This is a genomic window from Streptomyces sp. DH12 (genome assembly GCF_020873895.1).
Taxonomy (GTDB): Bacteria; Actinomycetota; Actinomycetes; order Streptomycetales; family Streptomycetaceae; genus Streptomyces.
In genome coordinates this window covers 1-57,452 of the sequence record NZ_JAHWGT010000038.1, presented here as the reverse complement: position 1 = coordinate 57,452, position 57,452 = coordinate 1, and the positions used below count along the sequence as shown (strand labels likewise).

The following is a 57,452-nucleotide window of genomic DNA, read 5'->3' as shown; positions in this document are numbered from 1 at the left end:
TCTCCATCTTGCCCTTGGCGTTGGGCGCCTCGTCCTCGACGTACGCGTCGAGGAGGAAGGCCAGCATGGCGCGGCCGACACCGGCGGCCGGCTCGATGACGTAGGGGGTCCAGCGCTCGCCGGCCTCCTGGTCGAAGTACGTCAGGTCGGTGCCGGACGCCTTGGCGTGGGCCGACAGGTCGTAGTCGGTGCGGTTGGCGACGCCCTCCAGCTCGCCCCACTCGTTGCCGCCGAAGCGGAAGCGGTACTCGATGTCGGCGGTGCGCTTCGAGTAGTGGGAGAGCTTCTCCTGCGGGTGCTCGTACCAGCGCATGTTCTCCTCGCGGAGGCCCAGGCCGGTGTACCAGTTCCAGCGCTGCTCCATCCAGTACTCCTGCCAGGTCTCGTCCTCCCCCGGCTTGACGAAGAACTCCATCTCCATCTGCTCGAACTCACGCGTCCGGAAGATGAAGTTGCCCGGAGTGATCTCGTTCCGGAAGGACTTGCCCATCTGCGCGATGCCGAACGGCGGCTTCTTGCGCGAGGTCTGCTGCACCTGGGCGAAGTTGGTGAAGATGCCCTGGGCGGTCTCGGGGCGCAGGTAGGCGATCGAGCCCGAGTCCTGGGTGGGGCCGAGGTGGGTGGCGAGGAGTCCGGAGAACTGCTTCGGCTCCGTGAACTGGCCCTTGTTGCCGCAGTTGGGGCAGTTCAGGTCGGCGAGGCCGTTCGCGGGGAGGCGGCCGTGCTTCTCCTCGTACGCCTCCTCCAGGTGGTCCGCGCGGTAGCGCTTGTGGCAGGAGGTGCACTCGGTGAGCGGGTCCGAGAAGGTCGCCACGTGGCCGGAGGCTTCCCACACCTCGGAGGCGAGGATCACCGACGAGTCGAGACCGACGACGTCCTCCCGGGAGGTGACCATGTAGCGCCACCACTGGCGCTTGATGTTCTCCTTCAGCTCCACACCGAGCGGCCCGTAGTCCCAGGCGGCCTTCTGGCCGCCGTAGATCTCGCTGCAGGGGTAGACGAAGCCACGGCGCTTGCTCAGGCTGACGATGGTGTCGATCTTGTCGGCGGCCACGGTGCTCTCTTCATAACGACGACGGCGAACGGCGAATGCCTCAGATTAGCGGCGGGCGCACCCCCGGGATCAAATCGGTGGGTGGCGGGGGCCACTTGGCCACTTTGTTGACAATCGTTTCCAGGAAGACTGAAAATGAGTGTCATGAACGTACGACGCCCCATATCCACCACCGCGACCGCCGGCGCCGCCCTCCTCGGCCTGCTCACCCTCTCCGCCTGCGCCGGGTCCTCCGGAGGTGCGAAGGCGGACAAGGACGGCAAACTGGACGTTGTGGCGTCGTTCTACCCGATGCAGTTCCTGGCCGAGCAGATCGGCGGCGACAAGGTCTCGGTGACCACCCTCACCAAGCCCGGGGTCGAGCCGCACGACCTGGAGCTCAAGACGCGCCAGATCGCCGAACTCGGCGAGGCCGACTACATCCTCTACCTCAAGGGCCTGCAGCCCGCCGTCGACGACGCGGTCAGGCAGGCGGGCGTGGCCGACACCGTCGACGCGGCCACCCTGACCACCCTGGAGTCGCACGGCACCGCGGTCGACGGCCACGACCACGGCGCGCACGAGGGCGAGGCGCACACCGACGGGCCCCACGCCGAGGAGTCGCACGCCGGGGAGTCGCACGCCGGGGAGACCCACGCCGAGGAGTCCCACGACCACGCCCACGAGGGCGAGGCCGGGGCCGACCCGCACATCTGGCTGGACCCGGTGAAGTACGCGGAGGTCGCCAAGGGCGTCGGCGCCTCCCTCGCCAAGGCCGACCCGGACAACGCCGCCACCTACCGCAAGAACGCCGACGAGCTCGTGAAGAAGCTCGGCGCCCTGGACACCGCGTTCCGGGACGGCCTGAAGAACACCACCACCCGGACCTTCATCTCCACCCACTCCGCCTTCGGCTACCTCGCCGAGCGGTACGGCCTGGACCAGGAGAGCATCTCCGGCCTCGACCCCGAGTCCGAGCCGAGCCCCGCGCGGATCAAGGAGCTCCAGGCCATCGCCAAGAAGGAGAAGGTCACCACCGTCTTCTTCGAGACCCTCGCCAGCGACCGGACCGCGAAGACCCTCGCCGCCGACACCGGGCTGAAGACGGACGTCCTCGACCCGCTGGAGGGAATCACCGACCGGTCCAAGGGCGCTGACTACCTCGCGGTCATGCGGGCCAACCTGGCGGCCCTCGAAAAGGCCCTCGGCGCCAAGTGACCCGACCCTCCCTTCCGGCACACCCCATGGAGGCACGGTGAGCAGCGAGCCCGTCATCTCGGTCCGGGCGGCCACGGCCGCGCTCGGCGCACGCCCCGTGCTGCGCGGCGTCGACTTCGCCGTCCACCGCGGCGAGGTCGTCGCCCTGCTCGGCGCGAACGGCTCGGGCAAGTCGACCGCCGTACGGTCCGTGATCGGCCAGGTGCCGCTCACCGGCGGCGCGATATCCCTCTTCGGCACCGAGCTGCGCCGCTTCCGCGACTGGGCGCGCGTCGGCTACGTGCCGCAGCGCACCACCGCGGCCAGCGGCGTGCCCGCCACCGTCCGCGAGGTCGTCTCCTCGGGCCGCCTCTCCCGCACCGGGATGCTGCGGTGGCCCTCCCGGGCCGACCGGAGGGCCGTGGACCGGGCCATCGAGCTCGTCGTCCTGGGCGACCGGGCCGGGGACTCGGTGTGGGCGCTCTCCGGCGGCCAGCACCAGCGGGTCCTGATCGCCCGCGCGCTCGCTTCCGAGCCCGAGCTGCTGATCATGGACGAGCCGATGGCCGGCGTCGACCTGGCGAGCCAGGAGGTCCTCGCCGCGACCCTGCGCGAGCAGGTCGGCGGCGGCACGACCGTGCTGCTGGTCCTGCACGAGCTGGGCCCGCTGGATCCGCTGATCGACCGGGCGGTCGTCCTGCGCGACGGGTGCGTCGTCCACGACGGCCCACCCCCGGAAGCCGTCGGCCAGCACGCGCTCCCCGGCCACGACCACGTACATCCGCACGCGGCCGACGAGCCGCTCCGCACGGGACTGCTCACCTGACCATGGAAATCCTCGACCACGCGTTCATGCAGCGGGCGCTCCTCGCCGCCCTCCTGGTGGGCGTCACGGCGCCCGCCGTCGGCATCCACCTCGTGCAGCGGCGGCAGGCCCTCATGGGCGACGGGATCGGCCACGTCGCGATGACCGGCGTGGGCCTCGGCTTCCTGATGTCGGCCAACCCCGTGTGGGTCGCCGGCCTCGTCTCGATCGCCGGCGCCGTGCTGATGGAGCTGATCCGCATGTACGGGCGGACGCGCGGCGACATCGCGCTGGCGCTGCTCTTCTACGGCGGCATGGCCGGCGGCGTGATGCTGACCAGCCTCTCGCCCGACGGCTCCAACGCCAACCTCATGAGCTACCTCTTCGGCTCCCTCGCGACCGTCTCCGCCGAGGACGTGACGGCGATCTGCGTACTCGCCGGGTTCGTCCTGGCGGTCTCGCTGGGACTGCGCCGCCAGCTCTTCGCGATCAGCCAGGACGAGGAGTTCGCGCGCGTGACCGGCCTGCCGGTGCGGGCGCTGAACCTGCTCGTCGCCGTGACGGCCGCCGTCACCGTGACCGTCGCCATGCGGGTCGTCGGGCTGCTGCTGGTCAGCGCGCTGATGGTGGTCCCGGTCGCGGCCGCCCAGCAGCTGACCCGCAGCTTCCGGTCGACCTTCGCGGTGGCGGTCCTCATCGGCACGGCGGTCTCCCTGACCGGCACCGTCACGACGTACTACCAGGACGTGCCGCCCGGCGCGACGATCGTGCTGCTGGCCATCGCCGTGTTCGTCCTGTTCGCCGCGCTGGCCGCGCCGCTGGCCCGGCGGCGCGCCCGGGCCGCCCGGGAGGCCGCGGAGGCGCACGGACACGACGCCCGGCCCTCCGCGGGCGCCGCCGACGACGTCAGGGTCTGATCCGATCAGGCCGGGCCCACCGATCACGGCGGCCGGGCCCCGTCGCGGGGCCTGGCAGAATGGCCGGACGGAAAGCGGACGTACGACACACGACGTACGCGTGAGCGGGCCGAAGGCAAGGAGGCACCTGTGGCAACGGCAGGATCCGGCGTACGCGGCCGATCGACCCGGCAGCGCGCCGCCGTTGCGGCGGCGCTGAGCGAGGTGGACGAGTTCCGCAGCGCGCAGGAGCTGCACGACATGCTCAAGCACCGCGGTGACTCCGTGGGCCTGACGACGGTCTACCGCACGCTGCAGTCGCTCGCGGACGCGGGCGAGGTCGACGTGCTGCGCACCAGCGAGGGCGAGGCCGTCTACCGCCGCTGCTCGACCGGTGAGCACCACCACCACCTGGTGTGCCGCGGCTGCGGCAAGGCCGTGGAGGTCGAGGGGCCGGCCGTCGAGGAGTGGGCCGAGGCCGTCGCGGCGGAGCACGGCTTCGTCAACGTGGCGCACACGGTGGAGATCTTCGGCACCTGCGCGGAGTGCGCGGCGGCCGGGAACTGACCCGGGCGGACCCGGGCCGCCCCCCGGACCGGCGGGGAACCCACGCGGAAGGGCGCGGCACCCCTGGGGTGCCGCGCCCTTCCCGTGCCCCCGGCGGGGCGCCTCAGCCCTCGGCGACGGCCGTCCCGTCGCCGCGCATCGCGGCCTCCATGGCGAGGAGCTGCTCGTTGGGCACCGCGCCGCCGAAGCGGCGGTCGCGCTGGGCGTACTCCAGGCAGGCCCGCCACAGGTCGCGGCGGTCGAAGTCCGGCCACAGCACGTCCTGGAAGACCATCTCGGCGTAGGCGCTCTGCCACAGCAGGTAGTTGGAGGTGCGCTGCTCGCCGCTCGGCCGCAGGAACAGGTCGACGTCCGGCATGTCCGCGTAGTACAGGTACTTGGCGAAGGTCTTCTCCGTGACCTTCGACGGGTCGAGCCGGCCCGCCTTCACGTCCGCCGCGAGGGCCTGCGCCGCGTCCGCGATCTCGGCACGGCCGCCGTAGTTCATGCAGAAGTACAGGGTGAGCCGGTCGTTGTCCTTGGTCTGCTCCTGGGCGATCTGGAGCTCCTGGGCGACCGACTTCCACAGCTTGGGCATCCGGCCGACCCAGCGGACCCGGATGCCGAGCTCGTCGAGCTGGTCGCGGGTCTTGCGGATGAAGTCCCGGTTGAAGTTCATCAGGAAGCGCACCTCGTCCGGGGAGCGCCGCCAGTTCTCGGTGGAGAAGGCGTACAGGGAGATGCTGCCGACGCCCGCCTCGATGGCGCCCTGGAGCACGTCCAGCACCCGCTCGGCGCCGACCTTGTGCCCCTCGGTGCGGGGCAGGCCGCGCTCCTTGGCCCAGCGGCCGTTGCCGTCCATGACGATCGCGACGTGTCCGGGCACGAGCTCGCCGGGAAGCCCCGGCGGGCGGGCGCCGGACGGGTGCGGCTCGGGGTCCTTGTACTGGCGCTTGGAGCGCCCGAGGATTCCGCGTCGTGCCATGGCCATGCGGCTCACATCTCCTAGTTCTCTACTTCTCCACGTAGCGGAGCGAGCGCAGTCCGCGCTCCAGGTGCCAGTGCAGGTAGGCGGACACCAGTCCGCTCCCCTCCCGGACGTGGCGCGCCTCGCACGCGTCCGCGGTGGCCCAGTCACCGCTCAGCAGGGCGCTGAGCAGACCGACGGCCTCCGCAGAGGGTACGACGCTGCCCGGCACCCGGCAGTCGCCGCAGACCACGCCGCCCGCCGCCACCGAGAAGAACCGGTTCGGCCCGTGGATGCCGCAGCGGGCGCAGTCCTCGAAGGAGGGGGCGTAGCCGTTGACGGCGAGCGAGCGCAGCAGGAACGCGTCGAGGACCAGGCGCGGGGCGTGCTCGCCGCGGGCGAGGGTGCGCAGGGCGCCGACGAGCAGCAGGTACTGCTGGACGGCGGGCTCGCCCTCGTGGTCGGTGAACCGCTCGGCGGTCTCCAGCATCGCGGTGCCGGCGGTGTACCGGGTGTAGTCGGTGACGATGCCGCTGCCGTACGCGGCGATGGTCTCGGTCTGCGTGCACAGCGGCAGGCCCCGCCCGACGAGCTCGGCGCCGCGGGAGAAGAACTGGACGTCCACGTGCGAGAAGGGTTCGAGCCGCGCGCCGAACTTCGACTTGGTCCGGCGCACCCCGCGCGCCACGGCGCGCACGCGCCCGTGGCCGCGGGTGAGGAACGTGATGATCCGGTCGGCCTCACCCAGCTTCTGGGTGCGCAGCACGACGCCGTCGTCACGGAACAGGCTCATGGGCCCATTCTCCCGTACGGGCGGGGGTGCCCGGTGCCGTCCGCGGCGGGTGGCCGGGCGTCGACCCCCAGGGCCGGGGCACCGCCGCGGGCCCCATAGGGTGGTGATCACGGTCCGACCGGACCGGATTGCCCCAACCGTCACTTCGATACCCCATAAGCAAGGCTTATGTGGTCATAGACCAGAACCGGGTACCGCTCCACCCCCGCGCTTGTGAGGCTGGCGGACGAGAAGTGCTGACCGTCGAAGGGAACCTGCCATGCCCCGCCCCCTGCGGGTCGCGATCGTCGGTGCCGGCCCGGCCGGCATCTACGCCGCCGACGCACTGCTGAAGTCCGAGGCCGCCGCCGACCCGGGCGTCTCCATCGACCTCTTCGAGCGCATGCCGGCGCCTTTCGGCCTGATCCGGTACGGCGTCGCCCCGGACCACCCCCGCATCAAGGGCATCGTCACGGCGCTCCACCAGGTGCTGGACAAGCCGCAGGTCCGCCTCTTCGGCAACGTCGACTACCCGTCCGACATCACCCTGGACGACCTGCGCGCCTTCTACGACGCGGTGGTCTTCTCCACGGGCGCCGACGCCGACCGCGAGCTGCGCATCCCGGGCGTGGAGCTGGACGGCTCCTACGGCGCGGCCGACTTCGTCTCCTGGTACGACGGCCACCCCGACGTGCCGCGTACCTGGCCGCTGGAGGCCGAGAAGGTCGCCGTGCTGGGCGTCGGCAACGTTGCCCTGGACGTGGCGCGCGTCCTGGCCAAGACCGCCGACGAGCTGCTGCCGACGGAGATACCCCCCAACGTCCACGAGGGGCTGAAGGCCAACCGGGCCCGCGAGATCCACGTGTTCGGGCGGCGCGGCCCGGCCCAGGCGAAGTTCAGCCCCATGGAGCTGCGCGAGCTGGACCACTCCCCCAGCATCGAGGTCGTCGTCAACCCCGAGGACATCGACTACGACCAGGGCTCCATCGACGCCCGGCGCTCCAACAAGCAGGTCGACATGGTCGCCAAGACCCTGGAGAACTGGGCGATCCGGGACGCCGGCGACCGCCCGCACAAGCTGTTCCTGCACTTCTTCGAGTCGCCCTCCGAGATCCTCGGCGAGGACGGCAGGGTCGTCGGCCTGCGCACCGAGCGCACCGAGCTGGACGGCACGGGCAACGTCCGGGGCACCGGGGAGTTCACCACCTGGGACGTCCAGGCCGTGTACCGCGCGGTCGGCTACCTCTCCGAGGAGCTGCCGAAGCTGCCCTGGGACCCGGCCTCCGGCACGGTCCCGGACGAGGGTGGCCGGGTGGTCGAGGGCGGCGAGCACGTCCGCTCCACCTACGTGACGGGGTGGATCCGCCGCGGCCCGATCGGGCTGATCGGCCACACCAAGGGCGACGCGAACGAGACCGTCGCGAACCTGCTGGAGGACCACCGCGAGGGCCGGCTGCCGGCGCCCGAGGCGCCCGGCGAGGAGGCCGTGGTGCGGTTCCTGGAGGGCCGGGGCGTCGCGTACACCACGTGGGAGGGCTGGTACCGGCTCGACGCGGCCGAGCGGGCGCGCGGCGAGGCGGAGGGCCGGGAGCGCGTGAAGATCGTGGAGCGCGAGGAGATGCTGCGGGCGAGCGGCGTCGAGGTCTGACACCGGTTCCCGGCTGCCCGCCGGGGGCGGCCGGCCGGTCCCGGCGCGCACACCGTCGCGGGCCCCCGGCGGGGGCTCAGAACGGGGTGCGCGCCGCTTCGATGAGGCGGGTGGTGTCGTCGGGCCGCAGCAGCAGGGCGTTGCCCACGGTGGCGAGGACCTCCCGCTCGGCGGGGCTGTAGGCGCCGTCGGCGAGGGCGATCCGGGCGCCCTGCAGCAGGATCGACTCGCGGCCCGCCGCGGCGAGGTGCGGCGAGAGCGGTTCCAGCGCCTCGTGCAGCTCGATGGCGAGGGCCGCGCCGCACGGCCCGTCGACGTCTCCGAGGTACCGGCCGGTGTCGGCGGCGAGGGCGTCGATGAGGCCGGTCAGACTGTCGTCGGTGCAGTCCTCGTACCCGGCGGCCCGGACGGCGTGGACGGCGGTCCGCACGGCCGTGGCGGAGGAGGTGCCGCCCGCGGCGAGGACCGCCAGGGCGACGGTGTGCACGGCGTCGCGGAGCATCGCGGAGAACCGGGCCGTGGTCGGGTGGTCCAGCACGTCCGTGCCGAACCGGTCGTGGCAGGCGGCGCACTCGACGACGGGGCCGGTGACCCCGCGCGGCAGCAGCGGGACACCCAGCAGGGTGAGGCGGCGACGGCCGGTGCGGCGGCGGTAGTTGCGATCGCCGCCGCAGCCGGGGCAGAAGAACTCGCCGTCGCCGACGGTGTGCCACGCGGTGTGGACGGAACAAATGCGGAGCTTCCGGCCGCGCGATCTCCGCGGTCCCCGTGTCGTCTGCACGTCGCACCTCCTGACACCTCGGCCACCTTGCCGACGTGGACGTGATGTTAGCCACATCCGTGATGCGCCGTCAGTACCTCGTCCAGAGAACGCCAACGACATGGCCGAACCCCGCCCCCGGCCGGGGGACGGGGTCCGGCGACGCGGCGCCCGCGGGTCAGCGCGCGGAGCGGTTGACGGCCGAGATGACCGCCTTCAGCGAGGCGCGGGTGGTGTTGGCGTCGATGCCGATGCCCCACAGGACCTTGCCGTCGATGGCGCATTCGATGTACGAGGCGGCCTGCGCGGAGGCGCCCTCGCTCATCGTGTGCTCCTGGTAGTCCAGCAGCCGCACGTCGATGCCGATGGACTGCAGCGCGTCGAAGAACGCCGAGATCGGGCCGTTCCCGGAACCGCTCAGCACCGTGTCGACGCCGTCCACCACGGCCTCGGCGGTCAGCGTGTCCGTGCCGTCCTTGTCCGTGGTGGTCTGCCCGGACCGCAGCTGGACGCGCCCCCAGGGGTTGTCCGGGTTCGGCAGGTACTCGTCCTGGAAGACGGCCCAGATGTCCTTCGGCGTGACCTCGCCGCCCTCGGCGTCGGTCTTCGCCTGGATGATCCGGGAGAACTCGATCTGCATCCGGCGCGGCAGGTCCAGCTTGTGGTCGTTCTTCAGCACGTAGGCGATGCCGCCCTTGCCGGACTGCGAGTTGACCCGGATCACGGCCTCGTAGGAGCGGCCGACGTCCTTGGGGTCGATGGGCAGGTACGGCACCGCCCACTCGATCTCGTCGACGGTCTTCCCCCGGGCGGCCGCGTCGGCCTCCATCGCGTCGAAGCCCTTCTTGATGGCGTCCTGGTGGGAGCCGGAGAAGGCGGTGTAGACCAGGTCGCCCGCGTAGGGGTGGCGCGGGTGGACCTCCATCTGGTTGCAGTACTCGGAGGTGCGGCGGATCTCGTCGATCTGCGAGAAGTCCAGCTGCGGGTCGACGCCCTGCGAGAACAGGTTCATGCCCAGGGTGACCAGGTCGACGTTGCCGGTCCGCTCGCCCTGCCCGAAGAGGCAGCCCTCGATGCGGTCGGCGCCGGCCATGACGGCCAGCTCGGCCGCCGCGACGGCGGTCCCGCGGTCGTTGTGCGGGTGGACGGAGAGGCAGACGTACTCGCGCCGCGACAGGTGGCGCGACATCCACTCGAACCGGTCCGCGTGCGTGGAGGGGGTCGAGCGCTCCACCGTCGCGGGCAGGTTGAGGATGATCTCGCGGCCCTCCTCGGGCTGCCAGACGTCCATGACGCCCTCGCAGACCTCCAGGGCGAAGTCCAGCTCGGTGTCGGTGAAGATCTCCGGGCTGTACTGGTAGCCGAAGACGGTCTCGTCGCCCAGCAGCTTGTCGGCGTACTCCATCACCAGGCGCGTGCCGTCGACGGCGATCTGCCGCACCTGGTCCTTGGTGCCGCGGAAGACCACGCGGCGGAAGACGGGCGCGGTGGCGTTGTACAGGTGCACGGTGGCCCGGTGGGCGCCGCGCAGCGACTCCACGGTCCGCTCGATCAGCTCCTCGCGCGCCTGCGTCAGCACGGAGATCGTCACGTCCTCGGGGATCGCGCCGTCCTCGATGATGGAGCGCACGAACTGGAAGTCGGTCTCGCCGGAGGAGGGGAAGCCGACCTCGATCTCCTTGAAGCCCATGCGGACCAGCAGGTCGAACATCTCGCGCTTGCGGGCTGGCGACATGGGGTCGATCAGCGCCTGGTTGCCGTCCCGCAGGTCGGTGGAGAGCCAGCGGGGGGCCTTGGTGACGCGCCGGTCCGGCCACGTGCGGTCGGGGATGTCGACGGCCTCGTACGGGCCGTACTTGTGGATCGGCATCCCGGACGGCTGCTGGGCGTGCGTGGCGTTGGTGACGGGCGTGGGGCGGCCGACGGGCTGGGACATGGCGTAGGGCTCCTCGGTTGTCCTGCAAGGGGACGGCCGACTGGGTCGAAGCAGCACCAGACTCCGCGGGGAGGGGGTCGGCCTACGACTACAGGCCCTCGCCGCGGCGGCTAAGGAGAAGCAGCCCGAAACGCATGATGCGCAGCAGCCTAGCCCAGGGTCGGCGGAGGCGGAGGTGCCGTTCCAGTATGCGGGACGCCGCGGGCCAATCCCCAAAGGGTGAGGAATCACTCCTTTTCGTCAATCCACGTCGCAACCAGTGACTTCACCGTGACGCGCTGCCACATTGCGAGACATGACCGCGTTCTCTCGCCCTTCCCGGGTGTTCTGCACGATCGTCCCCCCGCACCTCCTCGACCGGCTGGCCCGCTCCGGCGACACGGCGGCCGCCCGGGCCGCCCGCCGCACCCTCGCTGCCGACGAGGCCAACCGCGCCGCCCGCCGCCTGGCCACGGTCACGGGCGCCCGCGCCGCCGCCCGCGACGCGGCCGCCGCGACCGGCAAGCCCCGCCGCACCGTCCACGACGCCGAGCACGGCACCCGCCTGCCCGGGAGGAAGGTCCGCACGGAGGGCCAGGAGCCCGGGGCCGACGCGACCGTCAACCGCGCGTACGCCGGGCTCGGCGCCACGTTCACCCTCTTCCTCGAAGCCTTCCGGCGGGACTCCGTCGACGGCGCCGGGCTGCCGCTGGACGCGACCGTCCACTACGACCGGGAGTACGCCAACGCCTTCTGGAACGGCGAGCAGATGGTGTTCGGCGACGGCGACGGCGAGGTCTTCGAGGACTTCACCCTCGCGGTCGACGTGATCGGCCACGAGCTTGCGCACGGCGTCACCCAGTACACGGCGAACCTCGCCTACTTCAGCCAGCCCGGCGCCCTGAACGAGTCGATGTCGGACGTCTTCGGGTCGCTGGTCAAGCAGTACGCCCTGGGCCAGACCGCCGAGCAGGCCGACTGGCTGATCGGCGCGGGCCTCCTGTCCGACCGGGTGCAGGGCGAGGCGCTGCGCTCGATGAAGGCGCCCGGCACGGCGTACGACGACGACGTCCTCGGCAAGGACCCGCAGCCCGCGCGGATGGCCGACTACGTCGACACGGCCGCCGACAACGGCGGCGTGCACATCAACAGCGGCATTCCCAACCACGCCTTCTACCTGACGGCGACGGCGCTGGGCGGGCACGCCTGGGAGCGGGCCGGGCAGATCTGGTACGACGTGCTGACCGGCGGCAAGCTCAAGGAGACGGCGGACTTCGCCGCGTTCGCCCGGCTGACCGCCGCGGCCGCGCGCGAGCGGTACGGCGCCTCCGGCGCGGAGGCCGAGGCGGTGCTCAAGGCGTGGTCGACGGTGGGAGTGCCCACGGGCGGGTAGACGGGGGCCATGCGGATCGAGGTACGGCGCACGGGCGGCTTCGCGGGCATCGAGCGCAGGGCGCGGGTGGACACCCGCGACCTGCCGGACGCCGACGCGTGGCACCGGCTGGCCGAGGCGGCCCTGACCGGCGACACCGGCGACGCCGGCGCCACCACCCGTGACGGGGCCCGCGGCGGGTGCCCGCACGGCGGGACAGGGGCGCGGGAGGCCGGGCCGCGAGGGGTCGGGGCGCGGGGGGCCGGGGTGCCCGACGGGTTCCACTACGAGATCACGGTCGACGGCCGGACGGCGCACTGCGCCGAGCCGGACCTGACCGAGGCGCAGCGGGAGCTGGTGTCGCGGGTGCTGCGGGAGGGCGCTTGAGCGCGGTGCCGCGGCGGGGGCGCGTGGGCGCGCCCTCCGCCGCCGGGCTCAGAAGCCCAGCTTGCGCAGCTGGCGCGGGTCCCGCTGCCAGTCCTTGGCCACCTTCACGTGCAGGTCGAGGAAGACCGGGGTGCCCAGCAGCGCCTCGATCTGCTGGCGGGACTTGATGCCGACCTCCTTCAGGCGCTTGCCCTGGGGGCCGATGACGATCCCCTTCTGGCTGGGGCGCTCGATGTAGACGTTGGCGTGGATGTCCAGCAGCGGCCGGTCCTCGGGGCGACCCTCGCGGGGCAGCATCTCCTCGACGACCACGGCGATCGAGTGCGGCAGCTCGTCGCGGACGCCCTCCAGGGCGGCCTCGCGGATCAGCTCGGCGACCATGACCTGCTCGGGCTCGTCGGTGAGGTCGCCCTCGGGGTACAGCGCCGGGCCCTCGGGCAGGAGCGGGACCAGCAGGTCGGCGACGAGCCGCACCTGCTTGTCGCCCACCGCGGACACGGGGACGATCTCCGCCCACTCGATGCCGAGCTCCTTGCCGAGCCGGTCGATGGCGATGAGCTGCTCGGCGAGGGTCTTGGAGTCGACGAGGTCCGTCTTGGTGACGATGGCGACCTTCGGGGTCTTCCTGATCCCGGCGAGCTCCTTGGCGATGTACCGGTCGCCGGGGCCGACCTTCTGGTCGGCGGGCACGCAGAAGCCGATGACGTCGACCTCGGCCCACGTGGTGCGCACCACGTCGTTGAGCCGCTCGCCCAGCAGCGTGCGCGGCTTGTGCAGGCCGGGCGTGTCCACCAGCACGAGCTGCGCGTCCGGCCGGTGCACGATGCCGCGCACGGTGTGGCGGGTGGTCTGCGGCCGGTTGGAGGTGATGGCCACCTTCTGTCCGACCAGGGCGTTCGTGAGGGTGGACTTGCCCGCGTTGGGACGGCCGACGAAGCACGCGAAGCCGGCCCGGTGGGTCGCTTCGGTTTCTGGTTTACGAACGCTCATGGGGGCCATTGTCCCCGATCCCGGCACGCGTCACGTACCGCGCGGCTCCGGCGGGCGCCGCCGGGTCCGGCCGGCGCCCGCCGGCGGGCCCGCCGAGGCCCCCGCCGACGCCGGCAGTCAGCCCGCCGTCACGGTGGCGCGCACGGCCGCGTCCGGGCCGGCCAGCAGCACCGGGGTGGCCGGCCCGCCCAGGTCGCGGACCGCGGCGAGGTCGGCCTCGTCGAGGGCCTCCGCCTCCGAGACGACGGCCGCCGCCTCCAGCGACCGGGCGCCGCTGGCCACGGCCATCGCCACGGCGGTGCGCAGCGCGCTGAGCCGGAGGGACTCCAGGGCGACCGTCCCGGCGACGTACGTCCGGCCGGTCTCGTCCCGCACCGCCGCCCCCTCGGGGACGCCGTTGCGGGCGCGGGCGCTGCGCGCCAGCGTGATGATCTTGCGGTCCTCGGGGTCGATGTCGGTGCTCTGTGTCATGGACCGAGCATAAGTCGGCGCCCGCCCGGGCCTGCCTACGGCCGGTCCAGGCGCAGGCGCAGGGCCCGGGGGAGGCCGGCGACGACCAGGTCGTAGGAGTCCTCGACCAGCTCGCGGACGAGGGACTCGGGCAGGGCGCCGACGGTGACGGTGTTCCAGTGCCGCTTGTTCATGTGGTACCCGGGGACGACCAGCCCGGGGTGCTCGGCGCGCAGCCGCAGCGCCTCCTCGGGGTCGCACTTGAGGTTCACGGTGAGCGGCCGCCCGTCGAGCGCGCCCAGGGCGAAGATCCGCCCGCCGACCTTGAACACGGACGTCTCGGGGCCGAAGGGGAACTCCTCCGCCGCGCCGGCGAAGTCGAGGCAGAGCGCCCTCAGCCGCTCCGGCGTCACGCGGCCTCGTCCTTCGGCTCGGGCTCGGGCTCGGGCTCCGGATCCGGCCGCAGCGGCTCGGCGAGGACCGTCACGATCCTGTTGCGGCGGCCGGCCGGGGACTCGGCGGTGAGCCGCAGGGAGCGGCCGTCGGGCAGGTCGACCACGGCCGAGGCCCCGGCGATGGGCACGCGGCCCAGCGCCTTGGCGAGGAGCCCGCCGACCGTCTCGACGTCCTCGTCGTCGTACGCGTCGAGGCCGAACAGCTCGCCGAGGTCGCCGATGTCGAGCCGGGCCGTCACGCGGTAGCGCCCGTCGCCGAGTTCCTCGACGGGCGGCAGCTCCCGGTCGTACTCGTCGGTGATCTCCCCGACGATCTCCTCCAGGATGTCCTCGATGGTGACGATCCCGGCCGTGCCGCCGTACTCGTCGATGACGACCGCGACGTGGTTGCGCTCCTGCTGCATCTCGCGGAGCAGGTCGCCGGCGTTCTTGGTGTCCGGCACGAAGGCCGCGGCCCGCATGGCGGTGGAGACGAGCTGGGCCTCGGCCTCGCGGTTGACGTGGGTCCGGCGGACCAGGTCCTTCAGGTACACGATGCCGACGATGTCGTCCTCGTTCTCGCCGGTCACCGGTATCCGGGAGAAGCCGGAGCGCAGCGCGAGGGTGAGGGCCTGGCGGACGGTCTTGTACCGCTCGATGGAGACCAGGTCGGTGCGCGGCACCATCACCTCGCGGACCAGGGTGTCGCCCAGCTCGAAGACGGAGTGCACCATGCGGCGCTCGTCGTCCTCGATGAGCGACTCCTGCTCGGCCAGGTCGACCATGGCCCGCAGCTCCGCCTCGGACGCGAAGGGCCCCTTGCGGAACCCCTTGCCGGGGGTGAGGGCGTTGCCGATGAGGATCAGCAGCTGCGGGACCGGCCCCATGACGCGGGCCAGCGGCAGCAGGACGTACGCCGCGGCCGTGGCGGTGTTCAGCGGGTGCTGCCGGCCGATCGTGCGCGGCGAGACGCCGACGGCGACGTACGACACGAGGACCATCACGCCGATCGCCACGAGCAGCGCGACCCAGGTCGTCGCGAACTCCTCCAGGCAGGCGTAGGTGACGAGCGCGCCGGCGGCCATCTCGCAGGCCACCCGGACGAGCAGGGCCACGTTCAGGTACCGGGTCGGGTCGGAGGCGACCTGGGCGAGCCGGGCCGCCCCGCGCCGCCCGGACCGCACGGCCTCGGCGGCGCGGAAGCCGGAGACGCGGGCGAGGCCCGCCTCCGCGCACGCCGCGAGCCAGGCGACGACGACGAGCGCGACCGCGCCCAGGACGAGTTGGCCGCTCATGACACGGTCGGCGCCGGGGAGGGGCCGGTCAGGCCCTTCTCCGCGCGCCAGCCGTCGACGATCGCCGCCTGGAGGCCGAACATCTCGGCCTTCTCGTCGGGCTCCTCGTGGTCGTAGCCGAGGAGGTGCAGCACGCCGTGGACCGTGAGCAGTTGGAGCTCCTCGTCCATGGAGTGCTGCGTGGGGGCCTCGCGGCCCTGCCGCTCGGCGACCTCCGGGCAGAGCACGATGTCACCGAGCAGCCCCTGCGGCGGCTCGTCGTCGTCCTTCGACGGCGGGCGCAGCTCGTCCATCGGGAAGGACATGACATCCGTCGGGCCCGGCAGGTCCATCCACTGGATGTGCAGCTGCTCCATCGCCTCGGCGTCCACGACGATCACCGAGAGCTCGGACAGGGGATGGATGCGCATCCGCGCGAGCGCGTAGCGCGCGACGTCGAGGATCGCCTGCTCGTCGACCTCGGTGCCGGACTCGTTGTTGACGTCGATCGACATGGTGCTGTTTCGGTCTCTCGCTTCGGGTGGTCAACGCCCGTTTCGGGTGTCGTACTGCTCGTACGCGTCGACAATACGGCCGACCAGCTTGTGCCGGACGACGTCGTGGGACGTGAGGCGGGAGAAGTGGACGTCCTGGACGCCCTCCAGGATGTCCTGCACCTGCCGCAGACCGCTCTTGGTGCCGTTCGGCAGGTCGACCTGAGTGACGTCACCGGTGATGACGATCTTGGAGTCGAAACCGAGCCGGGTCAGGAACATCTTCATCTGCTCGGGGTTCGTGTTCTGCGCCTCGTCGAGGATGATGAAGGCGTCGTTGAGCGTGCGGCCGCGCATGTACGCCAGGGGCGCCACCTCGATCGTGCCCGCCGCCATGAGGCGCGGGATCGAGTCGGGGTCGAGCATGTCGTGCAGCGCGTCGTACAGGGGGCGCAGGTACGGGTCGATCTTCTCGTAGAGCGTGCCCGGCAGGAAGCCGAGCCGCTCGCCCGCCTCGACGGCCGGCCGGGTCAGGATGATCCGGTTGACCTGCTTGGACTGCAGGGCCTGGACCGCCTTGGCCATGGCCAGGTAGGTCTTGCCCGTGCCGGCGGGACCGATGCCGAAGACGATCGTGTGCTTGTCGATCGCGTCGACGTACCGCTTCTGGTTGAGCGTCTTGGGGCGGATGGTGCGCCCGCGACTGGAGAGGATGTTCTGGGTGAGGACCTCGGACGGCGTCTCGGCCGCTCCCCCGGTCTCCTCGTTGAGCATGGCGATCGAGCGTTCCACCGCGTCCTCCGTCATGGGCTGCCCCGTGCGCAGCACCAGCATCATCTCGTCGAACAGCCGCTGGATGAGGGCGACCTCCGCAGCGTCGCCCACCGCGCTGATCTCGTTGCCCCGGACGTGGATGTCGGCGCGGGGGAAGGCCCGCTCGATCACGCGGAGCAGGGAGTCCCCCGAGCCGAGCACGGTCACCATCGGGTGCTTCGCGGGTACGGTGAAGTGGGCTCGTACCTGGTCTGTGGGTGTGTGAGTCATGGGCCGGCCCTCTGGCCTGCGCATACCTCCTGTTGCAGGGTTCTCGCCGCTCGACAACCTCTGGCTGTCCAGGGTACGGCGTACCCCCCGCATCCCCGAAGGCTTTTCCCCGGCTCAGGGGGACCTGCGGAAGCCGATGGTGGGGACGGCCCGGCGCAGCGGCCAGCGGCGGCCGGGCGGCGGCACGAGCGCGTCCAGGAAGCCGTACCGGCGCAGCGCCGCGGGCTCCTGGTCGGATGAGCCCTGCACGTACTGCCACCACGCGGACACCTCGACCCAGCCGGGGGCGGAGAGCGACCCGCCGAACTCCTGCACGGAGAGCGCCGCCGTCAGCCCGGCGAAGGCCAGCCGGTCGGCGAGCGGCCACCCGGCGAGGGTCCCGGTGACGAAGCCGGCGACGAAGACGTCCCCGGCGCCCGTCGGGTCCAGCGCCGTCACGGAGATGGCGGGCACCTCGGCGGTCTCGCCGGTGGCGCCGTCCACGGCGTACGCGCCGTCGGCGCCGAGCGTCACCACGGCGAGCGGCACCCGGTCGGCGAGGGCGCGGGCGGCGGCGCGGGGGCAGTCGGTGCGGGTGTAGCGCATGGCCTCCTCGGCGTTCGGCAGGAACGCCTCGCAGCGCTCCAGCTCCGCCAGCGCCCCCAGGTCCCACCGGCCGGTGTCGTCCCAGCCGACGTCGGCGAAGATCCGCGTGCCGTGCCGGGCGGCCCCGGCCACCCACTCCTCGGGGCGGTCGGGCACGAGGGAGGCGACGGCGGCGCGCGCCCGCGGCGGGCAGGCGGGCACGGAGCCCTCGGGCGGCGCCTCGTGGCCGTGCGAGACCATCGTCCGCTCGCCGTCGTAGGCCATGGAGACCGTCACGGGCGAGTGCCAGCCGGGCACCGTGCGCGAGCGGGACAGGTCGATGCCCTCGCCGTGCGCGAGGGCGTCCCAGCAGTACTCGCCGTAGTGGTCGTCGCCGAAGGCCGCGGCCAGGGAGGTCCGCAGTCCGAGCCGGGCCAGGGCGGTGGCCATGTTGGCGACGCCGCCCGGGCTGGAGCCCATGCCGCGGGCCCAGGTCTCCGTCCCGCGGACCGGGGCGCTGTCGAGGCCCGTGAAGACGATGTCCAGGAACACGGTGCCGGTGAGGAAGACGTCGCACTCGGGGTCCGCGGGCGTGCGGAGCCCTCCCAACGGGTCGACGCCGGCGGTGTGCTGGTGCTGCTGCCCTCCGATGGGCGCGGGTGTGGTCACGGCGGGCTCCCCGGTCGCGCGGTGCGGATCCGGCCAGTCTGCCCGATCCGTCCGGTGTACGCCCCGGTCCGCCCCCGGGGGCGGACCGGGGCGGTGGGGGTACGACGAGGGCCGGCCGGAGCGTGCCCCGGGCGGCCCGGATCGGTCGGTGGGGCTCAGTCGAAGCTGTAGGCGTCGACCTCGGCGAGGTAGCGGGCGCGAAGGGCCTCGTCGTCGTCGAGGAAGGCCGCCTCGAAGGAGTTGCGGGCCAGCAGGCGCAGGTCGTCCGGGGTGAGCCCGAGCGCCTCGCGGACGGCGTGGAACGTCTCGCCCACGTAGCCGCCGAAGTACGCCGGGTCGTCGGAGTTGACGGTGACCAGGAGCCCGGCGTCCATCATGGCGCGCAGCGGGTGGTCCTCCAGGACGTCCACGGCGCGCAGCCGGACGTTCGACAGCGGGCACAGGGTGAGCGGCACGCGCTCCCGCGCCAGCCGCTCCACCAGCTCCGGGTCCTCCATGGCGCGCAGGCCGTGGTCGACGCGCTCCACGCCGAGGACGTCGAGGGCCTCGCGGACGTAGGAGGGCGGGCCCTCCTCGCCGGCGTGGGCGACCTTCCGCAGCCCCATCGCGGCGGCCGCCTCGTACACCTCGCGGAACTTCGCGGGCGGGTGGCCGACCTCGGCGGAGTCCAGGCCGACCGCGGTGAGGTGGCGCAGGTACGGCCGGACCGACTCCAGCGTCTCCATCGCGGACTCGGCGGGCAGGTCGCGCAGGAAGCACATGATGAGCCGCGTGGTGACGCCGTGCCGCTCCTCGGCCCGCTCCAGCGCCCGGGCGAGGCCCTCGACGACCGCGCCGACCGGGACGCCGCGGGCGGTGTGGGCCTGCGGGTCGAAGAAGACCTCGGCGTGCCGGACGCCCTGGGCGGCGGCGCGGGCCAGGTAGGCGTCGGCCAGCTCGGTGAAGTCGTCCGCGGTGCGCAGGACGGCCATGAGCGCGTAGTACAGGTCGAGGAAGGACTGCAGGTCGCCGAAGCGGTACGCCTCGCGGAGCGCTTCGGTGTCGGCGAAGGGCAGCTCGACGCCGTTGCGGGCGGCGAGCGCGAAGGCCAGTTCGGGTTCGAGGGTGCCTTCGATGTGCAGGTGCAGTTCGGCCTTGGGGAGGTTCTCGGGGAGGTTCATCGCTCTCTAGTTCCGCTTGGGGAGGGGGACGCGGACCAGGTCGCGGGCGATGGTCAGCTCGCCGTCGAAGCCGGCGGCGCGGGCCTGCCGCTCGAAGGCGGCCGGGTCGGCGTAGCGCTGGGAGAAGTGGGTGAGGACCAGGTGGCGGACGCCCGCGTCGCGGGCGACGGCGGCGGCCTGCCCGGCGGTCAGGTGGCCGTGCTCGACGGCGAGGTCGGTGTCCTCGTCGAGGAAGGTCGACTCGATGACGAGCAGGTCGCAGTCCTCGGCGAGGGCGTGCGCGCCGTCGCAGAGCCGGGTGTCCATGACGAAGGCGAAGCGCTGGCCGCGCCGGACCTCGCTGACCTCGTCGAGCCGCACCCCGCGCAGGGAGCCCTCGCGCTGGAGGACGCCCACGTCGGGGCCCTTGATGCCGCGGGCGGCGAGCGCGGCGGGCAGCATCCGGCGGCCGTCGGGCTCGGTGAGGCGGTACCCGAACGACTCGACGGGGTGCGACAGGCGCCGCGCCTCCAGGGTGTAGCCGGGCGTCTCGGCGACGGGGCCGTCGGCGGCGACCGGCGCCTCGACGATGTCGGCGCGCTCGCGGTAGGCGGTGGCGTACCGCAACCGGTCGAAGAACCGCTGCCCGGAGGCGGGGTAGTGCGCGGTGACCGGGTGCGGCACCTGGTCGAGGTTGATGCGCTGGATGACCCCGGCGAGGCCCAGGGAGTGGTCGCCGTGGAAGTGGGTGACGCAGATCCGGTCGATGTCGTGGGCGGCGACGCCGGCGCGGAGCATCTGGCGCTGGGTGCCCTCGCCGGGGTCGAAGAGGATGCCCCCGCCGTCCCAGCGGAGCAGGTAGCCGTTGTGGTTGCGGTGGCGCGTGGGTACCTGGCTCGCGGTACCCAGCACGACGAGTTCGCGTACGGACACGGCGCCTACCCGGGGGGCCATTCCAGGCCGCGGCCGCCGAGGACGTGCGCGTGCGCGTGGAAGACGGTCTGGCCGGCGCCGGTGCCGGTGTTGAGGATGACGCGGTAGCCGCTGCCGGCGATCTTCTCCTGCGCGGCGACCTCGCCCGTCTCGCGCAGCACGTCGGCGGCGATCTCCGGCGCGGCGGCGGCGAGCGCGGCGCCGTCGGGGTGGTGCACCTTGGGGATGACCAGCACGTGGGTGGGGGCCTGGGGGTTGATGTCGCGGAACGCCAGGGTCGTCTCCGTCTCGCGGACGACCTGCGCGGGCACCTCCCCCGCCACGATCTTGCAGAACAGGCAGTCACTCCGCGGCTCTTCGGCCATGCCGGCGGCCCCTTCCTCGACTCGGCGGCGGGTACGGGGCGTACCCACTGGTTCGTTCCGTACCCTATCGCCGCCCGGCCCGCCGGACCGGGCGGGCATCGGCCGAGGGGCCGGCGGGCGTGGACCGCCCGGGGCCCGGGGCCGGCCGGGGAGCGGCGGGCGGTCAGGACCAGCGGCCGGTGCGCCCCAGCAGCAGGGCCGTCGCCGCCGTACCGGCCGTGGAGGTGCGCAGCACGCTGCGGCCGAGCCGGTACGGCTTGGCGCCCGCCTCCGCGAAGGCCGTCAGCTCCTCGGGGGCGACGCCCCCCTCGGGCCCCACCACCAGCACGATGCGGCCGCCCGCGGGCAGCTGCGCGGTGGCCAGCGGCTCGGCGCCCTCCTCGTGGAGCACGGCCGCGAAGTCCGCCTCCGCCAGGAGCCGGGCGACCTGGCGGGTGCCCGCCGCGTCGGCGACCTCCGGGAAGCGGAGCCTGCGGGACTGCTTGCCCGCCTCCCGCGCGGTGGCGCGCCACTTCGCCAGGGCCTTCGCGCCGCGCTCGCCCTTCCACTGGGTGATGCACCGGGACGCCGCCCACGGCACGACCGCGTCCACGCCGGTCTCGGTCATGGTCTCCACGGCCAGCTCGCCCCGGTCGCCCTTGGGGAGCGCCTGCACCACGGTGATGTGCGGCGCGGGCGGGGGTTCGTCGCGCACCTCGGTGACGGCCACGTCGAGGCGGTCCTTGCCCTCGACGGCGGCGACGGTGCCGTACGCGCCGCGCCCGGCCCCGTCCGTCAGGACGATCTCCTCGCCGGTGCGCAGCCGGCGCACCGACACCGCGTGCCGGCCCTCGGCCCCGTCCAGGGCGACGCTCGCGCCGGGGGCGGCGGCCGTCAGGTCGTCGACGACGAAGACGGGGGCGGTCATGACGCTCCTCCCATGGCCAGCGCCGTGAGCGCGGACCGGAGTTCCGAGTGGAGTACCTCGACGAGCTGCCCGGCGGGCAGCTCCCGGGCCAGGCGGTGGCCCTGCCCCGCCCACAGGGCCATGGCCTGCGGGTCGCCGGCCGCGGCGGCGGCCTTGCGCAGCGGGCTGGTCAGGTGGTGCACCTCGGGGTAGGCGGCCGGGGCGTACGGCCCGTGCTCCCGGACGAACCGGTTGACCAGGCCGCGCGCCGGGCGGCCGGAGAAGGCACGGGTCAGTTCGGTGCGGGTGAAGAGCGGGTCCGTCATCGCGCGCTTGTGCAGGGGGTGGGCGCCGGACTCGGGGCAGACGAGGAAGGCGGTGCCGAGCTGCGCGGCCTCGGCGCCGGCGGCGAGGACCGCGGCGATCTGGGCGCCGCGCATCAGGCCGCCCGCCGCGATCATCGGCAGGGACACGGCCTCGCGGACCCGGGTGACCAGCGCGAGGAGGCCGTTGCCGGCGTCGGCGGTCTCGGGGTCGTCGCGGTGGGTGCCCTGGTGGCCGCCGGCCTCGACGCCCTGGACGCACACGGCGTCGGCGCCGGCCAGCTCGGCGGCCCGCGCCTCGTCGGGGCTGGTGACGGTGACGACCGTGCGGGTGCCGACGCGGGCGAAGGCGTCCACGGTGTCGCGGGTGGGGCAGCCGAAGGTGAAGGAGACGACCGGGACCGGGTCGTCGAGGAGGATGGCGAGTTTCGCGTCGTAGCCGTCGTCGCGGCCCGCGTCGTGGTCGCCGAGGGGGGTGTCGTACCAGGTGGACTCGCCGGCCAGCTGGTGGCGGTACACCTCGACGGCCGCGGGGTCGGCCTGGCCGGGCTGCGGCATGAAGAGGTTGACGCCGAAGGGGCGCGCGGTCAGCGCGCGGACCTGCTGGACCTCCTGGTACATGCCGTCGGCCGTCTTGTAGCCGGCGGCGAGGAAGCCGAGGCCGCCCGCCTCGCAGACGGCGGCGACCAGCGGGGGGCAGGAGGCGCCACCGGCCATGGGGGCCTGCACGATCGGGTGGGGGCAGAGATCGGTCAGCGCGGAGGGCATGCACGCATGGTGTCACGGCCCCGCGCCGCCGCCGAATCCCCTGTTCCGCCCACACGCCGGGCAGCCGCCGGGGCGCCGGCCGGGCCATCCGCACCGCCCGGCCGGCGCCGGTCCGCGCACACGCCCGACGGCCCCCCGCGCGATCGCGGGGGGCCGTCGCGCGGCGCGGGCGGGACGCCGCTAGCGCCCGTTGAACGCGTCCTTCAGACGGGAGAACAGGCCCTGCTGGCCCGGGGAGAACTGGCCGGTCGGCCGCTCCTCCCCGCGCAGCTCCGCCAGCTCCCGCAGCAGGCGCTCCTGCTCGGCGTCGAGCTTGGTCGGCGTCTGCACCTCGACGTGGACGATGAGGTCGCCGCGACCGCCGCCCCGCAGGTGCGTGACGCCCCGGCCGTGCAGCGGGATCGACTGGCCGGACTGCGTGCCGGGCCGGATGTCGACCTCCTCGACCCCGTCGAGCGTCTCCAGCGGCACCTTCGTGCCGAGCGCGCCCGCCGTCATCGGGATGGTGACCGTGCAGTGCAGGTCGTCGCCGCGGCGCTGGAACACCGGGTGCGGCAGCTCGTGGATCTCGACGTACAGGTCGCCCGCCGGGCCGCCGCCCGGGCCGACCTCGCCCTCGCCGGCGAGCTGGATGCGCGTGCCGTTGTCGACACCGGCCGGGATCTTGACCGTGAGCGTGCGGCGGGAGCGCACCCGGCCGTCGCCCGCGCACTCGGGGCACGGCGTCGGCACGACCGTGCCGAAGCCCTGGCACTGGGGGCAGGGGCGGGACGTCATGACCTGGCCGAGGAAGGACCGGGTCACCTGCGACACCTCGCCTCGGCCGCGGCACATGTCGCACGTCTGCGCCGAGGTGCCGGGCGCGGCGCCCTCACCGGAGCAGGTGGTGCACACGACGGCCGTGTCGACCTGGAGGTCCTTCGTGGTGCCGAAGGCCGCCTCGTCGAGCTCGATCTCCAGCCGGATCATCGCGTCCTGGCCGCGCCGCGTCCGCGACCGGGGCCCGCGCTGGGACGCCGTGCCGAAGAAGGCGTCCATGATGTCGGAGAAGTTCCCGAAGCCGCCCGCGCCGAAGCCGCCCGCGCCACCCGCGCCGCCGCCCGCCAGGGGGTCGCCGCCGAGGTCGTAGACCTGCTTCTTCTGCGGGTCGGACAGCACCTCGTAGGCGGCGTTGATCTCCTTGAACCGCTCCTGCGTCTTCGGATCGGGGTTCACGTCCGGGTGCAGCTCGCGGGCGAGCCTCCGGAACGCCTTCTTGATCTCGTCCTGGGACGCGTCGCGGCGCACGCCGAGTACGGCGTAGTAGTCCGTGGCCACTTACGACTCCGCCAGGATCTGTCCGACGTAACGTGCCACTGCGCGTACCGCTCCCATCGTTCCGGGGTAGTCCATGCGGGTCGGTCCGACCACGCCGAGTTTGGCGACCGCCTCGCCGCCCGAACCGTAACCGACCGCGACGACGGACGTGGAGTTCAGCCCCTCGTGGGCGTTCTCGTGCCCGATGCGCACGGTCATGGCCGGGTCCGTCGCCTCGCCGAGCAGCTTGAGGAGCACGACCTGCTCCTCCAGCGCCTCCAGCACCGGCCGGATGGTCAGCGGGAAGTCGTGCCCGAAGCGCGTGAGATTGGCGGTCCCGCCGATCACCAGGCGCTCCTCGGTCTCCTCCACCAGCGTCTCCAGCAGCGTGGAGAGCACCGTGGAGACCGTGCCGCGGTCCTCCGCGTCGAAGGACTCCGGCAGGTCCTGCACCAGCTGCGGCACGTCCGCGAAGCGCCGTCCGACGACCCGGCTGTTCAGCCGGGCGCGCAGGTCGGCGACGGCCGTCTCGCCGATCGGGGCGGGGCAGTCGACCATGCGCTGCTCGACCCGCCCGGTGTCCGTGATCAGGACGAGCATCAGCCGGGCCGGGGCCAGCGACAGCAGCTCGACGTGGCGCACGGTGGACCGGGTCAGCGACGGGTACTGCACGACCGCGACCTGGCGGGTCAGCTGCGCGAGCAGCCGGACCGTCCGGCCCACGACGTCGTCGAGGTCGACCGCGCCCTCCAGGAAGTTCTGGATGGCCCGGCGCTCCGGCGACGACAGCGGCTTGACGCCGGCGAGCTTGTCGACGAAGAGGCGGTAGCCCTTGTCCGTGGGGATGCGTCCGGCGCTGGTGTGGGGCTGGGCGATGAAGCCCTCCTCCTCCAGCACCGCCATGTCGTTGCGCACGGTGGCCGGTGACACGCCGAGGCTGTGCCGCTCGGTGAGCGCCTTGGAGCCGACGGGCTCCTCCGTGCCGACGTAGTCCTGGACGATGGCGCGCAGTACCTCGAGTCTGCGTTCACTGAGCACGGCGCACCTCCAGCTGGCTTTCGGTCTGCTGACGTCTGCTGGCACTCTTCGCGTCCGAGTGCCAGTCATCCCCGCGGCCAGTGTACGGCGCCCAGGTCAATGCCTGGCAAGGGCGATGCGTCCTGCCCGGCGGGCGCGGCGGGACGGGGGCCGCTCACCGTACCGCGCGCCGGGCGGGGGCGTTGCCGATAGCGTCGCGGTATGGACGTCGCTTGGGAAGAGTTCGGTTGGGAGCGCCTCGCACCGGGCGTGGGCCGCACGCGGCTCCCGGGCTGGGACGCCACCGTGGGACTCGTCGTCGGCGGGGCCGCGGCGCTGCTGTTCGACGCGGGGTCGACGCTGCGCGAGGGAGCGGCGCTCCGCGGCCAGGTCCAGGGACTGCTGGGCGGCCGGCGCGTGACGCACATCGCACTGAGCCACGCGCACTTCGACCACGTGCTGGGCGCGGCGGCCTTCGCGGGCGCCCAGGTGTTCGGCGCGATGGGGCTCGACGAGGTGCTGGCCTCGGAGCGGGACGCACTGCGGGACGACGCCGTGCGCGAGGGCGTGCCCCGGCGGGAGGCGGGCGAGGCGGTGGACGTGCTGGTCCGCCCGCACCACCTGGTGTGCGGCGACTGGACGCTCGACCTCGGGGACCGCCGGGTGCTGCTGGCCGACGTGGGCCCGGGCCACACGGGTCACGACCTGGCGCTGCTGGTCCCGGGCGCGGAAGGGGACGCGGGAGGCCGCCCGGAGGGGGGCGGGCCGCCCGGAGTGGTCTTCTGCGGGGACCTCGTCGAGGAGTCGGGCGAGCCGCAGGCGGGCCCGGACGCCGTGCCCTCCCGCTGGCCGGCCGCGCTGGACCGGCTGCTGGAGCTGGGCGGCGCGGGCGCCCGCTACGTGCCGGGGCACGGGGCGGTCGTCGACGCCGCGTTCGTACGCGCCCAACGCGATGAGCTGGCCCGGCGGTTCGCGGTGTCGTAGCGTCGGGCGCAGTGCGCGCCGCCGCGCCCGGGGGACGTCCCCGGGGGCGGGTCGGCGCCCGTCACGCCCCCGGAGCCGAGAGAGTCATGCGCCGTTACGACCCCGATCTCACCCCGTCCTGGAAGAAGCCCGCCCCCGTGCCGGAGGTGCCCGCCGAGCCGGACCTGGTGGTCGAGGAGGCGGGCAGCGGCTTCTGCGGGGCGGTGGTCCGGTGCGAGGCGGGGACGGTGACCCTGGAGGACCGCTTCGGCAAGCACCGGGTCTTCCCGCTGGTGCCGCGCGGGTTCCTGCTGGAGGGCCGCGCGGTGACGCTGGTCCGGCCGGCCGCCGCCGCCCCGGCGCGCCCGTCCCGTACGGCGTCCGGGTCCATCGCCGTGCCGGGGGCGCGGGCCCGGGTGGCGCGGGCGGGGCGGATCTACGTCGAGGGGCGCCACGACGCGGAGCTGGTGGAGCGGGTGTGGGGCGACGACCTGCGGATCGAGGGCGTGGTCGTCGAGTACCTGGAGGGCGTCGACGACCTGCCGGCCATCGTGCGGGACTTCCGTCCGGGCCCGGACGCCCGGCTCGGGGTGCTGGTGGACCACCTGGTGCCCGGGTCGAAGGAGTCGCGCATCGCCGCGTCGGTGACGGACCCGCACGTCCTGGTGGTGGGGCACCCGTACGTGGACGTGTGGCAGGCCGTGAAGCCGTCGTCGCTCGGCATCCCCGCGTGGCCGGCGGTGCCGCGCGGGGAGGACTGGAAGACGGGCGTGTGCCGGGCCCTGGGCTGGCCGGGGAACACCGGGGCGGCCTGGCAGCGGATCCTCGGCGCCGTGCGCTCCTACCGCGACCTGGAACCGGAGCTGCTCGGGGGGGTGGAGCGGCTCATCGACCACGTGACCGTCGGCACGCACGGGGGGTGAGGGGCCGGGGCCGGGCGGGTCCGTGCGTGGCCCCGGGCCGGGGGGGCCGGGGGCGGTGCGTGCCGGGGGGCCGGGGCCGGCGGGTCAGTCGACCAGGTCCCGCACCACCGCGTCGGCGAGGAGCCGCCCGCGCAGGGTCAGGACGGCGCGGCCCCCGGCGTACGGCGCGGGCTCCAGCAGCCCGTCGCCGACCGCGCGCTCGGCGGCGGCCAGCCCGGCGGGCCGCAGCAGTGACAGCGGGCAGCCGTCGCGCAGGCGCAGCTCCAGCAGGACCCGCTCGACGCGCCGGTCCTCGTCGGACAGCAGCTCCCGGCCGGCGCCGGGAGAGCGCCCCGCCGCGAGGGCGGCGGCGTAGGCACCGGGGTGCTTCACGTTCCACCAGCGGACTCCGCCGACGTGGCTGTGCGCGCCGGGGCCGGCGCCCCACCAGTCGGCGCCGCGCCAGTACAGCTCGTTGTGCAGGCAGCGGCCCGCCTCGGAGGTCGCCCAGTTGGAGACCTCGTACCACGCGAACCCGGCGTCGGCGAGGACCGAGTCGGCGATCAGGTACCGGTCGGCGTGCACGTCGTCATCGGTCATCGGGACCTCCCCGCGTCGGATCCGGCGGGCCAGCTGGGTCCCCTCCTCGACGATCAGCGCGTACGCGGAGACGTGGTCCGGGCCCGCGCCGACGGCCGCTTCGAGGGAGGCGCGCCAGTCGTCGTCACTCTCACCGGGGGTGCCGTAGATGAGGTCCAGGTTGACGTGGTCGAAGCCGGCGGCGCGGGCCTCGGCGACGCACGCCTCGGGGCGGCCCGGCGTGTGGGTGCGGTCGAGCACCTTCAGGACGTGCTGCCGGGCGCTCTGCATGCCGAAGGAGATCCGGTCGAAGCCGCCCTCGCGCAGCTCGGCGAGGTAGGCCGGGTCGACGGACTCCGGATTGGCCTCCGTGGTCACCTCCGCGTCGTCCGCGAGCCCGAACTCGTCGCGGATAGCGCCGAGCATCCGCACGAGGTCGCCGGCGGCGAGGAGCGTGGGCGTACCGCCGCCGACGAAGACCGTCCGCACCGGGCGGGGGTCGTCGCCGAGGACCTTGCGGGCGAGACGCACCTCGTCGGTGAGGGTCTGCGCGTAGTTGTCGCGCGAGGCGAGCACGCCGCCGGAGCCGCGCAGCTCGGTGGCGGTGTAGGTGTTGAAGTCGCAGTAGCCGCAGCGGGTGGCGCAGTACGGCACGTGCAGGTAGAACCCGAGCGGCCGGTCCGCGCCCCCGTGCAGGGCGGACGGGGGCAGCGCCCCGTCCTCGGGCATGGGCTCACCATCGGGCAGTACGGAAGGCATGGGGTCCATTGTCCGTCACCGCCGGGTGGAGCGGTCCCGGGCGGGCGGCGGACGGCGGGAGGGCGGGGGCCGCGGGCGGACGGCGGGCGTGGAAGGGCGGCGGACTCGGGGCCGCCGGGGCGGGAGGTCCGGGGGCGGACGGCGGGCGTGGGAGGGCGGTGGACGGCGGACCGGGGTCGGGGGCGCGGTGGGCCTGCCCACCACCGCCTCCCGCGCCCCTCGGTCCGCCGCCCCGCGTCCGTCGGGCCGGAGCCCCGCGCCGCGGGGCGTGCCGCGTCAGGCCTCGCGGGCGCCCTCGTACATCTCCTCGATGAGGTTCTTGTACTCGCGCTCCACCACGGGCCGCTTCAGCTTGAGGCTGGGTGTGAGCTCGCCGTGCTCGACGTCGAGGTCACGCGGCAGCAGCCGGAACTTCTTGATCGTCTGCCAGCGCTGGAGGCCCTCGTTGAGCCGGTCGACGTAGCCCTGGACCATCTCCCGCACCTGCCGGGTGGCCACCAGCTCGGCGTAGGGCAGGTCGGCGAGCCCCTGGTCCCCGGCCCACCCCCGCAGCGCGGCCTCGTCCAGGGCGATGAGGGCGGAGCAGAAGTTCCGATCCGCGCCGAGCACGACGATGTTGGAGACGAACGGGCACAGGGCCTTGAAGTGGCCCTCGATCTCGGTCGGCGCGACGTACTTGCCGCCGGAGGTCTTGAACAGGTCCTTCTTGCGGTCGGTGATCCGCAGGTAGCCGTCGGCGGAGAGCTCCCCGATGTCACCCGTGTGGAACCAGCCGTCGGGCTCCAGGACCTCGGCCGTCTTCTCGGGCAGCTTGTGGTAGCCCTGCATGATGCCGGGGCCGCGCAGCAGGATCTCGCCGTCGTCCGCGATGCGCACCTCGCAGCCGGGCAGCGGCTTGCCGACCGTGCCGGTGCGGTACGCCTCGCCCGGGTTCACGAAGGAGGCGGCGGACGACTCCGTCAGCCCGTAGCCCTCCAGGATGTGGATGCCGGCGCCGGAGAAGAAGTACCCGATCTCGGGCGCGAGCGCGACGGAGCCGGACACGGCGGCGCGCAGCCTGCCGCCGAACGCCTCGCGCAGCTTCGAGTAGACCAGCGCGTCGGCCACCTTGTGCTTCGCCGTGAGGCCCAGGGGCGCCTTGGCATGCCCGGTGCGCCGGAAGCTGTCCTGGGTGGCCTTGGCGTACTCGCGGGCGACGCCCGCCGCCCACTGGAAGATCCGGTACTTGGCGGGGCCGCCGGCCCGCGCCTTGGCGACGACGCCGTTGTAGACCTTCTCGAAGATGCGCGGCACGGACGCCATGTAGGTCGGCTGCACGACCGGCAGGTTCTCGATGATCTTCTCGATGCGTCCGTCGACGGCGGTCACGTGCCCCACCTCGATCTGCCCGGAGATCAGCACCTTGCCGAAGACGTGGGCGAGGGGCAGCCACAGGTACTGGACGTCGTCCTCGCGGACCAGGGACGTCGCGGCGATGGCCTTCGCCATGTACGACCAGTTGTCGTGCGGGAGGCGCACGCCCTTGGGGCGGCCGGTGGTGCCGGAGGTGTAGATGAGGGTGGCGAGCTGGTCGGCGGTGATCGCCTCGACGCGCTCCCGGACCGCTTCCGGGTGCTCCTTCAGGTGGGCGCGGCCGCGCTCCTCCAGCTCGTCGAGCGAGAGCACCCACCCCTCGGGGTCGCCTTCGGCCGGCTGCGCGGCGGCGGCGTCGATGACGACGACGTGGCGCAGCTCCGGCAGGTCGGCGCGGCGCTCCCGGGCCTTCGCCAGCTGGGTGCCGTCCTCGGCGATCAGGACCCGGCTCTCGGAGTCCGCGAGGATGTACGCCGACTCCTCGGCGTTGGTCTGCGGGTAGACCGTGGTGGTGGCGGCGCCCGCGCACATGACGCCGAGGTCCGCGAGGATCCACTCGACGCGCGTCGAGGAGGCGAGGGCGACGCGCTCCTCGGGGCGTACGCCGAGGTCGACGAGGCCGGCGGCGACGGCGAACACCCGCTCCGCCGCCTGGGCCCAGCTGAGCGCCTTCCAGTCGTCGGGCCCCTGGCCGGTGGCGGAGGGCACGGGGTAGCGGTAGGCCTCCGCGTCCGGGGTCCTGGCCACACGCTCAAGGAAGAGGGTCGCCACGGAGGGCGGCCGGTTCTCGATCTGGGTCTGTGTGTCGCTCACGGCGTCCTCCGGCGGGCCTGGCAGGTGCCGCACGTCGTGCGGGCTGTTCACTGCTGCGGGAAAAGCGTGGATCAACGGCTGGTTGTTTAACTCGCGAGTAACCCCGAGCGGGATCAGGTTAGAGCGCCGTTGTCCGCGGCGTAAGGGGCAGCGGCCTCGGGATTCATACCCGGTTCATAACGACTGCGGGACGGGGTCAAAAGGGGGAGGCGCCCGTCCGTCATCCGGACAGGCGCCTCCGCGCGACGGGTGCCGGGCCGTCGCCCACCGCGGGCGACGGGCCGGCGCCGGGCCGTTACTTCTTGCCCTTGCCCGCCGACTCGTCGCTGGACAGGACCGCGATGAAGGCCTCCTGCGGCACCTCCACGGAGCCGACCATCTTCATCCGCTTCTTGCCTTCCTTCTGCTTCTCCAGCAGCTTGCGCTTCCGGGAGATGTCACCGCCGTAGCACTTGGCGAGGACGTCCTTGCGGATGGCGCGGATGGTCTCGCGGGCGATGACGCGCGAGCCGATGGCCGCCTGGATCGGCACCTCGAACGCCTGCCGCGGGATGAGCTCGCGCAGCTTCGCCACGAGCCGCACGCCGTACGCGTACGCCGCGTCCTTGTGCGTGATGGCGGAGAAGGCGTCGACCTTGTCGCCGTGGAGCAGGATGTCCACCTTGACCAGGGAGCTGCTCTGCTCGCCGGTGGGCTCGTAGTCGAGGGAGGCGTAGCCGCGGGTCTTGGACTTCAGCTGGTCGAAGAAGTCGAAGACGATCTCCGCGAGGGGCAGCGTGTAGCGGATCTCGACGCGGTCCTCGGAGAGGTAGTCCATGCCGAGGAGGGTGCCGCGGCGCGTCTGGCACAGCTCCATGATCGAGCCGATGAACTCGGAGGGCGCGAGGATCGTCGCGCGGACGACCGGCTCGTACACCTCGCTGATCTTGCCCTCGGGGAACTCGCTCGGGTTGGTGACGGTGTGCTCGGTGCCGTCCTCCATGAGGACCCGGTAGACCACGTTCGGCGCCGTGGCGATCAGGTCGAGGCCGAACTCGCGCTCCAGCCGCTCCCGGATCACGTCGAGGTGCAGCAGCCCGAGGAAGCCCACGCGGAAACCGAAGCCGAGGGCCGCGGAGGTCTCCGGCTCGTAGACCAGCGCCGCGTCGTTGAGCTGGAGCTTGTCGAGCGCGTCGCGCAGCTCCGGGTAGTCGGAGCCGTCGAGCGGGTAGAGGCCGGAGAACACCATCGGCTTGGGGTCCTTGTACCCGCCGAGGGCCTCGGTGGCGCCCTTGTGGAGGGTGGTGATCGTGTCACCGACCTTGGACTGCCGGACGTCCTTCACACCCGTGATCAGGTAGCCGACCTCACCGACGCCGAGACCGTCGGCCGGGAGCATCTCCGGCGAGTTCGTCCCGATCTCCAGCAGCTCGTGCGTCGCGCCGGTGGACATCATGCGGATGCGCTCGCGCTTGTTGAGCTGCCCGTCGATGACACGGACGTAGGTGACGACACCGCGGTAGGAGTCGTAGACCGAGTCGAAGATCATCGCGCGGGCGGGGGCGTCGGCGACGCCCACCGGCGCCGGGACCTCCCTGACCACGCGGTCGAGCAGCGCCTCCACGCCCAGACCCGTCTTCGCCGAGACCCGCAGCACGTCGGACGGGTCGCAGCCGACCAGGTTCGCCAGCTCCTCGGCGAACTTCTCCGGCTGCGCGGCCGGCAGGTCGATCTTGTTGAGGACCGGGACGATGGTGAGGTCGTTCTCCATCGCCAGGTAGAGGTTGGCGAGGGTCTGCGCCTCGATGCCCTGTGCGGCGTCGACGAGGAGGACCGTGCCCTCGCAGGCGGCGAGCGAGCGGGACACCTCGTACGTGAAGTCCACGTGGCCCGGGGTGTCGATCATGTTGAGGATGTGGGTCCGGCCCTGCCCCTCACCCTCGGTGGGAGCCCAGGGCAGGCGCACGGCCTGGGACTTGATGGTGATGCCGCGCTCGCGCTCGATGTCCATGCGGTCGAGATACTGAGCGCGCATCTGCCGCTGCTCGACCACACCGGTCAGCTGGAGCATCCGGTCGGCAAGGGTCGACTTGCCGTGGTCGATGTGCGCGATGATGCAGAAGTTGCGGATCAGTGCCGGGTCGGTACGGCTCGGCTCGGGCACGTGGGTAGGGGTCGCGGGCACGCAGGGTCCTGATTCTCGAGACGCACGGGCGTACGCCGGTGTCTCTGCTCGGGTCGACGTCGGATCGATACGTAGCTTCCATGGTCCCACGGACGGGGACGGGCGCTCGGTTTGGGCCGCCCGAAGAGCTGCTGGTAGCCTGGGCAGCTGTGTCTCGTGGCCCTCTCAAGCAGCGTGACACACTCTGAGGAATCCTTACGAACCTGAAAAGGCTCTTTCGTGGCGAACATCAAGTCCCAGATCAAGCGGAACAAGACGAACGAGAAGGCGCGCCTGCGCAACAAGGCCGTCAAGTCGTCGCTCAAGACCGCGATCCGCAAGGCCCGTGAGGCTGCCGCCGCGGGTGACGTCGAGAAGGCCGCCGTGGCGGTCCGCGAGGCGTCCCGCAAGCTCGACAAGGCCGTCTCCAAGGGTGTCATCCACAAGAACGCCGCCGCCAACAAGAAGTCGGCGCTGGCTGCCCGGGTCTCCACCCTGCAGGGCTGAGCTTCCCCTGTCCCGGGGGCACCGTCCCCGGAACCGGCCGGACCCTCCCGGGCACACGCCCCGGCAGGGACCGACCCGGAAGACTTGATCGCCGGAAGGGACCCAAGCGGGCCCTCTCAACCACGCTCCCGACCGGCACCCCCGAGCTCGTACGCGGCCTGCGTTCGCCACGCGGGTACGGGCTCAGCATCGTGAACCGAAGGCCCCGAGGCCGTTCTTCCCCAGAACGGCCTCGGGGCCTTCGGCATACCCGGCCCCGGCCGCGGCCGCCTCGCCGGGGCCCAGGCCCGGGCGTACGCATCGACACCGGCGGTGCGCACCGGCGGGGTGTGCGCACCGGCGGGGCCAGGCCCGGAGGGCGCATCGGCACCGGCCGGTATGCCCCGGCGAGGTGTGCGCACCGGCACCGGCTGGACGTCTCAGCGGCGGGAGCGGGCGGCGCGGGCGATGGTGACGACCGCCTTCTCCAGGGCGTACACGGGATCGTCCCCGCCTCCCTTGACGCCCGCGTCGGCCTCGGCGACGGCCCGCAGGGCGACGGCCACGCCGTCCGGGGTCCAGCCCCGCATCTGCTGGCGCACCCGGTCGATCTTCCAGGGCGGCATGCCCAGCTCGCGGGCGAGGTCGGCGGGCCGGCCCCCGCGCGCGGAGGACAGCTTCCCGATGGCGCGCACGCCCTGCGCCAGCGCGCTCGTGATCAGTACGGGAGCCACGCCGGTCGACAGGGACCAGCGCAGGGCCTCCAGCGCCTCGGCGGCGCGGCCCTCCACGGCCCGGTCGGCGACGTTGAAGCTGGACGCCTCGGCGCGGCCGGTGTAGTAGCGGCCGACGACGGCCTCGTCGATGGTGCCCTCGACGTCCGCCGTGAGCTGCGAGACGGCACTGGACAGCTCGCGCAGGTCGCTGCCGATCGCGTCGACGAGCGCCTGGCACGCCTCCGGCGTGGCCGACCTGCCCTGCGCCCGGAACTCCTGCCGCACGAACGTCAGACGCTCCGCCGGCTTCGTCGTCTTGGGGCAGGCGACCTCGCGGGCGCCCGCCTTCCGCGCGGCGTCGAGGAGGCCCTTGCCCTTCGCTCCCCCGGGGTGGAGGAGGACGAGCGAGATGTCCTCGACGGGCGAGGCCAGATACGCCTTGATGTCCTTGACGGTGTCCGCGGGCAGGTCCTGGGCGTTGCGCACGATCAGGACCTTGCGCTCGGCGAAGAGCGAGGGGCTGGTCAGCTCGGCGAGGCCGCCGGGCTGGAGCTGGTCGGCGGTCAGGTCGCGGACGTCGGTGTCGGCGTCGGCGGCCCGCGCCGCGGTCACCACCTGCGCGACGGCGCGGTCCAGGAGGAGGTCCTCCTGGCCCACGGCGAGGGTGACGGGGGCGAGCGGGTCGTCGGTCGGGTTCTTGGGAGCCATCACGCCCAGCATCCCACGGGCCACCGACACCCGGCCGCGCCCGTGCCACCGCACGGCCCGGCCCGCCCCTCACCGGCACCACTCGGCCCGGCGGCCCTCCTCACCCGCAGCGCCCACCACCCGGCACGGAACTCCTCCCTCGCCTCCCTCGCCTCCCTCGCCCCACCGGTGCCCGCCGTCTCTCCCGGCCCCCGCCGGGCCCACAGCGCCGGCCGCCGGCCGGGCCCCTGCCGGGTCCCCCGGTCGAGCCCCCTGCCGGGCCCCCGGCCGGCCTCTTCCCGTCGACGGCTCCCCTGACAGCCCTATGGCTCCTCGCGCCAGCCGTCCCACTCGGCGGCGAGGTCGTCCAGCTCGGCGGCGGAGAAGCGGCCGTCCGGGTCCTCGACCACCACGAGCCACTGGGCGTCCTCGGCGTCGTCCTCGCCCGCGAGGGCGTCGCGCACGAGGAGCGGCTCCTCGTGCAGTGCGAACCGCTCGCCGAGCGCCTCGGCGACCTCGGCCGCGGCGTCCCGGTCGGGCAGGACGAGCACGTGCCGGACGTCGCCGGTGCGGTTGTCTTCGTTCACTCCGTTCACGACACCATTGTTCAACCCCTCCCGGTGCGGCCGGCCGCCAGGTGGGCCTGCCGTGCGGTCCCGCGTGACGTCCGGCGGGTACCGGCTCCGCGCTCGTGCGGGGCCGCGGTCACGGCGCGTCCCGGCCGTCGGGCGGATGTCCGGCCACGGCCTTGAGGTCGCGGCCGGAGCCGGTCACCGCGATGGCGCCGTCCCGGTCGGTGCGCAGGACCGCGGCGCCCGCCTCGCGGAGGGCGTCGAGGGTGTGCGGCGAGGGGTGCCCGTACGGGTTGTCCCGCCCCGCCGACACCAGGGCGAGTCTGGGTCTCGCCCGGCGGAGCAGACCGGGGTCCTGGTGGGCCGAGCCGTGGTGGGCCACCTTCAGTACGTCCACCGGCGGCAGCGCCGGGTGGGCCAGCGCCAGGCCGCGCTGGGCCGGCGGTTCCAGGTCGCCGAGGAGCAGCAGCGTCACCCCCGACCGGGTGCGCACGAGCAGGGTGACGCTGGCGTCGTTGGGCCCCTCGGGGACGAAACCGGGCCGGGCCGCCGGCCAGAGCACCTGCCAGTCGAGCGGGCCGGTGCGGCGCCGCTCGCCGGGTGCCGCACGGACCACCGGCACCCGTGCGGCCGCCGCCGTCCGGCGGACGAACGCCGCCTGGGCGGGCGGGTCGTGGAGGGCGGTGGTCTGGATGACACCGACGGACCGTCCGCGCAGCACCCCGGGGAGGCCGGTGACGTGGTCGGCGTGGAAGTGGGTGAGCAGCACCAACGGCACGCGGGTCACCTGGAGTTCGCGCAGGCAGCGGTCAACCGGCTCGGGGTCGGGCCCGGCGTCGACGACGACGGCCGCGCCGTCGCCGGCCGCCAGCACGGTCGCGTCGCCCTGGCCGACGTCGCACATCGTGAAGACCCAACCCGGTGGCGGCCAGCCGGTGACGACGCGGGTGAGCGGCGCCGGCCGCACGACCGCCACCAACAGGACGAGGACGCAACCGGCGGCGACCCAGGGCCGGTGCGGCAGCCGCCGGACGGCGAAGAGCAGCGCGACCGTCACGGTGGCGAGCAGCAGCCCGCCCCGCCAACCGCCCGGCCACTCGGCCTCCGCGCCGGGCAGCGCCGCTCCGGTGCGCGCGACGCTCGCCACCCACCCGGCGGGCCAGGCGGCGCAGTCGGCGACCAGCCGGGCCACCGGTATGGCCACCGGCGCCACCGCCAGGGCGGCGAACCCGAGCACCGTCGCCGGGGCGACGGCCAGCTCGGCGAGGACGTTGCAGGGGATGGCCACCAGGCTCACGCGGCCCGCGAACACCGCCACCACCGGGGCGCACACCGCCTGCGCTGCGGCAGCCGCGGCAAGCGCCTCCGCCGGCCGGGGCGGGATGCCGCGGGCCTGGAGGGCGGCGCTCCACCGCGGCGCGATCGTCAGCAGGGCGCCGGTGGCGAGGACGGACAGCAGGAAACCGTAGGCGCGGGCCAACCACGGTTCGTACAGCACCAGGAGCAGCACGGCGGCGGCGAGGGCGGGGATCAGCGACCGGCGGCGGCCCGTGGCGATGGCGAGCAGGGTGACCGCCCCGCACGCCGCCGCCCGCAGCACGCTCGGCTCCGGCCGGCACACCACCACGAACGCCACCGTGAGGCCCCCGCCCAGCAGGGCCGTCGCGCGCAGGGACACACCGAGCCGGGGCGCGAGCCCACCCCGCTCCGCGTGCAGCGCTCTCCCCGCGGGCCCGATCAACAACAGCAGGACAATGGTCAGGTTGCTCCCCGAGACGGCCAGAAGATGTGTCAGGTCGGTCGCTTGGAACGCGGCCCGCAGGTCCTCCGGGATCCGTGACGTGTCACCGACGACCAGGCCCGGCAGCAGTGCCCGCGCGTCCCGGGGCAGGTCGTCCGTCGCCTCCCGCAGGCCGGCGCGCAACCGGCCGGCGACGCGCTGCGGCCCGTTCGGCGGCCCGGTGACCCGCGGCGGCCCGCCGTCCACGTACAGCACGGCGGCGAAGGGGTCACCGGACCGGCGCGGCTGCGCGAGCCGGCCCTCCGCGCGGAGCACGGTGGAGGGCAGCAGCCGCAGCCAGACCGCGGCGGCCCGCCGGTCCTCGCCCGGCCGGGCGAGGACCAGGACCGGTGTGCGGACCCGTGCGACGGTCCCGTCGGGCGCCGTCACCCGCGTCACCTCGGCGTCCAGCATGACGGAGGCGGGCATCGCGTGGTTGCCGCGGACCCGCGGGACGACGGGGCGCGGATCGGAGACGACCGACAGCTCGACCCCGACCCTGCGGTGTTCGGCCGCCAGCACCGGGACGGGCCCCCGCCGCAGGTCCGCTCCGTGCAGTCCGGCGGACGCCGCCCCGGCCGCCGCGCACAGCAGCACCGCGGCGCACGCGGTGGTCCTCCCCCGCCGCGCGAAGGCCGCCGGTCCGCGCGCGGTCCGCCCGCGGAGCAGGAGGACCGCGGCGACCGCCCCGCACGAGGTGACTCCGAGCACGGTCCACCAGCCCGGCGCGCCCAGGGCGAGCGCGGCCGCCCCCCAGGCCGCCGCGGCGGGCGCGACCAGCCTCAGGTCGGCCGGTTCCTCCTGTCGCGGGCGGGCGGCTCCCAGCCGGTGGCCGGACCTGCTGTGGACCAGCGGCCGGGAGGGACGCCGCGGCACGGCGTCCGCGGTCGGCCGGTCGGCCGCACCGCGCGGCGGCGCCTCGGGGCGGGTCACGGCGTGACGAGCGTACGGAGGTCGGCGAACCGGCGGGCGCCGATGCCGCGCACCTCCCGCAGCTCCTCCACGGACCGGAAACCCCCGTGCCGGGTTCGGTGGTCGATGATGTGGCGGGCGAGAACCGGTCCCACGCCGGGCAGCGTGTCGAGCTGTTCGACGGTGGCGCTGTTGAGGCTGATCGGTCCGCCCGTGGCGGCGCCTCCCGCGACGCCCTGCGGATCGGCCACGGGCGGTGTCCCCGGCGGCCCGGCGGCCGCGGGCACCCCGACCAGGACGTGTTCGCCGTCGACCAGGACACGGGCCCTGTTGAGCCCGGTCGTGTCCGTGCCCGGCGGTACGCCTCCCGCGGCCCGCAGCGCGTCGACGACCCGGGCGCCCGCCGGGAGCCTCAGCACGCCGGGACGGCGGACCTTGCCGCTCACGTCGACGACGACCACGGTCGTCGGCGCGGCCACCGGTGGCGCGGCGACCTGCCGGTCGACGGGCGGTTGCGGGTCCGCCGAGGCGGTCGCCGCGGGCTCGGCGCGCACCACCACCTCCGGGGCGTGCACCGTCTCGGGGCGGCCCGTCCAGAAGAAGCGACCGGCGAGCACCACCCCCAGGACGAGCAGCACGGCGAGCGCGGCCAGCGTGCGGCGTTCGAGCCCGCACCGCAGCTGAACCCACAGGGGCAACCGCTCACGCACCGCGATCCACCACTGCTGCCGCTGCTGCCACTGCTGCCGGGCCGCGACGGGCGACGGTGCGGGGGGCGGTGGCGGGGGTGACGGCGACTCGGGCGCCCCGTCGGTGCGCGGTGGCGACAGGGACGGGCGGGGTAGCCACCCCGGCGGCGCGTACGGGGAAGGGGACGGCTCCCCCACCCGGCCGGCCGGTCGCACCCGCCGGAGCGGAACACCCCGGGGCGGCGGCTGCGCTGGTTCGGCGGCGGGCGCCCCGGTGGCGGCCGTGCCGGGCTCACCGGCACCCACCTCCACCGGGCCCACCGCGCTCCCGCCCGGCTCTCCCCCACCCGGTACCCCGCCCACGAGCTGCTCGGCCCCGAGCTGCCCGGCCCCGAGGTGTTCGGCCCGCGGCTCCTCGACCCCTAGCTCCACGACCCCTAGCTCCACGACCCGGGGCTCCCCGACCCGGGGTTCCCCGACCCGGGGTTGTGCGCTCGGGGGTTGCGCGCTCGGGGGTTGCGCGCTCGGGGGCTGGGAGGCCGCGGGCCGTTCCCCCAAGGGCTGTTGGGTCGCGCGAGGGTGCGCACGGGCGGGTCGTGGGGCGCTCGCCATCAGCGCGTCCGCCCTGCGCCGAAGCGCGTAGGCGGCCACCGCGTCCCGCGCCGCGTCGGCACGGCCGCGGTGGCGCCCTCGCGTCCGGGGCACGCCGGTGCGGCCGCGCGCCGGACGGTCGGAGCCCGGGGACCTGCCGGGCCCGCTCGTAGCGGTGGAGGGTCGAGGGGAGGCGTCCGCACGCGCGGTCACGGAGTGTGTTCGAGTCGTCATGGACCACACGGTAGACACAAGCGTGCGAACCCGGGCGGTCGTACCGATTTCCCGTGGATAACCCGGCAGTTGGGGATAACCCCGCCACCCCTCAGGGTGAGATCACCGCTGGGAGACGACCACTCCGAGCAGCCCCGGACCGGTGTGGGCGCCGATCACGGCGCCGACTTCGCTGACGTGGAGGTCGGCGAGACCGGGAACGCGTTCGCGCAGGTGCCCGGCGAGCGTCTCCGCGCGTTCGGCCGCGGCGAGGTGGTGCACGGCGATGTCGACGCGGGCCCTGCCCGCCCGTTCGGCGGCGATCTCCTCCAGCCGCGCGATGGCCTTCGAGGCGGTGCGCACCTTCTCCCGCGGTTCGATCCGCCCGCCGGTCAGCTCCAGCAGCGGCTTCACCGCCAGCGCCGAGCCGAGCAGGGCGCGGGCCGCGCCGATGCGCCCGCCGCGGCGCAGGTAGTCGAGGGTGTCGACGTAGAAGTACGCGGACGTGCCGGCGGCGCGCTTCTCGGCCGCCGCGACGATCTCGTCCAGGGTGTATCCGGCCTGCGCCGCCTCGGCCGCGGCGAGGGCGCAGAAGCCCAGCGCCATCGCGACCATCCCGGTGTCGACGACCCGGACCGGCACGGGCGCCTCGCGGGCGGCGAGCAGCGCGGCCTCGTAGGTGCCGGACAGCTCCGCCGACAGGTGCAGCGAGACGATGCTGGTGGCGCCCGCCTCGGCGGCCTCGCGGTAGTGGGCGGCGAACACCTCGGGGCCCGGCCGCGACGTGGTGACGGAGCGCCGCTTCTGCAGGGCGTGCGCGAGGGACCGCGCCGAGATCTCGGTGCCCTCTTCCAGGGCCTGGTCCCCCAGGACCACGGTCAGCGGCACCGCGCTGATACCGTGCCGCTCCATCGTCTGGGGCGGCAGGTAGGCCGTGGAATCGGTGACGATCGCGACATGGCGGGACATGACCCGGAGGTTACCCGCAGGGGGCGCGCGGAAGCAGCCCGGCCCCGTCACGCCCCACCGCCGGCGGGCTCCACCGCCCCGGTCGGGGCCGGGCGGACCGGCGGGGGCCCGAGCCCTCCCGAGCCCGCAAGGCCCCGGCAGGCGCCCGGCTCCAGCCGTGCGGTCAGGTCAGTTGGTGGTCTCGGGCCTCGGGGCCTTCTGCCACGGGTATCCGGCGCCCATGTGCGGGTCCCGCGCGGTGATCGCGGGCCTGGCGCCCTCCGCCGCAGCGCCGGCGGCGCCCCGGTCGGCGTCGGTCGCGGGGTGCCGGTCCCCGGCGGGGTCGGCGTCGGCGGGCCACGTCCGCGTGGGCGTCTGCCCGGTGCCGGACGCGCCGGGGGTCGGCGTGCCCGGCGTGCCCGAGGTCTCGGAGGTGGTCCAGTGGCGCAGGGCGCCGGCCTCCATGTCGATCTGCGCGCTCAGGACGTCCAGCTCGTCGTCGGCGAACTTCTGCGCCCGGTCCCGCGCCGCCCACCGCAGCGCGTCCGCCGAGTCGGTGATGCGGCGCGTGCGCTCCCGCAGGTCCTGCATGTGCGCGGCCACCCGGGTGCGGTCCGGGTCGCGCTCCATCCGCTTGAGGTCCTCGTCCAGTTCGTGCCCGTGGGCGCTCAGCCGCTTGAACAGTTCCAGCGACTCCTGGAGGGAGGCGTCCTCCGCCGCACCGGCAGCGAGGGCGTCCTGCGTGGCGCGCATCGAGGTCCGCAGGGACAGCCGCAGCTGCGCCAGCTCACCGGCGACACCGCCCTGGCCCAGGCTCTTCGCGCGGAGGGTGGTGTCCTCGACGGTGCGGCGCGCCTGGGTCAGGGTGCGGTCGACGCCACGCTTGGCGGCCCCGATCACTTTGACGCTCGCGTACACACCGAGGATGACGAGGGCGACGAAGAGCAGCGCCAGAATCACGATCGCCTCTGTCATGGGGTCCCCTCGTCGTCGGTTCTTCTCTCCACGGTAAACGGCGCAGGGCGGGTCGGGGGTTCCAAGAGGCCCCTCGGCCCGCCCCCTAGGGGAAAAACCCGGGGCGCCGCGCGGCGCCCCGGGCCTCAAGTCACGCCGGGACGATGTTCACGAGCTTCGGCGCCCGCGCGATCACCTTGCGGATGCCCGCGCCGCCCAGGGCGGCCACGACGGCCGGCTCCGCCAGCGCCAGTGCCTCCAGCTCCGCGTCCGTGACGGACGGCGGGACCTCCAGGCGGGCCTTGACCTTGCCCTTGATCTGCACGACGCAGGTCACCGTCTCGTCCACGAGGTACGCGGGGTCGGCGACGGGGAAGTCCTCGTGGACGACCGAGGACGTGTGGCCCAGCCTGCGCCACAGCTCCTCGGCGATGTGCGGGGCCAGCGGGGCGACCAGCAGGACCAGTCGCTCGGCGACCGACCTGGACACCGCGCCGCCCGACTTGGTCAGGTGGTTGTTCAGCTCGGTGATCTTGGCGATGGCGGTGTTGAAGCGCATCGCGGCCATGTCCTGGGAGACACCGTCGACGGCCTTGTGCAGGGCGCGCAGCGTCTCCTCGTCCGGCTCCGCGTCGACGACGGTGACCTCGCCGGTCGACTCGTCGACGATGTTGCGCCACAGCCGCTGCAGCAGCCGGTACTGGCCCACCACCGCGCGCGTGTCCCACGGCCGGGACACGTCGAGGGGGCCCATCGCCATCTCGTACAGGCGCAGCGTGTCGGCGCCGTACTCGGCGCAGATCTCGTCCGGGGTGACGGCGTTCTTCAGGGACTTGCCCATCTTGCCGAGGACGCGGCTGACCTTCTCGCCCCCGTACCAGAAGGCGCCGTCGCGCTCCTCGACCTCGGCCGCCGGGACGGCGATGCCGCGCGCGTCGCGGTAGACGAACGCCTGGATCATGCCCTGGTTGAACAGCCGGTGGAACGGCTCGGCGGACGAGACGTGCCCCAGGTCGAACAGCACCTTGGACCAGAACCGCGCGTACAGCAGGTGCAGGACGGCGTGTTCGGCGCCGCCGACGTACAGGTCGACGCCGCCGTGCGGCATGCCGTCCCGCGGGCCCATCCAGTACTGCTCGATCTCCGGGTCGACCAGCCTGTCGCCGTTGTGCGGGTCCAGGTAGCGCAGCTCGTACCAGCAGGAGCCCGCCCAGTTGGGCATGGTGTTGGTCTCGCGGCGGTAGCGCTTGGGCCCGTCGCCGAGGTCCAGCGTGACGTTCACCCAGTCCTCGTTGCGCGACAGCGGCGTCTCGGGCTGCGTGTCGGCGTCGTCGGGGTCGAAGGTGCGCGGCGCGTAGTCGTCGACCTCCGGCAGCTCCAGGGGCAGCATCGACTCGGGCAGCGGGTGGGCGACGCCGTCCTCGTCGTAGACGATCGGGAAGGGCTCGCCCCAGTACCGCTGGCGGCTGAACAGCCAGTCGCGCAGGCGGAAGTTGACGGTGCCCTCGCCGATGCCGCGGGACTCCAGCCACTCGGTGATCCGCGCCTTGGCCTCCACGACGCCCAGGCCGTCCAGGGACACGTCGTCGTTGGCGGAGGCCATGATGCGCGCGTCGTACGAGTCGAACGCGTCGTCCCACGCGGCGGGGTCCGTGCCCCGGTCGTCGGCCGGCTCGACGACGCAGCGCATGGGCAGGTCGAAGGCGCGGGCGAAGGCGAAGTCGCGGGTGTCGTGCGCCGGGACGGCCATGATGGCGCCGGTGCCGTACCCCATCAGGACGTAGTCGGCGATGAAGACGGGGACCCGCTCGCCGCTGACCGGGTTGACGGCGTAGGCGCCGGTGAAGACGCCGGTCTTCTCCTTGGCGTCGGCCTGCCGCTCGACGTCGGACTTGGCGGCGGCCTGCTTGCGGTAGGCGTCGACGGCCAGGGCGGGGGTGGCGTGCCCACCGGTCCACAGGGCCTGCGTGCCGGCCGGCCACGCCTCCGGGACGATCTTCTCGATCAGTTCGTGCTCGGGGGCCAGCACCATGTAGGTGGCGCCGAACAGGGTGTCGGGGCGCGTGGTGAAGACGGTGATCGCGTCGTCGCCGACGGCGAAGTCGACGCGGGCGCCCTCGGAGCGGCCGATCCAGTTGCGCTGCTGCAGCTTGATGGCCTCGGGCCAGTCCAGCGCGTCCAGGTCGTCCAGCAGCCGGTCGGCGTAGGCGGTGATGCGCATGTTCCACTGGCGCAGCTTCGCCTTGAAGACCGGGTAGTTGCCGCGCTCGGAGCGGCCGTCGGCGGTGACCTCCTCGTTGGCCAGGACGGTGCCCAGGCCGGGGCACCAGTTGACCGGCGCGTCGGAGGCGTAGGCCAGGCGGTACTCGCCCAGCACCTCGGCGCGTTCGGCGGCGCTCAGCTCGCCCCACGCGCGCGTGGTGCCCGGTACGGGCCGTTCACCGCTCTCGAAGAGGGCGACCAGTTCGGCGATCGGGCGGGCCTTCCGGGCCTCCTCGTCGTACCAGGAGTCGAAGATCTGCAGGAAGATCCACTGGGTCCACTTGTAGTACTCGGGGTCGATCGTCGCGAACGACCGGCGCTTGTCGTGGCCCAGGCCCAGCCGGCGCAGCTGGGCCTTCATGTTCCCGATGTTCGCCTCGGTCGACACCCGGGGGTGGGTGCCGGTCTGGACGGCGTACTGCTCCGCCGGCAGGCCGAACGCGTCGAAGCCGAGGGTGTGCAGGACGTTGTGGCCGGTCATGCGCTGGTGGCGGGCGTACACGTCGGTGGCGATGTAGCCCAGCGGGTGGCCCACGTGGAGGCCGGCACCGGACGGGTACGGGAACATGTCCATGATGAACTTCTTGGGCCGGGCGACGGCCTGCGGGTCGCCCGCCAGGTCACCCTTGGGGTTGGGCGCCGCGTAGGTTCCCTCGGCGTCCCAGAAGTCCTGCCAGCGTGCCTCGATGTCGGCCGCCATGGCCGCCGTATAACGATGCGGGGCGGCCGTCTCGGCAGCCGAATTCGTCTCGGTCATGATCCTCTGAAGCTCCATCGATCGTCTCTGCGTCGCTGCCGCCGCCGCGCCCCGATTTCGGTCGGCACGGCGAAATGAAAAAACCCCTCGCACAGGAGGGGACGCCGCGCCGATTCCGGTCGGATTTCTCATCCGCCGGCACTGATCAGCGCGGCTCGCTAAGCAGGAGGCGTACGGCACGCATGGCGTCAGGGTACCGCAGCGCCCCCAGGGGCCGCATCGCACCGTCCCACCAGCCGGACACGGACAGTCGCGTGACGGTGGCGCTACCCCGGCAGGAACGGTTACTCCGCGTATCGGCGCGTTCCCGGGCAACCCCCGAGTCAGTTGTCGGCCAGTCGTCTCCGTAAACCCCGAAACGCCGTACTCGCTGGTATGCGCGGCCATAGCATGCGCCGACGGGACCTCATCCGCACCATTCGGAGTCGCCCATGACCCCTCATCGCAAGATCCGTTCCTCCCCCGCCGAGAAGGCGGGCCTGAGCCGGCCGGTACAGGGCGGCTTGTACGCGGCAGCTCTCGTCCTCCTGCCCCTTCTGGTCATCGGCGGAAGCGACGGTTTCCGCGAGTTCCTGGATTTCGGCACCGGAGTCCTGTCCCTCGTCTCCCTGACCGCGTCGGTCGCCTGGGCGCTGGTCGCCACCGACCGGCTGCTGCTCACCCCGCGCCAGCGGCTGCTCGCCCAGGCCGTCCACCGCGGCACGGCCGTCGCGTCGTTGGGCTTCCTCCTGCTGCACGGCACGGTCAAGGTGGCCCTCGGGCACGTGGAACTCATCGGCGCCCTCGTCCCGTTCGGACTGGGCGTCACGGGTTCGGCCGGCCTGGTCGGCTTCGGTTCGCTCGCCGGCCTGCTGATGGTGGTCGTCGCCTCGACCGGCGCCCTGCGCAGTGCCCTCGCCGGTCGCGGGGCGATAGCCGCCCGCTGGCGGCCCCTGCACATGCTCGCCTACCCGGCCTGGTGCGCGGCGCTGATCCACGGCCTGTACGCGGGCCGCCCCGCGGCGCCCTGGGTGATGGTCCTGTACGGCATGTCGCTGGCGGCGGTCGCGGCGGCCGTCTCGGTCCGGCTGCTCCCCGCCCACCTGCAGCGCGACCTCACCGAGCGGTTCCTGAACCTCCTGGGGCCCCTCCCCGACCCCGTCGGCGCGGGCCCGGGCGCCGGCTTCGGCCCGGCCCGGCCCGGTTCCCGGCGGGCCCGCCGGGACCCCGCGACCCAGCCGCTGCCCGGCGCGAGCGGCGCGGGGCGGTACGACCCGGCCGAGGCGCCCCGCCCGCACCCGTACGAGCCGGAGGCCCGCTGGGAGCCGCCGCGCCGCGCGCAGGCCGAGCGGCTGCCGGGCCCGGTGCCGCCGGAGGCGGAGGGCCGCCGCGCCGGTGGCGCCGGGGCGGGTCTCGCCGCCGGGTACCGCGCCGTCTCGCTGGGCGGCGGCGACACGGCCGCGGAACCCCCGCCGCGACAGGTGCCGTTCGCCGAACGGGTGCCCATGACGGAGGAGCTGCCCGTCGTCACCGGGGGGGAGCAGCCCGTCCGCGCCGGTTACTGGCCCACCCCGTCACCACCGCCGCCCGCCCAGTCGCCCGCCCCGCGCGCGTACGACGCTCCGCCGCCGTCCGAGCCCCCGTCCGCGTACGACGCTCCCCCGTCACCGTCCGAGCCCCCGTCCGCGTACGACGCTCCCGCGCCCCCGCCGGAGCCCCCGTTCGCGACGCCCACCCCCTCCCGGTACGACCCCGCTCAGTCGCCGTCCCCGTACGGCGGCACCGCCGAGCCGACGCCCGGCCCCTTCCACCGCCCGCCCGCCGGTGAGCCGTGGACAGCACCCGCAGGAGAACGCCCGTGAACACCCCTCTGCCCGACGTCCCCGAGGTCCGAGTCGTCGGCCTCCCCCAGCTCACGCAGGGCTTCGACCTGATCGAGCGCCTGGACCTGCCCATGCACCTGAAGGTGCACGGGCCGCTGGAGCCGGTGGGCGGCGAGCGGCTGGCCCGCCTCGCCGACGACGTCTCCCTGCGCGGCCGCGGCGGCGCGGGCTTCCCCTTCGGCCGCAAGCTGCGCGCGGTCGCGGAGGCCGCGATACGCCGCGGGGTGCGGCCGGTGGTGGTGGTCAACGGCAGCGAGGGCGAGCCCGCCTGCCGCAAGGACACCGTCCTGCTGAACCGCGCCCCTCACCTCATCCTGGACGGCGCCCTGCTGGCCGCGGAGGCGCTGGGCGCCCGGACCCTCGTCGTCGCCGTCACCCGCAACTCCACCGAGATCTCCCTCCGCGCCGCGCTCGCGGAGCGGGGCCTGTCGGACCGGCGCGGGCAGCAGCTGCGCGCGCGGGTGGTGCGTACGCCGGAGCGCATGGTGTCGGGTGAGGCGTCCGCCGTGATCCGCGCGATAGGCGGCGGTCCCGCGCTGCCGCCGGGCCGCCGTGAGCGGGCTTCGGAGTCCGGGGTGGGCGGCGCGCCGACGCTGCTGTCGAACGCGGAGACCTTCGCGCAGCTGGCGGTCGCCGCCCGGATCGGTGCGCACCGGTACGCGCACGCCGGGCTGGAGCAGGAGCCGGGGACGGTGCTGCTGACACTGTCGGGCGCCGTGGCCCGCCCGATGGTGGTGGAGGTCCCGACGGGCGTCCCGCTGCGGTACGTCCTCCAGCTGGCCGGTGCGCCACCGGTCCCGCAGGGCGTGCTCACGGGCGGGTACCACGGCAACTGGATCGACTCCGGCGCCATGCACGAGGCGGTGGTGTCCCGGGCGTCCCTGGCGGCCGTGGGCGGTTCCCTGGGGGCGGGGGCCGTCCTCCCGATCGGTCCGGAGACGTGCCCCCTCGGCGAGGCGCAGCGCGTGGCGAACTGGCTGGCCGCGGAGACGGCCGGGCAGTGCGGGCCGTGCAGGCTGGGCCTGCCGGCGGCGGCCGGGGGCCTGTCGGACGTCCTGAACGGCGGCGGCCCGGCGGCGCTGGAGGCGCTGCGGGAGGTCGTTCAGGCCGTGAAGGGGCGCGGCGCGTGCAAGCACCCGGACGGGTCGGCTCGCTTCTTCGCCTCGACGCTGTCCGCGTTCACCGACGATCTCGCCGCGCACGTCCTGGACGGCGGCTGCGGCCGCCCGACGATCGGGGTGCTGCCGCTGCCCGCTCCCGGTCACCAGGACGTGGAGGTGTCCGTCCCGAGCGGTGAGCGGCTGGCCGTGGACTGGACGCTGTGCCAGGGGCACGGGCTGTGCGCGGACATCGTTCCCGAGCTGATCCGGATGGGCGCGGACGGCTTCCCGGTGCTGGCGGAGGCGTCCGTGCCGACGCACCTGCGGGGGCGGGCGCAGCGCGCCGTGGGCCGCTGTCCCGCGCTGGCGCTGCGCCTGGAGCAGGCGGCGGCGCCCAAGGAGCGCCCGGCTCTGCCCACCTCGAACCGCAAGGCGCTGGGCAGCGGCAGGAGTTGAGCTGAGCCCGCACATGCGAAAGACGGGCCATCCGGATCGGATGGCCCGCCTTCTCGTACTGTGGAGCTAAGGAGAATTGAACTCCTGACCTCTTGCATGCCATGCAAGCGCTCTACCAACTGAGCTATAGCCCCTTGCGGTGTGCCGCCTCTCCGGCTTCCCTCTCGGGCTCCCTCGCGGCGACACAGAGAACATTACACGGTCCCCCCGGTGAACCACCAAATCGATTCCCCGGCCCCCGGGTCGCGGCCACACCGCGGCAGGTAGCGTCGGCCCACGTGACCGCGACCGTGACCATCCGTTCCCGTCTCCGTGCGCTGCCGCTGGCGGCCCTGGGGGCCTGCCTCCTGTCGTTCGTGGCCTTCTGGGTCGCGCAGCGCGCCGCCCACGTCACGATGCTGGACCTGTCGGTCTACCGGGCGGAGGGCGAGACCGTCCTGGCCGGCGGCGACCTGTACGCGATGCGCGCCACGTCGGCGAACCTGCCGACGACGTACCCGCCCTTCGCGGCGCTGCTGTTCACGCCGCTGACCCTGGTGGGCGTGGCGGAGATGCGGGTGCTGGCAAGGCTCGGGAACATGCTCCTGCTGGTGGCGCTGGCGCACCTGTCGCTGCGCCTGGTCGTGTCGGGCGGGGCGGGGCGGCCGCGCCGGGGCGGCGCCTTCTGGGAGCGCCCGGGAGCGGCTCTGTGGGTGGCCGCCGTGCTCGTGTGGTGCGAGCCGGTGTGGCAGACGTTCCGGTACGGGCAGATCAACCTGCTGATGGCGGTCGCGGTGCTGTGGGACCTCACGCGCCGCGGGGACAGCCGGTGGGTCGGGCTCGGCATCGGGCTGGCCACTGCGGTGAAGCTCACACCGGGGCTGTTCGTGGTGCTGCTGTTCGCGGTCGGGGTGGCACACGCGCGCAGGGGCGGCGCCGACCGGTGGAACGAGTGGCTCCGCCGGGGGGCGCGGGCGACGGTGACGTTCCTGGTGGTGACGGCGGCGTCGGCGGTGGTCCTGCCGTACGACTCGCGGCGCTTCTGGACCGAGATGATCTTCGAGACGAGCCGGGTGGGCCGTACCGAGGAGACGGCGAACCAGTCCCTCAGCGGCGTGCTGGCGCGTCTGCTGCACACGACCGATCCGGGCCTGTGGTGGGTGGTCGCGGCGGCCCTCGTGGGGGCGGCGGGCCTCGCCGTGGCGGTACGGGCGGCGCTGGACGGGGACCGGCCGGTGGCGGTGGTGGCGTGCGCGGTGACGGCGCTGCTGGTGAGCCCGATCTCGTGGTCGCACCACTGGGTGTGGTGCGTGCCGGTGCTGGTGCTGCTGGCGAGCCGGGTGCGGCCGCTGTGGACGGCGGGGGTGGCGTTGGTCTTCGGGTCGTTCTCGCTGTGGTGGGTCCCGCACGCCCCGGCGCCGGTGCGGCTCGAACTGCACCAGAACGCCGGGCAGATGCTGCTGTCGGGCCTCTACACGCTGCTGGGGCTGGCGTTGTTGGCGGCGTTCGCCGCCGACAGCGTGCGGGGCGGTGGGGCGGCGCGGCCCGGTACGGGGCCGGGCGGGCTCGGCACGGCGTCCGGCGGGGGCCTCGCGGAGGGGGACGCCGGGGGCCGCACGACGACGGCGGGCGGGGCGGCGGGGGCCGCGAGGGGCCGTACGGCGGCGGGCGGGGCGGTGGGGGCCGCCCGGTCGGATCAGGCCGTCGCGAAGGAGTAGAAGCGCTTGAGGGTGCAGTGCTCGTCGAGGAGGCGCCCGTAGATGGGCTCCCCTTCGAGCTCCCGGTAGGTCTCGATGGGGTCGCCTTTTATGATCAGCGCCCGCGCGCACTCCTCGCACCAGTACTGGTAGTCCGGGTTGACCGGATCCATGTCGCGGACGATCGGCGTGCCACTGCCGCACCAGTCGCACTTCCGCCTGTGTGCACCCATCACTCAGCTCCAGCTGTGGCCGCAGGACGTGCAGACGTAGGTCACGCCGCCGTTGTCACCGAGCACCTGCGCGACGTCCGCGGATCCGCAGGCGGGGCAGCCGAGGGCGGTGCGCGCCTTCGGGACGGCGAGCCGGGCGGCGGGTCCCTCGTTGTTCCTGGCGGCCATCGCGCGCACTCCTCCCGTCCGGTCCGTCAGCCCCCTCCGGCCGTCCGATTCTGCCATGGCGCCGGGCGGCCGGGAGTGCGGTCGGGTGACCGGCGGGCGCCGGGCCGGGCGTCCGACCGGGGGCGATGGGCGGGACCGCCGGGAGGGCCGGCCAGGGAGCCCGTACCGGGCGGCAGCGGATGGCCGGGTGGAGGGTGGAGAAACAGAAATCCCGCCCCCTGACGGGGACGGGATCCTTGACTGTGGAGCTAAGGAGAATTGAACTCCTGACCTCTTGCATGCCATGCAAGCGCTCTACCAACTGAGCTATAGCCCCTCGTGTTCTTCGCGCTCCGCGCTGCGAACAAGAAGAACTTTAGCCTGTCACCTGCCCGAAAGTGAAATCCGGGTCAGTCGTCGTCGCCGAGGACCGGTTCGGGGAGCGTGCCGGCGTTGTGCTCCAGCAGCCGCCAGCCGCGGGCGCCCTCGCCGAGGACGGACCAGCAGCAGTTCGTCAGGCCGCCGAGGCTCTCCCAGCTGTGCGGTTCGAGGCCCAGCAGCCGGCCGATGGTGGTGCGGATCGTGCCGCCGTGGCTGACGACGACGAGGGTGCCGTCCTCGGGCACCTTCTCGACGTGCTGCAGCACGAAGGGGGCGGCCCGGTCGGCGACCTCGGTCTCCAGTTCGCCGCCGCCGCGCCGGACGGGCTCGCCGCGCTTCCACGCCCGGTACTCCTCGCCGTGCCGGGCGAGGATCTCCGTGTGGGTCAGGCCCTGCCAGACGCCCGCGTACGTCTCGCGCAGCGCGGCGTCGTGGGTGACCTCGTGGCCGGTGACCGCGGCGAGCTCGGCGGCCGTGGCCGCCGCGCGCCTGAGGTCGGAAGCGATGATCGCGTCCGGCCGCAGGGCCGCGAGCAGCCGGGCGGCACGGCGCGCCTGGGCGACGCCCGTCTCGGTCAGCTCGATGTCGGTGCTGCCCTGGAAGCGGCGCTCCAGGTTCCAGGCGGTCTGGCCGTGGCGCCACAGGACGATACGGCGGCCCTTGCCGCCCTTGGTGGCGCTCAGCGCAGCTCACCGTCCGTCCCGGCACCGAGGTCGCCGCCCTCGGCGCCGGTGAGCCGCGCGTGCTCCTCGGCCTTCCCGCGGGTCTTCACGGCGTCCTCGGGGAGCGGCAACTCGGGGCAGTCCTTCCACAGCCGCTCCAGGGCGTAGAAGACCCGCTCCTCGCTGTGCTGGACGTGGACGACGATGTCCACGTAGTCGAGGAGGACCCAGCGGGCCTCGCGGTCGCCCTCGCGGCGCACGGGCTTGGCGCCCAGCTCCTTGTTGAGCCGCTCTTCGATCTCGTCGACGATCGACTTGACCTGGCGGTCGTTGGGCGCGGAGGCGAGCAGGAAGGCGTCGGTGATCGACAGCACGTCGCTGACGTCGTACGCGATGATGTCGTGCGCGAGCCGGTCGGCGGCCGCCTGGGCGGCGGCGTTGACGAGCTCGATGGAACGGTCAGTGGCGGTCACAAGCAGGCTTTCGTCGGCGGTCGGGAACACCTCAAGGGTCTCACGTACCGCCGACAGCCCGACCAGCCTTTCCCGGGCCCCGTGATCAGGGGGCCTTGTAGTCCTTGCCCAGCACGACGGTGACGTCGGCGTTGGCCGGCGACTCGCCCTGGCGGACCGCCTCGGCCGGCAGGCCCAGGGTCTTGGCGACCTCGCCGGCTTCGGGCTTCCGGGCGGCGTCGCCGTAGACGATCTCGGAGCTGCCCTCCGTACCGTTCGCCCTGCCGCCGTCGACGACGGCGTAGCCGCCGTTGACGAGGACGATCCGCGCCGCCTCGGTGGCGTCGGGGTCACCGCTGGCGTTGCGGACGCCGACCCGCACGACGGCCCCCTGTTCGGGGGCGGTGACGGAGCCGCCGAGGATCTCCCGGACCACACTGCGGCCGGCCTCCTCGGTCAGCCGCCCGTCGCCTTCCACCGGCAGCATCGCCGTCTTGTAGGCGCCCTTCCTGGCGTGCTCGGCGAGCTTGGCGAGGGACGCGCCGAGGTCCTTGTCGGGGAGGGACGGGTCGAGGATCTGCGCCAGGGACTGGATGGTCGTGGTGGCGCTCTTCGGGTCGTCCGACATCTTCCGCAGCACCCCGTGGACGACCTGCCCGAACCGCTGGAGCTGCTCGGCCTCGGACTCGCCGTCACCGCGGTGGGTGGCGTAGGCGACGGCCGCGCGGCCGTCGAGGGTCTGGCCCTCGCCCTTCCGCACGAGCGGGGGTTCCCCCTCCTTGGCGGCGGGCACCTCCGCGTCGGTGGTGACCTCGATGCCGCCGACGAGCTCGACGAGGTTCTCCAGGTACGGGGTGTCGAGCCGCCACGTGCCGGTGATCCGGGTGCCGAGGAGGGAACCGACGGCCTCACGCGTGCCGGACGAGCCGTCGTCCTCGACGGACTTGCCGAGGGTGGTGGCGGTCCCGTCGTCGTTGGTGACGGCGAGGGCGTTCGGCAGGAGGACGGTCGTGCCCTGCTTGGTCGTCGCGTTGTCGACCAGGAGGGCGGTGGACGTGGCCTGGTCCTTGGTGTCGTGCAGGTGCAGGACGATGACGTCCCGCTTCTGCGGCCCGGTGGCGGTGGCGCCGCCCTGCTTGCCGTCCTCCCGGGACAGGCCGGGGAGCAGCCCGGCGTACCAGAGGTAACCGACACCGCCGACGAGTGCCAGGGCGAGGGCGACGACGAGGGCGACCATCCGGTTGCGGCCGCGCCGCTTGGCCTCCTCGCGGCGCTCCGAGCGGCTCTCGGTGAACTTGAGCCAGTCGATGACGTCCTCGGACTCCTCGTCCGGCTCGTCGACGAAGGCGAACTGCTCGGTGCTGTAGTCACCGGCGTCACGGGCGTTGCGGGGGTCACGGGCGTTGCGGGGGTCACGGGCGGCCCCGGGGGTCTCCCCCGCCCCCGGGCGCCGCTCCCGGGCCTCGGGGGCCTCGCCGGCGGCGCGCTCCCCGGAGGTGCGGCGCTCGTCACGGGAGCGGGCCCGGCGTCCGGGCGCGGGCGGCTCCGGCGCCGCGGGCCGCTCCTGCTCCGGGGCGGGACGCCGCTGCTCCGGAACCGGCACGGGGGCGACGGCGTGCCCGGCGGCCGGCGCGGACGCGGCCTGCTGGGCGGTGGGCTGCGGCGCGGTGGTCTGCGGTGCGGCATGCGCGGCGGAGTGCCCGGGCGCGGACGGACGCCCCGAGGACTGCCACTGCTGGGGCTGCTGCGGCTGCTGGAGTTGCTGGGGCTGCTGGGCGCCGTACGGGTCGTAGCCGTATGCCTGCCCGCCCTGCGTCTGCCCGCCCGGCTGCTGTCCGCGCGCTTGCTGCGGGTGGGGCTGCTGGGGCTGGTGGTGACCCTGACCCTGGTACGGCTGGTCTTGGCCCTGGTACGGCTGACCCTGACCCTGGTACGGCTGGTCCTGGTACGGCTGGTCCTGGTGGTACGCCTGGCCCTGGGAGTAGCCGTGGCCCTCGGTGTACTGCTGGTTTCCGGGGTACTGCCGGGCCTGGGGGTACTGCTCGGGTTCGGGGTACTGCTGCGCCTGGGCGTACGGGTCGTAGCCGTACCCGTACTCCTGCCGGCCGTCGACCGGCGCCGGGCCCGCCCCCGGCTGCTGCTGGTCCGACGCGCCCCGCTGGTACACCGGCTGCCCGTACTCGTCGTAGCCGACGATCTGCGGCTGCGGCGGGTAGTACGGGTCGTGGTGGTTGTTCCGGTCGTTCACCGGTGCCCCTCTCCGTGCCTCATCGGCCCCGGTACAACTGGCGCTTGTCGATGTAGCGCACCACACCGTCCGGTACCAGGTACCAGACCGGGTCGCCCTTGGCGACCCTCGTGCGGCAGTCCGACGAGGAGATGGCGAGCGCGGGCACCTCGACCAGGGAGACGCCGCCCTTGGGCAGTCCGTCGTCCGACAGGTCGTGGCCGGGGCGGGTCACCCCGATGAAGTGCGCGAGCGAGAAGAGCTCCTCGGCGTTGCGCCAGCCCGGCATGATCTGCGACAGCGCGTCGGCGCCGGTGATGAAGAACAGATCGGTGTCCGGGTTGAGGGAGCGCAGCTCCCTCAAGGTGTCGATGGTGTACGTGGGGCCCGAGCGGTCGATGTCGATGCGGCTCACCGAGAACTGGGGGTTCGACGCCGTGGCGATGACCGTCATCAGATAGCGGTCCTCAGCCGGGGAGACCACCTTGTGGGTCTTCTGCCACGGCTGCCCGGTCGGCACGAACACCACCTCGTCGAGGTGGAACAGGGCGGCCACCTCACTGGCGGCCACCAGGTGCCCGTGGTGGATCGGGTCGAACGTCCCACCCATCACGCCAAGGCGGCGTCTGCCGGGACTTCTCGGCACTTCCTGCTCTCCCATGCGTGCAGAGCCTAACGGCACGTCGCTGCGGCCTGGTCCCGGCGGGCGCCGGCTCAGCGATCGCGGTTGAAGCGGGTGGTGACCCAGAGCAGGAGGAGCAGCGCGAGGAGCGCGCCACCGCCGGTGAGGTACGGGTTGAGGCTCTCGTGGTTGCCGCCGTGCTCGGAGCCGCCTTCGGCGAGCGTGACCAGGTGGGCGGCGGCGGTGTGGAGGCTGCTCATCTTCTGCGGACCAATCCATCGGGGTCTGGGGCGGAGACTTCGCGCACATCGTATGCGGGCGGCGCGGGCACGCTCACGCCGACTCAGCCGTTCCCCTCGCACAGGACGTTGTCCACAGGCCGTTGTCCACAGCCAGAGCGGTCTCGGAGACCAACGCCTACGCTGAGGACTGTCCGGGGGACGAGGCAGAGCTCGTACGACATATGGGGGCAACCATGACCGAGAACGGCCACGAGAAGATGCCGAGCCGTACGCGCCGACGCTTTCCCGGGATCTCGTCCCGCGCCTACGAACACCCGGCGGACCGCTCGGCGCTCGTCGCGCTGCGCAAGCTCACCGGCTTCGACACCGTGTTCAAGGCGCTGAGCGGGCTGCTGCCCGAGCGGAGCCTGCGCCTGCTGTACCTCTCCGACTCCGTGCGGGTGAGCGACGCCCAGTTCGCCCAGCTCCACGACATGCTGCGGGACGCCTGCTACATCCTCGACCTGGAGAAGGTCCCGCCGATGTACGTCACGCAGGACCCGAAGCCGAACGCGATGTGCATCGGCCTGGACGAGCCGATCATCGTGGTGACGACGAGTCTGGTGGAGCTGCTGGACGAGGAGGAGATGCGGGCGGTCGTCGGCCACGAGGTCGGCCACGCCCTCTCCGGCCACTCCGTCTACCGGACGGTGCTGCTGTTCCTGACGAGCCTGGCACTGAAGGTCGCCTGGATCCCGCTGGGCAACATGGCGATCATGGCCATCGTCACGGCGCTGCGGGAGTGGTTCCGCAAGTCGGAGCTGTCGGCCGACCGGGCCGGCCTGCTCGTCGGCCAGGACGTGCAGGCGTCGATGCGCGGTCTGATGAAGCTCGCGGGCGGCCACCACCTCCACGAGATGAACGTCGACGCGTTCCTGGCGCAGGCGGAGGAGTACGAGGCGGGCGGTGACCTGCGCGACTCGGTGCTGAAGATCCTGAACGTGCTGCCGCGCAGCCACCCGTTCACCACGGTGCGGGCGGCCGAGCTGAAGAAGTGGTCCGAGAGCCGCGACTACCAACGGATCATGGACGGTCACTACGCCCGGCGCTCGGAAGACGGGAACACGTCGGTCACCGACTCCTTCCGTGAGTCCGCCGGCCACTACGCGGACACGGTGCGCGGCAGCAAGGACCCGCTGATGAAGCTGGTCGGTGACATAGCCGGCGGTGCCGGGGACCTCGGCGGGAAGCTCTTCGGGAAGTTCACCGGAGGAGCCGGGGCCGGGAGCGGCGGCCGGCCGGCCGGCGGCGACGGTGGAGGGCAGCCGGCACCGACGGGGACACCACGGGCGGGGGCAAGGACCAGGGCTGACGGGCCGGACGTGTCCGGTCACGCCGGGCAGGGTGATCGCCGGGCGGACGCGGTTCCGACCGCGCCGGCGGAACGGGGACCGTGGACGGCCCGGTCGGTGACGGCCCGGTCGAGCCGGTCGGCGATGAGCCGGTCGGAGTTCGCCTGGCCGGCCCGGGTCTGCGCGTCATCGTGGTGTGGGCTGGGCGCGGGGGGACAGCGGCGCACACTGGCGGGCGGCGGGCGCGGAGGCGTACGGGTCGGTCGGCAGCGGTGCGGTCGCTGCGGCCCGCTCCCCGGCCAACAAGGGGCGCAAGGCCCCGGACAGGTCGGCGGAGCAGTCCATCGGTCCCGCCTGGAGGTGGCTGGCCACCAGCTCGGCACGGTGTGCCCGCAGGTCCTCGCGGTCGAAACGGAGGCGCAGTTCCCGTCGGACGGTGAAGAGGGACGCGTCCGCGGACGCGCCGCCCGGCACGGCGGGTCGCAGGACGTAGGTGCTGGTGTGGTCGGTCAGGACCTCCAGAACACCGGCGGACACCTCGGCGACCCGGAGCGTTCCCCTCACCCGGACGTCCGGGTCGGCCAGGGCCACGCGAGTCGGATCGAAGCGGACGAGCCAGCCGCCCGTGGCGTGCTGCCCGTCGGCGGCCGGAGAGTCGACGCTCCGGTCGAACTGGGCCAGTTGGTCCGGGTCGAGCAGGGTCCGCACCGGACGGACCGTGGCGCCGGCGATGACGTCGGGGTCGAGGGACGACCGGACCAGGTACTCCTTGGCGGCCCTCAGGGCGGTCATCACCTGCCCCTCCGAGAAGTGGGTGGTGCGCCGCGCCGCGGGCAGGGCGATACCGGCGGCACCGGAGCGGTCCGAAGCGGCGGGTCCGCGGGCGAGCAGGTCGCCGGCCTCGCCGCCCGTGACCACACCCGCGGGGGCGAGGGCGACGAGGGTCATGCGGAGCGGTTCCGCCCGCGGGTCGGGAGGGGGTTGATAGGGGTAGCGGGAGCCGAAGTGGACCGCGGCGGCGAAGAGGGCGACGACGAGGAGGACCACCAGCAAGCCACCGGCGCCCGGACCGCGGCCACGCCGGCGGACGCGGCCGGAGCGGTACGCGTACCGGTCGGTGTCGACCGGGATGCCGGGGTCGCCGTCGGAGGGGCCGCCGGGCCGCCTGCCAGGGGCTTCCGGCTCGGCGGCGGTGTCGTCGGCCATCCGCTCCAGGGCCGAAAGCTCTCTGATACGGGCAGCACGGACGAAGGACTCGTCGAAGACGAGGGGCCGGTGCTCGTCATCTTCGCCGGGGAGGCCCTCGGACGTCCCGTCGGGCGGGTCGACACTCCCTGCCATACCTTCAGGGTGGGTCCCAGAGGGAGCCGGTAAACGCGGCGTGCGGCCTCAAGTACGACAGCCGTGTGGGCGGGCGGGGATCCGCCGACACGACCGGACCGAGGACACGTGGCAGGCGCGCAGGCCAGTGCCGCCGGTGGTGTGGCGGACGCCGGTGCCGTCTGGAGCACGCGGTCTGCTGAGGGGCCGGACACGCGTTCGGGTGAGGGGCTGCGCACGCGGGTGGGGCAGTCGGGTGAGGCTACGCACGTCCATGGGGCCGGGGGCGCAGCGGCGTGCGGGCCTGGGCCGTTGGTGGCGGGCTCGGGGCAGACCGGCGGCGCGGGGCCGCGCCCGGGGCCGTGGTGTCGCGGTCGGGGCAGGGGCGGGCCGGGCGTGTGGTGGGCGCGGGGTCGGGACCCGGCCGGGGTGGCGGGAGTGCTGCGCTGACGGGCGGGAGCCTGCGGCCGGGGCTGCGGTGGGCGCAGCCTGGGCCGGGGCTGCAGAAAGCGGGTGCCTGAGCCGGGGCTGCGGGGCCGGGGGCCTGCGGGTGGCTGTCTGTTGCCGCGGAGCGGGGCGAGTCGGCCGTGTGGGGCCGGGGGCCGGTGCCCTGGGGTGCACGATCGGTGGGCAGGAGTGCACGGCCGGGGGCCGGAAGTGCGGGGCCGGGGGCCGGAGGTGCGGGGCCGAGGTGTGGGGCCCCGGGGGTGCGGGGTGG

At 73.8% G+C, this 57,452-nt stretch carries 49 protein-coding genes, 2 tRNA genes and 1 pseudogene (1 of these 52 running past the window's edge); 14 read left to right on the top strand and 38 right to left on the bottom strand.

Annotated elements, in window-relative coordinates:
* On the bottom strand, nt 1-1,054 hold the 5' portion of the coding sequence (locus tag LPA54_RS27610; protein WP_228982606.1) for a glycine--tRNA ligase. Its footprint begins 329 nt before the window's first position; 1,054 of the gene's 1,383 nt are visible here — the first part of the coding sequence; it begins with the start codon at nt 1,052-1,054; its stop codon lies beyond the left edge, outside the window.
* Nucleotides 1,055-1,198: 144 nt separating this feature from the next.
* Between LPA54_RS27610 and LPA54_RS27605 the strand changes: the two genes are divergently transcribed.
* The 4 genes from LPA54_RS27605 (at nt 1,199) to LPA54_RS27590 (ending at nt 4,498) form a co-directional block, all read left to right on the top strand.
* Complete coding sequence (locus LPA54_RS27605) at nt 1,199-2,251, top strand: metal ABC transporter substrate-binding protein (protein WP_228982605.1); 1,053 nt, start codon at nt 1,199-1,201, stop codon at nt 2,249-2,251.
* Nucleotides 2,252-2,288: 37 nt separating this feature from the next.
* Complete coding sequence (locus LPA54_RS27600) at nt 2,289-3,056, top strand: metal ABC transporter ATP-binding protein (RefSeq protein WP_228982604.1); 768 nt, start codon at nt 2,289-2,291, stop codon at nt 3,054-3,056.
* A gap of 2 nt (nt 3,057-3,058) precedes the next feature.
* On the top strand, nt 3,059-3,952 hold the full coding sequence (locus LPA54_RS27595) for a metal ABC transporter permease (protein WP_228982603.1): 894 nt from the start codon (nt 3,059-3,061) through the stop codon (nt 3,950-3,952).
* A 129-nt stretch (nt 3,953-4,081) separates the two neighbouring features.
* Nucleotides 4,082-4,498: a Fur family transcriptional regulator gene (locus LPA54_RS27590; protein ID WP_228982602.1), complete on the top strand. Its 417-nt coding sequence runs from the start codon at nt 4,082-4,084 to the stop codon at nt 4,496-4,498.
* Between the two features lie 103 nt (nt 4,499-4,601).
* Here the strand turns inward: LPA54_RS27590 and LPA54_RS27585 are convergent, their stop codons facing one another.
* Together LPA54_RS27585 and recO are read right to left on the bottom strand one after the other, a co-directional pair.
* A complete protein-coding gene (locus tag LPA54_RS27585; RefSeq protein WP_228982628.1) occupies nt 4,602-5,462 on the bottom strand; it encodes an isoprenyl transferase in 861 nt (286 codons plus the stop codon).
* A 28-nt stretch (nt 5,463-5,490) separates the two neighbouring features.
* Nucleotides 5,491-6,237 carry a DNA repair protein RecO gene (recO, locus tag LPA54_RS27580; RefSeq protein ID WP_228982599.1) on the bottom strand — a complete coding sequence of 249 codons (747 nt, stop codon included), beginning with the start codon at nt 6,235-6,237 and terminating at the stop codon, nt 5,491-5,493.
* Between the two features lie 259 nt (nt 6,238-6,496).
* Here recO and LPA54_RS27575 point away from each other — a divergent pair, with 259 nt between their 5' ends.
* A complete protein-coding gene (locus LPA54_RS27575; RefSeq protein ID WP_228982593.1) occupies nt 6,497-7,864 on the top strand; it encodes an FAD-dependent oxidoreductase in 1,368 nt (455 codons plus the stop codon).
* Nucleotides 7,865-7,940: 76 nt separating this feature from the next.
* Here LPA54_RS27575 and LPA54_RS27570 read toward each other — a convergent pair whose 3' ends face one another.
* A complete protein-coding gene (locus tag LPA54_RS27570; protein ID WP_228982590.1) occupies nt 7,941-8,645 on the bottom strand; it encodes a TerB family tellurite resistance protein in 705 nt (234 codons plus the stop codon).
* Between the two features lie 157 nt (nt 8,646-8,802).
* Entirely contained in the window at nt 8,803-10,560 is a 1,758-nt protein-coding gene (gene leuA / locus LPA54_RS27565) for a 2-isopropylmalate synthase (protein WP_228982588.1), read from the bottom strand.
* A gap of 295 nt (nt 10,561-10,855) precedes the next feature.
* Between leuA and LPA54_RS27560 the strand changes: the two genes are divergently transcribed.
* Complete coding sequence (locus LPA54_RS27560) at nt 10,856-11,932, top strand: M4 family metallopeptidase (protein WP_228982586.1); 1,077 nt, start codon at nt 10,856-10,858, stop codon at nt 11,930-11,932.
* Between the two features lie 9 nt (nt 11,933-11,941).
* Entirely contained in the window at nt 11,942-12,298 is a 357-nt protein-coding gene (locus LPA54_RS27555) for a protealysin inhibitor emfourin (RefSeq protein ID WP_228982585.1), read from the top strand.
* Between the two features lie 48 nt (nt 12,299-12,346).
* On the opposite strand, the gene era is transcribed toward LPA54_RS27555, so the two are convergent.
* The 14 genes from era to hrcA form a co-directional block, all read right to left on the bottom strand.
* Complete coding sequence (era, locus tag LPA54_RS27550; RefSeq protein WP_228982584.1) at nt 12,347-13,297, bottom strand: GTPase Era; 951 nt, start codon at nt 13,295-13,297, stop codon at nt 12,347-12,349.
* A 108-nt stretch (nt 13,298-13,405) separates the two neighbouring features.
* Nucleotides 13,406-13,759, bottom strand: a complete 354-nt coding sequence (locus tag LPA54_RS27545) for a cytidine deaminase (RefSeq protein ID WP_228982576.1) — start codon at nt 13,757-13,759, stop codon at nt 13,406-13,408.
* A gap of 35 nt (nt 13,760-13,794) precedes the next feature.
* Nucleotides 13,795-14,151, bottom strand: coding sequence for an MmcQ/YjbR family DNA-binding protein (locus LPA54_RS27540; RefSeq protein ID WP_228982574.1), 357 nt, complete (start codon nt 14,149-14,151; stop codon nt 13,795-13,797).
* The gene (locus tag LPA54_RS27535; RefSeq protein ID WP_228982571.1) at nt 14,148-15,467 is read right to left on the bottom strand and encodes a hemolysin family protein; all 1,320 of its coding nucleotides are present in this window, start codon (nt 15,465-15,467) and stop codon (nt 14,148-14,150) included. The genes LPA54_RS27540 and LPA54_RS27535 overlap by 4 nt, the downstream gene beginning before the upstream one ends.
* Nucleotides 15,464-15,961, bottom strand: coding sequence for an rRNA maturation RNase YbeY (ybeY, locus tag LPA54_RS27530; RefSeq protein WP_228982569.1), 498 nt, complete (start codon nt 15,959-15,961; stop codon nt 15,464-15,466). Before ybeY ends, LPA54_RS27535 begins: the two co-directional genes overlap by 4 nt.
* Before the next feature lie 30 nt (nt 15,962-15,991).
* A complete protein-coding gene (locus tag LPA54_RS27525; protein ID WP_228982567.1) occupies nt 15,992-16,984 on the bottom strand; it encodes a PhoH family protein in 993 nt (330 codons plus the stop codon).
* 114 nt (nt 16,985-17,098) lie between these two features.
* On the bottom strand, nt 17,099-18,217 hold the full coding sequence (locus tag LPA54_RS27520) for a PfkB family carbohydrate kinase (RefSeq protein WP_228982565.1): 1,119 nt from the start codon (nt 18,215-18,217) through the stop codon (nt 17,099-17,101).
* Nucleotides 18,218-18,372: 155 nt separating this feature from the next.
* Nucleotides 18,373-19,377 carry an adenosine deaminase gene (locus LPA54_RS27515; protein WP_228982564.1) on the bottom strand — a complete coding sequence of 335 codons (1,005 nt, stop codon included), beginning with the start codon at nt 19,375-19,377 and terminating at the stop codon, nt 18,373-18,375.
* Nucleotides 19,378-19,383: 6 nt separating this feature from the next.
* A complete protein-coding gene (locus LPA54_RS27510) occupies nt 19,384-20,289 on the bottom strand; it encodes a ribonuclease Z (RefSeq protein WP_228982562.1) in 906 nt (301 codons plus the stop codon).
* Nucleotides 20,290-20,294: 5 nt separating this feature from the next.
* Nucleotides 20,295-20,654, bottom strand: a complete 360-nt coding sequence (locus LPA54_RS27505; RefSeq protein WP_228982561.1) for a histidine triad nucleotide-binding protein — start codon at nt 20,652-20,654, stop codon at nt 20,295-20,297.
* 163 nt (nt 20,655-20,817) lie between these two features.
* Nucleotides 20,818-21,561 (bottom strand): 16S rRNA (uracil(1498)-N(3))-methyltransferase, encoded by a 744-nt coding sequence (locus LPA54_RS27500; protein ID WP_228982558.1) that lies wholly within the window; start codon nt 21,559-21,561, stop codon nt 20,818-20,820.
* Nucleotides 21,558-22,631, bottom strand: coding sequence for a nitronate monooxygenase (locus LPA54_RS27495; RefSeq protein WP_228982556.1), 1,074 nt, complete (start codon nt 22,629-22,631; stop codon nt 21,558-21,560). The genes LPA54_RS27500 and LPA54_RS27495 overlap by 4 nt, the downstream gene beginning before the upstream one ends.
* Before the next feature lie 180 nt (nt 22,632-22,811).
* The gene (dnaJ, locus tag LPA54_RS27490) at nt 22,812-23,948 is read right to left on the bottom strand and encodes a molecular chaperone DnaJ (protein WP_228982555.1); all 1,137 of its coding nucleotides are present in this window, start codon (nt 23,946-23,948) and stop codon (nt 22,812-22,814) included.
* Entirely contained in the window at nt 23,949-24,965 is a 1,017-nt protein-coding gene (gene hrcA, locus LPA54_RS27485; RefSeq protein WP_228982553.1) for a heat-inducible transcriptional repressor HrcA, read from the bottom strand.
* A gap of 201 nt (nt 24,966-25,166) precedes the next feature.
* Between hrcA and LPA54_RS27480 the strand changes: the two genes are divergently transcribed.
* Nucleotides 25,167-25,928, top strand: coding sequence for an MBL fold metallo-hydrolase (locus tag LPA54_RS27480; RefSeq protein ID WP_228982551.1), 762 nt, complete (start codon nt 25,167-25,169; stop codon nt 25,926-25,928).
* Nucleotides 25,929-26,014: 86 nt separating this feature from the next.
* Entirely contained in the window at nt 26,015-26,830 is an 816-nt protein-coding gene (locus LPA54_RS27475; RefSeq protein WP_228982549.1) for a DUF3097 domain-containing protein, read from the top strand.
* Nucleotides 26,831-26,914: 84 nt separating this feature from the next.
* Here LPA54_RS27475 and hemW read toward each other — a convergent pair whose 3' ends face one another.
* From hemW to lepA, 3 genes are all read right to left on the bottom strand, one after another.
* Nucleotides 26,915-28,156, bottom strand: coding sequence for a radical SAM family heme chaperone HemW (gene hemW, locus LPA54_RS27470; protein WP_228982547.1), 1,242 nt, complete (start codon nt 28,154-28,156; stop codon nt 26,915-26,917).
* 267 nt (nt 28,157-28,423) lie between these two features.
* Nucleotides 28,424-30,313, bottom strand: coding sequence for a long-chain fatty acid--CoA ligase (locus LPA54_RS27465; RefSeq protein WP_228982546.1), 1,890 nt, complete (start codon nt 30,311-30,313; stop codon nt 28,424-28,426).
* Between the two features lie 295 nt (nt 30,314-30,608).
* Nucleotides 30,609-32,477, bottom strand: coding sequence for a translation elongation factor 4 (gene lepA / locus LPA54_RS27460; RefSeq protein ID WP_228982545.1), 1,869 nt, complete (start codon nt 32,475-32,477; stop codon nt 30,609-30,611).
* A 219-nt stretch (nt 32,478-32,696) separates the two neighbouring features.
* Here lepA and rpsT point away from each other — a divergent pair, with 219 nt between their 5' ends.
* Entirely contained in the window at nt 32,697-32,963 is a 267-nt protein-coding gene (gene rpsT / locus LPA54_RS27455) for a 30S ribosomal protein S20 (protein WP_228982543.1), read from the top strand.
* A 419-nt stretch (nt 32,964-33,382) separates the two neighbouring features.
* On the opposite strand, the gene holA is transcribed toward rpsT, so the two are convergent.
* The 7 genes from holA to leuS form a co-directional block, all read right to left on the bottom strand.
* Nucleotides 33,383-34,369: a DNA polymerase III subunit delta gene (gene holA / locus LPA54_RS27450; protein ID WP_228982540.1), complete on the bottom strand. Its 987-nt coding sequence runs from the start codon at nt 34,367-34,369 to the stop codon at nt 33,383-33,385.
* A gap of 299 nt (nt 34,370-34,668) precedes the next feature.
* Nucleotides 34,669-34,941 carry a hypothetical protein gene (locus tag LPA54_RS27445; protein WP_228982538.1) on the bottom strand — a complete coding sequence of 91 codons (273 nt, stop codon included), beginning with the start codon at nt 34,939-34,941 and terminating at the stop codon, nt 34,669-34,671.
* Between the two features lie 109 nt (nt 34,942-35,050).
* Nucleotides 35,051-37,573, bottom strand: a complete 2,523-nt coding sequence (locus tag LPA54_RS27440) for a ComEC/Rec2 family competence protein (protein ID WP_228982626.1) — start codon at nt 37,571-37,573, stop codon at nt 35,051-35,053.
* Between the two features lie 53 nt (nt 37,574-37,626).
* Nucleotides 37,627-38,745 carry a ComEA family DNA-binding protein gene (locus tag LPA54_RS27435; protein ID WP_228982536.1) on the bottom strand — a complete coding sequence of 373 codons (1,119 nt, stop codon included), beginning with the start codon at nt 38,743-38,745 and terminating at the stop codon, nt 37,627-37,629.
* A 480-nt stretch (nt 38,746-39,225) separates the two neighbouring features.
* The gene (locus tag LPA54_RS27430) at nt 39,226-40,071 is read right to left on the bottom strand and encodes a DegV family protein (RefSeq protein ID WP_228982534.1); all 846 of its coding nucleotides are present in this window, start codon (nt 40,069-40,071) and stop codon (nt 39,226-39,228) included.
* Nucleotides 40,072-40,239: 168 nt separating this feature from the next.
* Nucleotides 40,240-41,025, bottom strand: coding sequence for a hypothetical protein (locus LPA54_RS27425; RefSeq protein WP_228982532.1), 786 nt, complete (start codon nt 41,023-41,025; stop codon nt 40,240-40,242).
* Between the two features lie 130 nt (nt 41,026-41,155).
* Complete coding sequence (leuS, locus tag LPA54_RS27420) at nt 41,156-44,023, bottom strand: leucine--tRNA ligase (RefSeq protein WP_228982531.1); 2,868 nt, start codon at nt 44,021-44,023, stop codon at nt 41,156-41,158.
* Nucleotides 44,024-44,454: 431 nt separating this feature from the next.
* Here leuS and LPA54_RS27415 point away from each other — a divergent pair, with 431 nt between their 5' ends.
* Nucleotides 44,455-45,864 (top strand): ferric reductase-like transmembrane domain-containing protein, encoded by a 1,410-nt coding sequence (locus LPA54_RS27415; RefSeq protein WP_228982530.1) that lies wholly within the window; start codon nt 44,455-44,457, stop codon nt 45,862-45,864.
* Nucleotides 45,861-47,441 (top strand): NADH-quinone oxidoreductase subunit NuoF family protein, encoded by a 1,581-nt coding sequence (locus LPA54_RS27410; RefSeq protein ID WP_228982529.1) that lies wholly within the window; start codon nt 45,861-45,863, stop codon nt 47,439-47,441. The genes LPA54_RS27415 and LPA54_RS27410 overlap by 4 nt, the downstream gene beginning before the upstream one ends.
* Before the next feature lie 61 nt (nt 47,442-47,502).
* Here the strand turns inward: LPA54_RS27410 and LPA54_RS27405 are convergent.
* Nucleotides 47,503-47,575: transfer RNA gene (locus LPA54_RS27405), tRNA-Ala, on the bottom strand.
* 144 nt (nt 47,576-47,719) lie between these two features.
* Between LPA54_RS27405 and LPA54_RS27400 the strand changes: the two genes are divergently transcribed.
* On the top strand, nt 47,720-49,138 hold the full coding sequence (locus tag LPA54_RS27400) for a glycosyltransferase 87 family protein (protein ID WP_228982528.1): 1,419 nt from the start codon (nt 47,720-47,722) through the stop codon (nt 49,136-49,138).
* Here the strand turns inward: LPA54_RS27400 and LPA54_RS27395 are convergent.
* The 8 genes from LPA54_RS27395 to LPA54_RS27360 form a co-directional block, all read right to left on the bottom strand.
* Complete coding sequence (locus LPA54_RS27395; protein ID WP_030494108.1) at nt 49,117-49,350, bottom strand: hypothetical protein; 234 nt, start codon at nt 49,348-49,350, stop codon at nt 49,117-49,119. The two genes, LPA54_RS27400 and LPA54_RS27395, sit on opposite strands and share 22 nt — an antisense overlap.
* Before the next feature lie 3 nt (nt 49,351-49,353).
* On the bottom strand, nt 49,354-49,518 hold the full coding sequence (locus LPA54_RS27390; protein WP_228982526.1) for a hypothetical protein: 165 nt from the start codon (nt 49,516-49,518) through the stop codon (nt 49,354-49,356).
* Nucleotides 49,519-49,761: 243 nt separating this feature from the next.
* A tRNA-Ala gene (locus LPA54_RS27385) sits at nt 49,762-49,834 on the bottom strand.
* Nucleotides 49,835-49,907: 73 nt separating this feature from the next.
* Nucleotides 49,908-50,561, bottom strand: a complete 654-nt coding sequence (locus LPA54_RS27380; protein ID WP_228982625.1) for a histidine phosphatase family protein — start codon at nt 50,559-50,561, stop codon at nt 49,908-49,910.
* On the bottom strand, nt 50,558-51,013 hold the full coding sequence (gene rsfS / locus LPA54_RS27375; RefSeq protein ID WP_228982524.1) for a ribosome silencing factor: 456 nt from the start codon (nt 51,011-51,013) through the stop codon (nt 50,558-50,560). Before rsfS ends, LPA54_RS27380 begins: the two co-directional genes overlap by 4 nt.
* A gap of 85 nt (nt 51,014-51,098) precedes the next feature.
* Nucleotides 51,099-53,240 carry an LCP family protein gene (locus LPA54_RS27370; protein WP_228982522.1) on the bottom strand — a complete coding sequence of 714 codons (2,142 nt, stop codon included), beginning with the start codon at nt 53,238-53,240 and terminating at the stop codon, nt 51,099-51,101.
* Between the two features lie 19 nt (nt 53,241-53,259).
* Complete coding sequence (gene nadD, locus LPA54_RS27365; RefSeq protein WP_228982520.1) at nt 53,260-53,880, bottom strand: nicotinate-nucleotide adenylyltransferase; 621 nt, start codon at nt 53,878-53,880, stop codon at nt 53,260-53,262.
* 53 nt (nt 53,881-53,933) lie between these two features.
* Nucleotides 53,934-54,101 (bottom strand): hypothetical protein, encoded by a 168-nt coding sequence (locus tag LPA54_RS27360; RefSeq protein ID WP_228982518.1) that lies wholly within the window; start codon nt 54,099-54,101, stop codon nt 53,934-53,936.
* 215 nt (nt 54,102-54,316) lie between these two features.
* Between LPA54_RS27360 and LPA54_RS27355 the strand changes: the two are divergent.
* Nucleotides 54,317-55,357: pseudogene (locus LPA54_RS27355) on the top strand (M48 family metallopeptidase); the annotation flags it as partial.
* Nucleotides 55,358-57,452: the final 2,095 nt, after the last annotated feature.

Excerpts from the sequence above, each read along its gene's own strand:
- LPA54_RS27595 (WP_228982603.1), top strand. The coding sequence starts at position 3,059 with ATGGAAATCCTCGACCACGCGTTCATGCAGCGGGCGCTCCTCGCCGCC.
- LPA54_RS27415 (WP_228982530.1), top strand. The coding sequence starts at position 44,455 with ATGACCCCTCATCGCAAGATCCGTTCCTCCCCCGCCGAGAAGGCGGGC.
- hemW (WP_228982547.1), bottom strand. The coding sequence starts at position 28,156 with ATGGACCCCATGCCTTCCGTACTGCCCGATGGTGAGCCCATGCCCGAG.
- LPA54_RS27555 (WP_228982585.1), top strand. The coding sequence starts at position 11,942 with ATGCGGATCGAGGTACGGCGCACGGGCGGCTTCGCGGGCATCGAGCGC.
- LPA54_RS27360 (WP_228982518.1), bottom strand. The coding sequence starts at position 54,101 with ATGAGCAGCCTCCACACCGCCGCCGCCCACCTGGTCACGCTCGCCGAA.
- LPA54_RS27395 (WP_030494108.1), bottom strand. The coding sequence starts at position 49,350 with ATGGGTGCACACAGGCGGAAGTGCGACTGGTGCGGCAGTGGCACGCCG.
- LPA54_RS27390 (WP_228982526.1), bottom strand. The coding sequence starts at position 49,518 with ATGGCCGCCAGGAACAACGAGGGACCCGCCGCCCGGCTCGCCGTCCCG.
- LPA54_RS27505 (WP_228982561.1), bottom strand. The coding sequence starts at position 20,654 with ATGGCCGAAGAGCCGCGGAGTGACTGCCTGTTCTGCAAGATCGTGGCG.
- LPA54_RS27575 (WP_228982593.1), top strand. The coding sequence starts at position 6,497 with ATGCCCCGCCCCCTGCGGGTCGCGATCGTCGGTGCCGGCCCGGCCGGC.
- LPA54_RS27425 (WP_228982532.1), bottom strand. The coding sequence starts at position 41,025 with ATGACAGAGGCGATCGTGATTCTGGCGCTGCTCTTCGTCGCCCTCGTC.
- LPA54_RS27495 (WP_228982556.1), bottom strand. The coding sequence starts at position 22,631 with ATGCCCTCCGCGCTGACCGATCTCTGCCCCCACCCGATCGTGCAGGCC.
- LPA54_RS27585 (WP_228982628.1), bottom strand. The coding sequence starts at position 5,462 with ATGGCACGACGCGGAATCCTCGGGCGCTCCAAGCGCCAGTACAAGGAC.
- leuS (WP_228982531.1), bottom strand. The coding sequence starts at position 44,023 with ATGACCGAGACGAATTCGGCTGCCGAGACGGCCGCCCCGCATCGTTAT.
- LPA54_RS27535 (WP_228982571.1), bottom strand. The coding sequence starts at position 15,467 with ATGAGCGGCCAACTCGTCCTGGGCGCGGTCGCGCTCGTCGTCGTCGCC.
- nadD (WP_228982520.1), bottom strand. The coding sequence starts at position 53,880 with ATGGGAGAGCAGGAAGTGCCGAGAAGTCCCGGCAGACGCCGCCTTGGC.
- LPA54_RS27480 (WP_228982551.1), top strand. The coding sequence starts at position 25,167 with ATGGACGTCGCTTGGGAAGAGTTCGGTTGGGAGCGCCTCGCACCGGGC.
- LPA54_RS27525 (WP_228982567.1), bottom strand. The coding sequence starts at position 16,984 with ATGACTCACACACCCACAGACCAGGTACGAGCCCACTTCACCGTACCC.
- recO (WP_228982599.1), bottom strand. The coding sequence starts at position 6,237 with ATGAGCCTGTTCCGTGACGACGGCGTCGTGCTGCGCACCCAGAAGCTG.
- leuA (WP_228982588.1), bottom strand. The coding sequence starts at position 10,560 with ATGTCCCAGCCCGTCGGCCGCCCCACGCCCGTCACCAACGCCACGCAC.
- era (WP_228982584.1), bottom strand. The coding sequence starts at position 13,297 with ATGGCCCCCATGAGCGTTCGTAAACCAGAAACCGAAGCGACCCACCGG.
- LPA54_RS27560 (WP_228982586.1), top strand. The coding sequence starts at position 10,856 with ATGACCGCGTTCTCTCGCCCTTCCCGGGTGTTCTGCACGATCGTCCCC.
- LPA54_RS27430 (WP_228982534.1), bottom strand. The coding sequence starts at position 40,071 with ATGTCCCGCCATGTCGCGATCGTCACCGATTCCACGGCCTACCTGCCG.
- LPA54_RS27605 (WP_228982605.1), top strand. The coding sequence starts at position 1,199 with ATGAACGTACGACGCCCCATATCCACCACCGCGACCGCCGGCGCCGCC.
- LPA54_RS27545 (WP_228982576.1), bottom strand. The coding sequence starts at position 13,759 with ATGACACAGAGCACCGACATCGACCCCGAGGACCGCAAGATCATCACG.
- LPA54_RS27475 (WP_228982549.1), top strand. The coding sequence starts at position 26,015 with ATGCGCCGTTACGACCCCGATCTCACCCCGTCCTGGAAGAAGCCCGCC.
- ybeY (WP_228982569.1), bottom strand. The coding sequence starts at position 15,961 with ATGTCGATCGACGTCAACAACGAGTCCGGCACCGAGGTCGACGAGCAG.
- LPA54_RS27515 (WP_228982564.1), bottom strand. The coding sequence starts at position 19,377 with ATGAACCTCCCCGAGAACCTCCCCAAGGCCGAACTGCACCTGCACATC.
- LPA54_RS27500 (WP_228982558.1), bottom strand. The coding sequence starts at position 21,561 with ATGACCGCCCCCGTCTTCGTCGTCGACGACCTGACGGCCGCCGCCCCC.